The sequence below is a fragment of the Geomonas subterranea genome (assembly GCF_019063845.1).
Lineage (GTDB): Bacteria > Desulfobacterota > Desulfuromonadia > Geobacterales > Geobacteraceae > Geomonas > Geomonas subterranea.
On record NZ_CP077683.1, the window covers coordinates 1 to 57671 of the forward strand.

General features: G+C 61.7%; 47 protein-coding genes and 4 tRNA genes (1 of these 51 running past the window's edge). 35 read left to right on the forward strand and 16 right to left on the reverse strand.

Annotated elements, in window-relative coordinates; translation table 11 throughout:
* Window positions 1-257 precede the first annotated feature (257 nt).
* The 13 genes from KP001_RS00005 to KP001_RS00065 all read left to right on the forward strand — a co-directional run bounded on the left by KP001_RS00005 (window position 258) and on the right by KP001_RS00065 (window position 16862).
* Complete coding sequence (locus KP001_RS00005; RefSeq protein WP_217287564.1) at window positions 258-722, forward strand: cytochrome C; 465 nt, start codon at window positions 258-260, stop codon at window positions 720-722.
* Between the two features lie 18 nt (window positions 723-740).
* Entirely contained in the window at window positions 741-4430 is a 3690-nt protein-coding gene (locus tag KP001_RS00010) for a PKD domain-containing protein (RefSeq protein WP_217287565.1), read from the forward strand.
* Between the two features lie 177 nt (window positions 4431-4607).
* Complete coding sequence (locus tag KP001_RS00015; protein WP_217287566.1) at window positions 4608-7694, forward strand: PKD domain-containing protein; 3087 nt, start codon at window positions 4608-4610, stop codon at window positions 7692-7694.
* 159 nt (window positions 7695-7853) lie between these two features.
* Complete coding sequence (locus tag KP001_RS00020; protein WP_217287567.1) at window positions 7854-9269, forward strand: sensor histidine kinase; 1416 nt, start codon at window positions 7854-7856, stop codon at window positions 9267-9269.
* A 57-nt stretch (window positions 9270-9326) separates the two neighbouring features.
* Window positions 9327-10001: a response regulator gene (locus KP001_RS00025; RefSeq protein ID WP_217287568.1), complete on the forward strand. Its 675-nt coding sequence runs from the start codon at window positions 9327-9329 to the stop codon at window positions 9999-10001.
* A 325-nt stretch (window positions 10002-10326) separates the two neighbouring features.
* Window positions 10327-10779, forward strand: a complete 453-nt coding sequence (locus tag KP001_RS00030; RefSeq protein WP_217287569.1) for a cytochrome C — start codon at window positions 10327-10329, stop codon at window positions 10777-10779.
* Between the two features lie 18 nt (window positions 10780-10797).
* Window positions 10798-13881: a PKD domain-containing protein gene (locus KP001_RS00035; protein ID WP_217287570.1), complete on the forward strand. Its 3084-nt coding sequence runs from the start codon at window positions 10798-10800 to the stop codon at window positions 13879-13881.
* A 97-nt stretch (window positions 13882-13978) separates the two neighbouring features.
* Window positions 13979-14380, forward strand: a complete 402-nt coding sequence (locus tag KP001_RS00040) for an ArsR/SmtB family transcription factor (protein WP_217287571.1) — start codon at window positions 13979-13981, stop codon at window positions 14378-14380.
* Window positions 14377-15540 carry a mercury methylation corrinoid protein HgcA gene (gene hgcA, locus KP001_RS00045; protein WP_275423334.1) on the forward strand — a complete coding sequence of 388 codons (1164 nt, stop codon included), beginning with the start codon at window positions 14377-14379 and terminating at the stop codon, window positions 15538-15540. Before KP001_RS00040 ends, hgcA begins: the two co-directional genes overlap by 4 nt.
* 12 nt (window positions 15541-15552) lie before the next feature.
* The gene (gene hgcB / locus KP001_RS00050) at window positions 15553-15846 is read left to right on the forward strand and encodes a mercury methylation ferredoxin HgcB (RefSeq protein WP_217287572.1); all 294 of its coding nucleotides are present in this window, start codon (window positions 15553-15555) and stop codon (window positions 15844-15846) included.
* 78 nt (window positions 15847-15924) lie between these two features.
* Window positions 15925-16224, forward strand: a complete 300-nt coding sequence (locus KP001_RS00055; protein WP_217287573.1) for a DUF1540 domain-containing protein — start codon at window positions 15925-15927, stop codon at window positions 16222-16224.
* 155 nt (window positions 16225-16379) lie between these two features.
* The gene (locus KP001_RS00060) at window positions 16380-16568 is read left to right on the forward strand and encodes a ferredoxin (protein ID WP_217287574.1); all 189 of its coding nucleotides are present in this window, start codon (window positions 16380-16382) and stop codon (window positions 16566-16568) included.
* A 21-nt stretch (window positions 16569-16589) separates the two neighbouring features.
* Window positions 16590-16862, forward strand: a complete 273-nt coding sequence (locus KP001_RS00065) for a hypothetical protein (RefSeq protein ID WP_217287575.1) — start codon at window positions 16590-16592, stop codon at window positions 16860-16862.
* 247 nt (window positions 16863-17109) lie between these two features.
* Here the strand turns inward: KP001_RS00065 and KP001_RS00070 are convergent, their stop codons facing one another.
* Entirely contained in the window at window positions 17110-17589 is a 480-nt protein-coding gene (locus KP001_RS00070) for a ferritin-like domain-containing protein (RefSeq protein WP_217287576.1), read from the reverse strand.
* A 408-nt stretch (window positions 17590-17997) separates the two neighbouring features.
* Between KP001_RS00070 and KP001_RS00075 the strand changes: the two genes are divergently transcribed.
* Both KP001_RS00075 and KP001_RS00080 read left to right on the forward strand, forming a co-directional pair.
* Window positions 17998-19044: a DMT family transporter gene (locus KP001_RS00075; protein ID WP_275423388.1), complete on the forward strand. Its 1047-nt coding sequence runs from the start codon at window positions 17998-18000 to the stop codon at window positions 19042-19044.
* Window positions 19045-19085: 41 nt separating this feature from the next.
* Window positions 19086-19613, forward strand: coding sequence for a DUF4337 domain-containing protein (locus tag KP001_RS00080; protein ID WP_217287578.1), 528 nt, complete (start codon window positions 19086-19088; stop codon window positions 19611-19613).
* A gap of 457 nt (window positions 19614-20070) precedes the next feature.
* On the opposite strand, the gene KP001_RS00085 is transcribed toward KP001_RS00080, so the two are convergent.
* The 5 genes from KP001_RS00085 to KP001_RS00105 form a co-directional block, all read right to left on the reverse strand.
* Window positions 20071-21591, reverse strand: a complete 1521-nt coding sequence (locus KP001_RS00085; protein WP_217287579.1) for an amidohydrolase family protein — start codon at window positions 21589-21591, stop codon at window positions 20071-20073.
* A 512-nt stretch (window positions 21592-22103) separates the two neighbouring features.
* Window positions 22104-24104 (reverse strand): methyl-accepting chemotaxis protein, encoded by a 2001-nt coding sequence (locus KP001_RS22140; RefSeq protein WP_217287580.1) that lies wholly within the window; start codon window positions 24102-24104, stop codon window positions 22104-22106.
* Between the two features lie 257 nt (window positions 24105-24361).
* Complete coding sequence (locus KP001_RS00095) at window positions 24362-26464, reverse strand: methyl-accepting chemotaxis protein (RefSeq protein WP_217287581.1); 2103 nt, start codon at window positions 26462-26464, stop codon at window positions 24362-24364.
* 401 nt (window positions 26465-26865) lie between these two features.
* Window positions 26866-27984, reverse strand: a complete 1119-nt coding sequence (locus KP001_RS00100) for a glycosyltransferase family 61 protein (protein ID WP_217287582.1) — start codon at window positions 27982-27984, stop codon at window positions 26866-26868.
* Window positions 27985-28086: 102 nt separating this feature from the next.
* Entirely contained in the window at window positions 28087-28317 is a 231-nt protein-coding gene (locus KP001_RS00105) for a hypothetical protein (RefSeq protein ID WP_217287583.1), read from the reverse strand.
* A 417-nt stretch (window positions 28318-28734) separates the two neighbouring features.
* Here KP001_RS00105 and KP001_RS00110 point away from each other — a divergent pair, with 417 nt between their 5' ends.
* The 4 genes from KP001_RS00110 (at window position 28735) to KP001_RS00125 (ending at window position 33234) form a co-directional block, all read left to right on the forward strand.
* The gene (locus tag KP001_RS00110; protein WP_217287584.1) at window positions 28735-29568 is read left to right on the forward strand and encodes a hypothetical protein; all 834 of its coding nucleotides are present in this window, start codon (window positions 28735-28737) and stop codon (window positions 29566-29568) included.
* A gap of 238 nt (window positions 29569-29806) precedes the next feature.
* Entirely contained in the window at window positions 29807-31039 is a 1233-nt protein-coding gene (locus tag KP001_RS00115) for a YjgN family protein (protein WP_217287585.1), read from the forward strand.
* On the forward strand, window positions 31036-32067 hold the full coding sequence (locus tag KP001_RS00120; protein ID WP_217287586.1) for a M48 family metallopeptidase: 1032 nt from the start codon (window positions 31036-31038) through the stop codon (window positions 32065-32067). The genes KP001_RS00115 and KP001_RS00120 overlap by 4 nt, the downstream gene beginning before the upstream one ends.
* Window positions 32068-32118: 51 nt before the next feature.
* Window positions 32119-33234: a DUF5684 domain-containing protein gene (locus KP001_RS00125; protein WP_239027856.1), complete on the forward strand. Its 1116-nt coding sequence runs from the start codon at window positions 32119-32121 to the stop codon at window positions 33232-33234.
* Between the two features lie 24 nt (window positions 33235-33258).
* On the opposite strand, the gene KP001_RS00130 is transcribed toward KP001_RS00125, so the two are convergent.
* Together KP001_RS00130 and KP001_RS00135 are read right to left on the reverse strand one after the other, a co-directional pair.
* Window positions 33259-34170, reverse strand: coding sequence for an AEC family transporter (locus KP001_RS00130; RefSeq protein WP_217287588.1), 912 nt, complete (start codon window positions 34168-34170; stop codon window positions 33259-33261).
* A gap of 42 nt (window positions 34171-34212) precedes the next feature.
* A complete protein-coding gene (locus tag KP001_RS00135) occupies window positions 34213-34479 on the reverse strand; it encodes a hypothetical protein (RefSeq protein ID WP_217287589.1) in 267 nt (88 codons plus the stop codon).
* Between the two features lie 104 nt (window positions 34480-34583).
* Here KP001_RS00135 and KP001_RS00140 point away from each other — a divergent pair, with 104 nt between their 5' ends.
* Window positions 34584-35330 (forward strand): NADPH-dependent F420 reductase, encoded by a 747-nt coding sequence (locus tag KP001_RS00140; RefSeq protein ID WP_275423335.1) that lies wholly within the window; start codon window positions 34584-34586, stop codon window positions 35328-35330.
* A gap of 172 nt (window positions 35331-35502) precedes the next feature.
* Window positions 35503-36156: a fibronectin type III domain-containing protein gene (locus KP001_RS00145; RefSeq protein ID WP_217287591.1), complete on the forward strand. Its 654-nt coding sequence runs from the start codon at window positions 35503-35505 to the stop codon at window positions 36154-36156.
* An 806-nt stretch (window positions 36157-36962) separates the two neighbouring features.
* On the opposite strand, the gene KP001_RS00150 is transcribed toward KP001_RS00145, so the two are convergent.
* Window positions 36963-37922, reverse strand: a complete 960-nt coding sequence (locus KP001_RS00150) for an SGNH/GDSL hydrolase family protein (protein ID WP_217287592.1) — start codon at window positions 37920-37922, stop codon at window positions 36963-36965.
* 530 nt (window positions 37923-38452) lie between these two features.
* On the opposite strand from KP001_RS00150, the gene KP001_RS00155 reads away from it, so the two are divergent.
* The 6 genes from KP001_RS00155 (at window position 38453) to KP001_RS00180 (ending at window position 43616) form a co-directional block, all read left to right on the forward strand.
* Window positions 38453-38920, forward strand: coding sequence for a hypothetical protein (locus tag KP001_RS00155; RefSeq protein WP_217287593.1), 468 nt, complete (start codon window positions 38453-38455; stop codon window positions 38918-38920).
* Between the two features lie 88 nt (window positions 38921-39008).
* Window positions 39009-40247, forward strand: a complete 1239-nt coding sequence (locus tag KP001_RS00160) for a DUF4238 domain-containing protein (RefSeq protein ID WP_217287594.1) — start codon at window positions 39009-39011, stop codon at window positions 40245-40247.
* A gap of 104 nt (window positions 40248-40351) precedes the next feature.
* The gene (locus tag KP001_RS00165; protein WP_217287595.1) at window positions 40352-41047 is read left to right on the forward strand and encodes a DUF4177 domain-containing protein; all 696 of its coding nucleotides are present in this window, start codon (window positions 40352-40354) and stop codon (window positions 41045-41047) included.
* Between the two features lie 126 nt (window positions 41048-41173).
* A complete protein-coding gene (locus KP001_RS00170; protein WP_217287596.1) occupies window positions 41174-41785 on the forward strand; it encodes a hypothetical protein in 612 nt (203 codons plus the stop codon).
* Between the two features lie 224 nt (window positions 41786-42009).
* Window positions 42010-42792: an enoyl-CoA hydratase-related protein gene (locus KP001_RS00175; RefSeq protein WP_217287597.1), complete on the forward strand. Its 783-nt coding sequence runs from the start codon at window positions 42010-42012 to the stop codon at window positions 42790-42792.
* A gap of 50 nt (window positions 42793-42842) precedes the next feature.
* A complete protein-coding gene (locus tag KP001_RS00180; protein WP_217287598.1) occupies window positions 42843-43616 on the forward strand; it encodes a class I SAM-dependent methyltransferase in 774 nt (257 codons plus the stop codon).
* A 51-nt stretch (window positions 43617-43667) separates the two neighbouring features.
* On the opposite strand, the gene KP001_RS00185 is transcribed toward KP001_RS00180, so the two are convergent.
* The 3 genes from KP001_RS00185 to KP001_RS00195 all read right to left on the reverse strand — a co-directional run bounded on the left by KP001_RS00185 (window position 43668) and on the right by KP001_RS00195 (window position 46936).
* Window positions 43668-43994: a nucleotidyltransferase family protein gene (locus KP001_RS00185; protein WP_217287599.1), complete on the reverse strand. Its 327-nt coding sequence runs from the start codon at window positions 43992-43994 to the stop codon at window positions 43668-43670.
* Window positions 43991-44410 carry a nucleotidyltransferase substrate binding protein gene (locus tag KP001_RS00190; protein WP_217287600.1) on the reverse strand — a complete coding sequence of 140 codons (420 nt, stop codon included), beginning with the start codon at window positions 44408-44410 and terminating at the stop codon, window positions 43991-43993. The genes KP001_RS00185 and KP001_RS00190 overlap by 4 nt, the downstream gene beginning before the upstream one ends.
* A 288-nt stretch (window positions 44411-44698) precedes the next feature.
* A complete protein-coding gene (locus tag KP001_RS00195) occupies window positions 44699-46936 on the reverse strand; it encodes a vitamin B12-dependent ribonucleotide reductase (protein WP_217287601.1) in 2238 nt (745 codons plus the stop codon).
* Between the two features lie 237 nt (window positions 46937-47173).
* On the opposite strand from KP001_RS00195, the gene KP001_RS00200 reads away from it, so the two are divergent.
* From KP001_RS00200 to KP001_RS00235, 8 genes are all read left to right on the forward strand, one after another.
* Window positions 47174-48244 (forward strand): sensor domain-containing diguanylate cyclase, encoded by a 1071-nt coding sequence (locus KP001_RS00200; RefSeq protein WP_217287602.1) that lies wholly within the window; start codon window positions 47174-47176, stop codon window positions 48242-48244.
* Window positions 48241-49584, forward strand: coding sequence for a beta-helix domain-containing protein (locus KP001_RS22145; RefSeq protein ID WP_217287603.1), 1344 nt, complete (start codon window positions 48241-48243; stop codon window positions 49582-49584). Before KP001_RS00200 ends, KP001_RS22145 begins: the two co-directional genes overlap by 4 nt.
* A gap of 248 nt (window positions 49585-49832) precedes the next feature.
* The gene (rph, locus tag KP001_RS00210; RefSeq protein ID WP_217287604.1) at window positions 49833-50552 is read left to right on the forward strand and encodes a ribonuclease PH; all 720 of its coding nucleotides are present in this window, start codon (window positions 49833-49835) and stop codon (window positions 50550-50552) included.
* On the forward strand, window positions 50549-51160 hold the full coding sequence (locus KP001_RS00215; protein ID WP_217287605.1) for an XTP/dITP diphosphatase: 612 nt from the start codon (window positions 50549-50551) through the stop codon (window positions 51158-51160). The genes rph and KP001_RS00215 overlap by 4 nt, the downstream gene beginning before the upstream one ends.
* Window positions 51161-51336: 176 nt before the next feature.
* A tRNA-Pro gene (locus KP001_RS00220) sits at window positions 51337-51414 on the forward strand.
* Window positions 51415-51432: 18 nt separating this feature from the next.
* Window positions 51433-51509, forward strand: a tRNA-Arg gene (locus KP001_RS00225).
* Window positions 51510-51521: 12 nt separating this feature from the next.
* A tRNA-His gene (locus KP001_RS00230) sits at window positions 51522-51597 on the forward strand.
* Between the two features lie 59 nt (window positions 51598-51656).
* Window positions 51657-51741, forward strand: a tRNA-Leu gene (locus tag KP001_RS00235).
* A gap of 681 nt (window positions 51742-52422) precedes the next feature.
* Here the strand turns inward: KP001_RS00235 and KP001_RS00240 are convergent.
* The 4 genes in view from KP001_RS00240 to kdpB are tightly spaced (at most 43 nt apart) and all read right to left on the reverse strand, a layout consistent with a single transcriptional unit that may run on beyond the window.
* Window positions 52423-53157, reverse strand: coding sequence for a response regulator (locus tag KP001_RS00240; RefSeq protein ID WP_217287606.1), 735 nt, complete (start codon window positions 53155-53157; stop codon window positions 52423-52425).
* A gap of 1 nt (window position 53158) precedes the next feature.
* Window positions 53159-55840, reverse strand: a complete 2682-nt coding sequence (locus tag KP001_RS00245; RefSeq protein ID WP_217287607.1) for a DUF4118 domain-containing protein — start codon at window positions 55838-55840, stop codon at window positions 53159-53161.
* 2 nt (window positions 55841-55842) lie between these two features.
* On the reverse strand, window positions 55843-56415 hold the full coding sequence (gene kdpC / locus KP001_RS00250) for a potassium-transporting ATPase subunit KdpC (protein WP_217287608.1): 573 nt from the start codon (window positions 56413-56415) through the stop codon (window positions 55843-55845).
* A gap of 43 nt (window positions 56416-56458) precedes the next feature.
* A protein-coding gene (gene kdpB / locus KP001_RS00255; protein ID WP_217287609.1) for a potassium-transporting ATPase subunit KdpB crosses the window boundary here: on the reverse strand, window positions 56459-57671 show its 3' portion. It continues 857 nt past the right edge of the window; only the last 1213 of its 2070 coding nucleotides appear in the window; its start codon lies beyond the right edge, outside the window; the stop codon is at window positions 56459-56461.

Consider the following 57671-nt stretch of genomic DNA (forward strand, 5'->3'; position numbering starts at 1 on the left):
CGGAATATCCGATGGGATTCAAGCCGTTTGTGCGGCGCCGGGATCGTCGTCTACCGCTTATTTGCCGTTGCTGGCGACTTTAATTTTTCGATTTGAATATATTGGTATCGCTATTGCTGTAGGTGTGACGGCTCTCTTTAAAACCGGTTGTAGCAGCACGCTGCATCCCGCACCCCTGCACTCCCCCAAGCGCAGGAAGGACGGGTGAAGGAACTGCAATGCAGGTTCATAATCCAAATGTCAAAAAGGAACCACTCATGAAGAGAACGAAAAAGACAAGTTCGCTTCTGACGGTCACAGCGGCAGTCGCCGGGGTTGCCATGGGCGCAAGCATCGCCATGGCAGCGCACCCGCCGATCCAGCTGTACACCTACGAAGAAGTGGCCCAACAGATGGGCTTCCCGAAAGCCCCGGTCATGGTCGACAGGGTAACCAAGCAGGGGATGCCGTACTCCCCGAAGCAGACCTGCTTCGGCGACCAGGGCACCACCGCCTGCCACGGTAACGCCGCCGCCGGCAACTCGAAGCTCGCGAAGAGCTACGACGACCTCTCCAAGCACGCCTACCACGCAGCCCTCGGTTTCAACGAGTGGATGGACAACTCCAAGGGGGGGCTTTTCGTCAGTACCGGCGATGCCGACCTCCTGCCCAAGGGCACCCAGACCGGCCTCGCCGCCAACAAGCCGTGGGTACAGTCACACGGCCACAACGGCAAGTGGTGACCGCCTTCTCTCCGCCAGGTGGCGGATTATCAGCTGAACGGTCAGGGCCAGTACATCAACTACATGCAGCCGGGCGTCGACGGCTTCCAGAACTTCCTTAAAGGGGGCAATGACGCCAACGGCAACCCGTATCCGAAAGTCGAGATGTCCCTTTGGGACCAGGCGACCATGTGCGGTACCTGCCACGTGGGTGGCGTCTTCTACGAAGAGGACAGGATGGGCACCCGCCTGCCGGCCAGGACCCTCGCCGACTGGGGCCCGGCCTTCACGGGCGCGGCACCGAACCTCAACCCGATCACCGCGACCGTGTGGGAGAACTACTCCACCACCGGTAAGGACAAGTCCTTCGTCGCCATGTCCCCCTGGGTCTACCCGGTCTACATGGGGATGGGCGGCGCTCCCGACCCGAACCTTCCGGACGGCGGCCCGATGATCGTCCCCTACGGTTGGGCGCCCAAAGACATGACCATGGCCAACAACAACGGCGGGGCTCCCTACACCGTCAAGGCCGGCCAGCTCATGATGCCCAACGTCAAGGAGATGGACTGCCTCTTCTGCCACCTCAAAGGCTATGACAACGTGATGACCTCCGTCATGGTCCAGGCCGGTTCCCTTTCCGCCGCCCCGACCACTGGCGCCGGCCTCTTCGACATGTTCTCCCTGAGCCCGACCTACATGGGTTACGATCCGAGAAACGGCAAGAGCGCCTTCTACCGTATCGGCGCTGGAAATCTTCCCCCGGCATTCGCGAGCTACTCCTCGCACGAGGTCGTCTTCCTGACCGCTGCCGTGACGGAGAACATCAAGGGCAAGCCGGACGAGAACAACTGCCACCAGTGCCACGCTTCCAAGACGCTCAAGAACTTCCCCGAGATGTTCGGCGTCACCGGCACCAGCACCGGCTTCCTCTCCTCCGCCCCGATGGTGTACGACCCGGCCAACGGCGTGGGCCCCCTGGGCAAGAAGATGGTCAACTACGACATCAACTCCCCGCTCATGCAGTCCGGCGCCTCCCCGGTCCTCACCGGGAACAACGTCCAGAATTTCATGATGGCCGGCCTCAACTATCCGCAGGCCAGCGGTCCCTCCGGGTACAACACCCTGGATGCGTCCAAGGGCGAAATCGGCGGCGGCAACCCGGCCATGACCGGTCCGCTGTTCTACTCCACCATGGACGGCAAGCCTGTCGACCAGAACACCCTGAAGAAGTCCACCATGCCGTTCCCCCGCGCCGAGTGGTTCAAGCGCGGTGACGCATGGCAGGCCGGCCAGGACGTTCACGGCAGCTTCGGCTGCGCCGGCTGCCACTTCACCGGCAACTCCACCGACAAGAACCAGTGCGACCCGGCCCGCGGCTTCGATGCGGCCTCCACCATCCAGGACGGCCTGCCGGCCATCAAGGAGCGTCAGCCGGTACTTGAGCAAGGTGAGACGCTGGACGCGGCCATCAAGAAGCACGACACCCGTAACACCATGAAGCGTTGCGAGTTCTGCCACGTCACCGGCACCGACTACAACGGCAACCCGATCGAGACCTACGGCGCGCCCAACCCGAACCTGGCCCACGCCAACGCGGGGCTTCTGGCCAACCTGACCCAGATCGTCGACAAAGTCGGCCTGCACGGCGACTTCGGCGGCAAAGGGGTACCCAGGGAGTCCAACTTCACCACCCAGGAAAAAGGCGCCGTAGACGGCGTTCAAAAGCCGGGCGGCACCATTTTGGGCCGCGGCAACCACCTCGACGTCATGGACTGCACCGTCTGCCACGTCGACAAGGTGAGCATGGCGGTACGCTCGCTCGACGCCACCTCCGGCATGCGCTTCCCCGCCATCGTCGGCACCGACCCGATGAAGGGCATGCTCGGCCTCTTCGAAGACCCGACCGGCATGGGCGCTGCGGCAACCGGCATGGGCGGCGAATTGAAGCACTGGACACCGGTCGTCATGTGGCAGCCTTACGGCAACATGGAGGGAACGCTTAGCTGGGCCAACAAACCGGCCGACCAGCGCTTCCAGTTCCGCCGCAAGCTGTACCTGACCAACCCCATCAGCGCGATCCTCTTCAACAACGAGGGGAGCACCGTGGACGCCAACGGCGACGGCGTCACCGGCGGCATGCTGATCGGCGACGACGAGGCCACCGGCCTCCCCACCGCCAGCACCAAGCCGTCCTTGAAGGGATACCGCGACGTCTTCACCGGCGACGTTCCCAACAAGAACAACACCTCCGGCTTCGAACTGCCGATCTTCGACCCGTGGGCCATGCGCGAACTGAAGTCCGGCTTCAACTTCGTGCCGGCTCCGCTCTCCGTCATCGGCGCAGGCTTTGGCGGCTTCGGCACTCCGGCCGGCAAGACCGACCCGACCAACGGCGCGTTCGCAAGCCTCTACGGCCCGAACGGCATGTTCTCCAACGACAACTGGAAGTACGCTTCCGTATGGAGCGGCGCCGTCGTATTCACCGAGCCGGACCAGATCCGCGGCTACAAGCAGTACCGCACCGCCATCAAGGATGCCACCGACGGCAAATCCTGGATGAACACCTCCCTCACCATGATCGGCGCACCGTTCATGGTCACCCACGGCGTGAAACCGACCGACAGCTACGTCAAGGGTAAATCCTGCGCCGACTGCCACGCGGCGGGCAAAGGGTTCTTCAAAGGTAGCTTCGACATGGTCGGCCCGGCCATCCCGTCGACCAAGAGCTACGACCCGAGCACCTACCCGATGACCGACGCCAACGGCAACCTCGTTGTCGACACGGCAACGGGCGAGCCGGTGCGCGGCCCCGCCCAGGGGTGGACCATCCCCGGCGACCAGGGCAACATGATGATGCGTCCGCTTGAACCGATCCGCATCAAGGCCTACAAAGGCGACCTGCGCGGCTACTTCGAGAGCTACAACAAGCTCGGCCAGCCGCGTGAAGTCAACTTCGTCCACGACGTGAACGTGGGCGGCGTCGACTACAGCTATGCATCCACCATCGACCGCTCCGAAATCGCCTACCCGGCGGAAGACGGCGCGATCTACTACAAAGTTGGCCAGGTCAACGCTGACGGCTCCGTCAACGGTGGCGCCCAGCCGCTGACCGGCGCAGCATACGCAACCTACCTCGAGACAGAGATATCCCCCGTCCTTGCCGATTACGGCATCGGGATCGATCCGGTCGCCACCATCAACCCGATCGCCGACGCAAGCGCAACCGACCTCGGCGTGCAGGTGAAGCAGAACGCCGACGTGGCTCTCTCCGCCGCTCCGGCACAGATGAACGCCGGCAGCGAAGTGGGGAGCGCGACCTACGCCTGGACCACCAGCGACGGCACCGCCGTCACCAACGCAGGCTCCAGGACCGGTGCGACCGTCAAGTTCACCACCCTGGGGACCAAGACCATCACCCTCAAGGTAACCGACGAAGAGGGCAAGGTCAGCCAGACCAGCACCAACGTCGACGTCATCCTGGCGCCGGTCACCATCGGCTGGAATGGCACCACCGACGTCGCCACCTTCACGACCTTCCCGGCAGGCACCGCCTCCGTGAAGATCGCCTGGGGCGACGGTTTCAGCACCACCAAGAGCGGCACCGCCCTTACCGACCCGCTCACCGTGAGACACCTGTACTCGACCGGGACCGCCAAGACCATCAAGTTCTACTGCTACAACGGAACTGGCGCCCAGATCGGCTACCAGCAGGCAACCATCCTGCCGTAACGGGTAATTGAACCACTGTGATTGCATGCAATAGGGCCCGGAGGAAACCCCTCCGGGCTTTTCCTGTAACGGCCTTGAACCGCTCACAGGAAATCGCGGATCTTGCAGCACTTCCGCGAGGCCCCGAGCACCGTACACCAACAGGCGGCTTCAACCGCCCGATCAAGAGGGGGTCGTATGAGCAAGATTGTAGGAACTGCTGCAGGTCTGTTAGTAACGCTGCTTCTGGTTGTCACGGCGCCGCTTGTCGCCGAGGCGGCCCATCCCAAGCCCGGGGAATACGGGGCACGCGGCATGCTGTTCAACCCCGCGATGCTCGGCATCCCCCTGCTCGACTACTTCAACGCGGCGCCCATCATGGTAACCGGGCCGGCCGTGAACGGCCGCTACAGCGGCCTCCCCCCCTTCGGGACCAAGGCGAGCTGCAACCTGTGCCACTTCGACATCGTCGCCAACGAGAACATGAACCGCCACGCGACCATGTCCTTCAACAAGATCACCTGGCCGCAGTACGGCTACGGCTACGACAAGGAAAAGCCGTGGATGTCCGGGCCGGGGAAGTTCGGCAAATGGTCGCCGTTTTACAACCGGCAGCTCGGCAACATGAAGGCCACCTACGCCACCAAGGCGGACATCCTGACCAAGCTCGACATGGGCGCCTTCGAGTTCACCACCGAGTGCGGCGTCTGCCATGTCGGCGGCGGCCCGGGCACCTCCAACCCCTACAATTTCACCTTCCCGTGGCGGGTCAGCGACTACTTCGGGTACGACCGCGGCGCGGGGGGGATCCACAGCAACCTCGACAACGAGCAGCGCAACCAGTCCATCGCCAACGACTACATCTTCCCGCTCCCCCTTAACAGCCCCTACTACCCGCGCCGCGTGCCGCTCAACCCCTGGGACTTCTTCGTCAACGACGAGGGAACGGTGAAGTCGGTGGACTGGGCCTCATGGGGGATGAACGGGACCATGCAGATGGACTGCCTCATGTGTCACCTGCAGGGGTACGACCACCTCGGTCGCAACCAGGAGATCGTCCGATACCAGCGCCTGTACAACGCCGGTACGGTAGGCTCAGGGATCGCCACGGTGGACCCCTCCGGCGGGGAGGGGTTCAGCATGAACTATGACGCTTCCATGCTGAAGGTGGGAAGCGACGGCACCCTGTACCTCGACTCCTCGTTCACCGACAGGATCACCCGCTCGCCACGCGCGGACAACTGCGTCCACTGCCACATGCCGACCGCGGTCAAGAACCAGCCCTACGTCGACTGGAAGGCGCGCTTTTACTCCTACGACGCGGTTCCCTCCGACGACCCGGCGAACCCCGGGAACCTGAAGCCCGCGCGCTACCTGAGCGACCTGGTGAAACGCGGCGACATCTGGAGCAAGGACGAGGTCCATCTCACCCTGGAGTGCGCCGGGTGCCACACCCAGACCGGCAAGTACCAGGCATGGAAGCCCACGGATCCCAATTACATGCACAGCCCCGGCAAGGGGTACGACCCCATGAGCACCGGTTCCGACGAATTCGGCGGGACGGTGAAGTTCTGCTACGACTGCCACGTGCTGGCCGGCGACCTGAACGGCGACGGGGTGAAGGAGATCGACATCATCGGCGCCCCCAACCCCAACTACGCCCACAAGAACGCGGGGCTCATGATCAACATCGTGCCGAAGGCGCGCCGCATCGACAGCCAGGGGGGGGAGGTCGAGTTCACCGGCAACCACCTCGACGTCATCGCCTGCACCTCGTGCCACGTGAGGAAGAGGTACGCGGCCGGCCGTTCGGTGGACTTCAGCACCGGGAGCCAGTTCTTCAACATGGTCGGGAACCCGCTGGACCAGGAGAACGGCAGCGTCGACGTCGACATCGCCTTCAGCTGGAAGGAGACCACGCCGGTGAAGCTGCTCCCCAACGGGAGCCCGAATCCGCTCTGGCGCCGGCTCATCTACCCCTTCAACTACGTCACCGGCATCTACTGGGACAACATCGGGAGCAAGGACGCCAACGGCGACGGCTTCACGACGGGGATGAGCAACAACGGCAAGGTCGTTTCCGGCGACCCCTTCTTCCAGAGAAACGTGAAGGAGAACTTCAGCTACGGTCTCAACGGTGAGAACGACAGGGTGCCGACCGGCCTCGCCGGCTCCACGGTCTTCGATTCGCAGTCCCTGAAGAACGCGGAGGGGGGCGTGGTGTTCAGCCGCCCGGCGGAGATCGAGGCGTACAAGGCGAAGGTGACCGGCAAGGACGCCGGCATGGTGCCCCAGCTGGTCCTCGAGTCCGAGCCGTACCTGCTCATGCACAACATCGCGCAGGTGGGGAGCTACGCCCTGGGAAGGCACCGGGTCGACGGCGCCGGCAAGAAGGTCTACGGCTGCTCCGACTGCCACGGCGCCTCCGGCGGCATCTTCAACGGCACCATCAACATGCTGGGCAAGGGGAAGCGGCCGGACAACACGGAGACGCCGCTCACCGTGCAGTACAACAGCGGCTCCGACGTCCTCACCAAGGCGCTGTACTGGGACAGGACCGGCGTGCGCAAGAGCTTCTCCTTCGCCGACACGGCCAGTTCCCCGAAGAGGACCAGGGACGCGGAGCGCAGGGAGTTCCTTGGGTACGACACGGCCCGGGTGGCCGCGCTGAACGCCCCCCAGGACCCGGCCCTGTTCGGCATGGAGGTAGACCCGAAGGCTGTCGTCGACCCGGTGGCCGACGCCGATGCCACCATCCTCGGGGTCCAGGTGGTCACCGGGAGCGTGGTGCAGCTCTCCTGCCCTCCCGGCCAGTACCTCGACGCCAACGGCAACGGCCGGTACGACAGCGGCGAGACCCTGGTCGGCACCGTGACCTACCAGTGGAGCGCATCCGACGGCAGCGCCATCACCGGTAACGGCACCCGCAACGCCGGCGTTACCTTCACCGGCAGCGGCGAAAGGAGCATCACCCTGACCGTCACCGACGAGGAGGGGAAGGTGAGCACCGCCTCGGCGACGGTCACCGTGATTCCCCCCCCCATCAGCATCTCCTGGAACCCCGACACCGACACGGCGACCTTCACCTCCTTCCCGGCGGGGACCGTGTCGGCCAAGGTGTACTGGGGCGACGGGCTTTCCACCACGAGAAGCGGCGCCTACTTCACCGATCCGCTGGTCATGGTGCACAGGTACTCGACCGCCACCCAGAAGACCATCAAGATCTACTGCTACAATTCGGGCGGCACCCAGGTCGGGTACATGCAGAAAACCGTCACGCCGTAAGACCCGTTCATGACCACCGCGGCCCGGAGCCATGCTCCGGGCCGTTTCCTATCCCCTTTTCCACGGTGATGAACCGGGGTTTTTCGTTGCCTGGGAGGCACGGATGCGGTAATCTACCGTCGCCCCGGATCCCGGGCGCAGCAAGCGAAAGAGGACCACGTGAAAACAGACCTTTTTGCCAGCATCGTCGCCAACCTCTCCGACGGCATCTACGTCATCCAGCACGACCGGGCGATCTTCCTCAACGAGCGCTTCGGCGAGATCTTCGGCTACCGGGAGCACGAGAGCCTGATCGGCTGCGACATGTTCGACAAGGTCTACCCGGACTGGCAGAGCGTCGACCTGTTCCGCAAGGTCCACGAGCAGCTTTTGTCTGGCAACCACCAGAAGATCTCCTGGGGGCAGCCCTCGGCCAAGGTCGACGGCACCCCCTTCTGGCTGGAGGTGGAGGCCCGCCTCATCGAAGTGCAGGGGGAACCGGCCGTCTTCGGCACCTTCCTGGACCGCACCGACTGCAAGCTGATCGGCGAGGCGATGCACGCCTCCCAGGAGACGCTGCGCCTCTTGCTGGACGCCATGGAGGACCGGGTCTACGTGGTCACCGACGACTACCGCCTGGTCTACGCCAACCGCAAGATGAAGGCGGCGCTGCGCGGGGAGATGGAGAAGGAGTTCTGCTACAAGCTCTGCCGCGGCCTGGACTCCCCGTGCGAGGACTGCTCCACCGATCACGTCTTCATCTCGGACCGCCCGATGCAGAAGGAATACTTCAACCAGCTCGCCCAGTGCTGGTACTCGGTCATAGAGCTTCCGGTCCGGATGCCCGGGATCGACCGCCCGACCAAACTCGCCGTCGCCCGGGACATCACCGAGCGCAAGGAGGCCGAGGAGAAGGTCCGGGCCCTGTCGCACCGGCTCATCAACGTCCAGGAGGACGAAAGAAAGCACCTCTCCCGCGAGCTGCATGACGACCTGGGGCAGCGCCTGAACGCGGCCAAGATCGCGGTGGACCTCCTGGCCCGGGACCTCTGCACCGCGCCGGGGGACGTAGCGCTCCGCCTGGGGCAGCTTTCCCAGATGCTCAAGGGGGGGGTGGAAAGCGTGCGCCACTTAAGCGCCGGTCTGCGCCCCGCATCGCTTGAGCGGCTCGGGCTCGTCGAGGCGATCCGCAACGACTGCGATCAGCTCGCCGCCAGGCAGGGGGTGAAGGTCGCCTTCACCCACAACGGCATGGACGGGGTGCGCCTTTCCCAGGACGCCGAGATCAACCTGTACCGCGTGGTGCAGGAGGCGCTCAACAACGTGGTGAAGCACGCCGGCGCCACCGAGGTCGGGATCCAGCTGGTCGCCTCGTACCCCATCGTCAGGATGCGCATCAGGGACAACGGGGCCGGCTTCGATCCCGCCTCCTGCAAGGGGAAGCGCTGCGACGGCCTCGGCCTCGTCGGGATGGCGGAGCGGGTGGAGCTTTTGCACGGCTCCTTCAAGATCCACTCGAACCCCGGGATGGGGACCCGGCTCACCGTGGAGATACCCATCCCCGACGAGGCGGAAGCCGGGCCGGGGAGAAAATAACGGCCGGGGGGGCTTGCCCGCCGCGCGGCCTGAACTGCGATGCAATGAGGAGGGGAGATGGCAGCAAAGAGCCGTGTGATCATCGTGGATGACCATCCGCTGTTCCGCGACGGGCTTAAGAGCCTTATCGCCAGGAGCACCAAGTACGAGACCGTCGGCGAGGCCGGCAGCGGCGAGGAGGCGCTGGGGCTCGCCCAGGAGCTTCGCCCCGACCTCATGACCATGGACGTGTCCCTGCCGGACATGAGCGGCATCGAGGCCACCAGGAAGATCGTCCAGGCGGTCCCCTCGGTAAAGGTCCTGATGCTCAGCATGTACCAGAACCTTGAGTACGCCACCGACTCCTTCAAGGCCGGCGCGCGCGGCTACATCGTCAAGGAGGCCACCAGCGACCGGCTCATCGAGGCGATGGACGCGCTCTCCCAGGGGGAGCACTTCCTGGACGGGCAGCTCTCCGGCGACATGGTGATCAGGCACCTGTGCGGGCAGGGGAAGGAGGGGGGGGTGCAGGACGCGCGCTACGCGCTTCTTTCGGCCCGGGAACAGCAGGTGATGCGCCTGGTGGCCGAGGGGGGCTCCTCCCGCAGCATCGCCGAGCAGCTCCAGGTGAGCGCGAAGACCGTGGAGAACCACCGCACCAACCTGATGAAGAAGCTGGACGTGCACAGCCGCATCGAACTGGTGCGCTACGCCGCGCGCCTTGGCCTCATCGACCTGGAGCAGTGGAAATAACCTGAACCGCTTCTGGGGCAAACACCCCACCGCCGCCTGGGCTGGTGGGGTGTTTGCCCCAGTTTTTTTGCCCCGCCTTGCCGCCCATGTCATCACCCGCTTCCACTGTTCATTCCGTAACATCCTTTTTTGATTACCTTTTTAAGCGTAGTTCAATCACCCCACGTGATGGGTACGTTTCCTGCTAACTCCGGGGAAAGGTTCGGCTCTCTACCGTTCCGCGGAAGTCACGCACCGCACCCCGGTTCCCCCACCGGGGAACCGGCGTGCTTGCTATTGAGGCCCGGTTGGCCCTGAGCAATGAAATTTTCAAGGAGGCTACCACATGCAACACTCGAGGAGGAAGGTCGTCAAGGCGGCCGCCGTCTCTTCCGCGGTCCTGTTAGGGCTCGCGGCGGGATCGGCGCTGGGCGCCACCACCGACCACACCAACATCATCCTTAAGGACTGGCAGGGTACCGAGATTGCCCGTCCGGCTGACGGCGTCGCGGCACCTGCCTACAGCGTGAAGCAGACCTGCTTCGGCACCAACAACGGTGTCGCCTGCCACGGCAACAGCGCCGTCGGCAACGCGAAGTTCAGCTACGACGATATCGAAAGGCACAGCTACCACACCCAGCTGGGCGCCAACGAGTTCAGGGGCTTCAACCCTGCGAACCCCGACGCCTACAACCCCTACACCACCGACCCCACCAAGGTCGGCGACAAGTGGCGTCCGGGCGCAGGCCCCCAGGGTAAGAACTGGGTGCAGAGCCCCGGCCACTTCGGGAGCTGGTGACCGCCTTCCGCTCGCCAGTTGGCGAGAGCATACAAGGATGGTGCAGGTGCAAGCTACAACGGTTCCAGCAGCACGCCGGGCTTCGACGCGGCTAAGGACACGGTCAACTCCTTCAAGACCGTTCCCTTCGGCAGCGTGCTGATCGATGCCACCAACCCCGGGGCCGGCTACCAGGTCAACCCCACCGGCAAGTTCTACGAGATCTTCCCCTTCGGCGCCGACACCGGTGCCGGCCAGCTCGCCTACAAGCAGAAGGTCGACAACTCCAACGCGGGCGTCATGCGCGACTGCGCCGAGTGCCACGTCGGCGGCGGCATGAACGAGTACGCCTACGCCAACATGCCGACCGCAGCCTACGACCCGGCCGCACGCACCTCGCTGCGCACCTTCGATTTCGGCAGCGTCGTCACCGCCTGGAACTACTTCATCGACATCTTCAACCCGGACGTGACCAAGCGTGGCGATGTCGTCAAACAGGACTATGCCCAGACCGGCGTCCTGGAGATGGACTGCCTCATGTGCCACCAGACCGGCTACGACTGGGCCGCACGCAAGGAAGCCGTACGCAAGGGTGAGTTCGACGCCTCCCGCGCCGTCGGCGCCAAGCTGGTCAACGAAGTCGCCAGCGGCACCCAGGTCTTCTACAACTACACCGCCGTCAAGACCAACGCCTCCGGGAAACTCTACGTCGACCTGAGCGCCACGCTGAACAGCAAGCCCCAGTCGACCAACTGCTCCTCCTGCCACCAGTCGCAGTACAACGTCGACTGGAAAAAGCGCGGCGAGCAGTGGCTGGAAGGTCAGGAAGTCCACTACAGCCTGGGGTGCATGGCCTGCCACCAGCGCAAGGACGTGACCAACCCGCAGGTCGGCACCTCCGGCCTCGTTTCCGAAGCGAAACTCGGTCTGTGCGATCCCGCCAAGGGGGGCGCTTCCGACTTCGACGCCATGTGGAACAAGCTTGATACCGTCAACTTCAAGCAATGCTCCGACTGCCACGAGCCGACCGGTACCACCACCTGGCCGACCTACGGCGCTCCCAACTCCGAGAACGCCCACACCGCCAAGGGGCTCAACGCCAAGATCGCCTTCGACAAGAACGGCGCTCCGGCGAGCCACATGGACATCATGGACTGCACCGCCTGCCACATCAGCAAGAACTTCGATGGCGGCGCCATGGTTGACGGCACCGGTGCCGACGCCGAAGGGCGCGTGGCGCTGCACGACGAGCCGCAGGTCGCCCGCGACATGAACGGCACAGCCGGCAACGCGCTGTACTGGAACAACGGCAAGCTCTACGGCGCCAACCTGCTGACCTCCTCCTTCCTGCGCGACATGAACGGCATGGATGCAGCCAACTTCGGCCTCGACGGCAACAACGACGGCCGCAACGCCGGCATGGACACCCTGCTGCAGACCCACATCAACGACCTGAACAACGCCGTGGGCGCGAAGGCCGTGACCATGGAGAAGAACGCGGACGGCAGCTGGGTGAACGAGGCGGAAATGACCGCGCTCTACGCCAGGATCAACGGCGACAGCACCGGTACCGCTTCCACCGGCACCGGCACCTATCCCGGCGGTCTGAAACAGCTTCTGGGCATCAGCGACGCCACCAACGACTACAAGCTGATCCCGAAGATGTCCTTCCTCATGGTTCCGTTCAAGGCGAGCCACAACATCGCCCGTACCGCCACCATGGCGTGGGGTAAAGGGGGCTGCTCCGACTGCCACGGCGCCAACAAAGGGTTCTACAACGGCGCCTACCCGATCCTGGGCAACATGAGCGGCGTGGACACCAACGGCAAGAACAAGTTCCGCTTCTACTCCAACCAGGTCACCACCTTCACCAAGGTCAACGGTCTCGCCGACATCACCGACTCCCACCCGAGCGTCGTGACCAAGAAGGGCGACAGGACCGTTCCGGTCACCCTGCTGACCAAGTTCGACGGCCCGTACGTACCGAACGCCTCGGCCGTCGACAACCAGACCCTGCGCAACATCGACAGGAGCGAGGTGATCTACGAGGGGACCTTCCAGACCCGCGACACCGCCTGGTACACCACCATCGCCGGTTCCGCTCCGGCTGCTTCCTGTTCCGGCCCGACCAGCCCGTTCTACTGCGCGACCCCGACCAACATCGTCGCCCAGGACGCCGTGAAGTCCAAGGCGACCTCCACCAAGGGGTGGCTCCTGAAGGTCGAGGTACGTCCGGCCGGCGACACCAACCCCAACAACATCACCTTCCGCACCGCGCAGCTTGGCAAGGACAACGCCACCGCCATGGCTGAAGTCCTGGCTGCCCTGCCGGCAAGCTTCACCACCAACAGTGACTTCACCGTCACCGAGGCCGGCGGCGCACTCACCATCACCGCCGCCGCCAACAAGGAGATCCGCATCTCCCCGCAGACCGACTCAGGCCCGCTGGGGCTGAAAGGCAAGGTCTACAAGGCGGACCCGATCGTTCGCGGCAGCAACAGCTACGCCGGTCGTGACGCATACGTCACCTACCTGAACGGCCTGACCAGCCCGGCTGCCTTCGGTATCGGCATCGCCCCGGTCGCCTCCATCAACCCGATCGCCGACGCCAGCGCCATCGACCTCGGCGTGCAGGTGAAGCAGAACGCCGATGTCGCGCTGACCGCTCCGGCGGCGCAGACCAACGCCGGCGTCGAGGTTGGCAACGTGACCTACGCCTGGACCACCAGCGACGGCACCGTCGTCACCAACCCCGCCTCCAGGACCACCGCGACCGTGAAGTTCGCGACCCTGGGGACCAAGACCATCACCCTCAAGGTCACCGACGAAGAGGGCAAGGTCAGCCAGACCAGCACCAACGTCGACGTCATCGTGGCGCCGATCACCATCGGCTGGGATGGCGTCAATGACGTCGCCACCTTCACGAACCTCCCGGTGGGCACCGCCTCCGTGAAGATCGCCTGGGGCGACGGTTTCAGCACCACCAAGAGCGGTACCGCCGTTGTCGACCCGCTCACCGTGAGACACCTGTACTCGACCGGCACCGCCAAGACCATCAGGTTCTACTGCTACAACGGAACCGGCGCGCAGATCGGCTACCAGCAGGCCACCATCACCCCCTAACGGGGCGGCTTGCAATCCCGCAGCACCTGGCCCGGAGGAGAAATCCTCCGGGCCTTTTTTTGTTGACCTCATCCGGTTTTGCGGATATGTTTCCCGCATGGAAAACATCGCACTGCTGTTTCAGTCACTGGACGACCAGACCAGGCTGCGCCTTTTGGCGCTCTTGCTGCACGCAGGTGAACTGTGCGTCTGCGATCTGGTGGCGGCACTCAGGCTCCCCCAGTCCACCGTCTCGCGCCAGCTCGCCATCCTGAAAGGGGCGGGATGGCTCAACGGGAGAAGGGTGGGGGCCTGGAACCACTACTCGATCAACGCCTCCCTCGGGCCGGTGCAGCAGTTCCTGCTCCCTGTGCTGCGCAACTTCCTCCTGGTCACGGAAACGGCGCGGGAGGACCAGTTGCGGCTTCGGCAACGGAAGGGGGACGCGTGCTGCGGCGAGGTAGTGGCATCCAAAAAAACGGATAATACGGGGTGTGTCCCCGGGGAGGGTGAGGCATGAGCGACGGGATCAAGATACGCCGGTTCAAGAAGATCGAGGTGAAGCCGCCGGCTCCCTCATCCTGTTCGGCCGACGACGGCGTCAATCCCGACGCCCCCCCCTGCTGAGGTCCCCCCACCTCCGCCGGCGGCGGAGAGATCACCGAAAAAGTTCCCGGTTTCCTGGACTGGATTGACACCGCACGCGGCCGCGTCCCCCGGATCAGCGGCAGCCTGACCCTCGGCGACCACGTGGGCGCCTGTCTCGCGCGCTGGGGGATCAACAGGATGACCTTCATGGTCCCTCCAGGCCTCTACGCCATCGGCGCGCCCGATTCGGAGGCGCCGGTCGTGGTGACGGCCAACTACAAGATGAGCTTCGACATCGTGCGCCGGGCGCTCTGCGGCAGGAACGTGTGGCTCCTGGTTCTTGAGACCTACGGCATCAACGTCTGGTGCGCGGCGGGGAAGGGGACCTTCGGCACCGGCGAACTGGTGCGCCGCATCGAGAAGAGTGGCCTTGCCGGGGTGGTGAGCCACCGGCGCCTCATCCTTCCCATCCTGGGCGCGGCCGGCGTCTCCGCGCACCGGGTGAAACAAAGAAGCGGCTTCGAGGTCGCCTACGCCACCATGCGCGCGGCCGATCTCCCCGCCTACCTGGACCAGGGGGGTACCGCCACCGCCGCCATGCGGGAGCTCCGCTTCAACTGGTACGACCGTCTCGTGCTGATCCCGGTGGAACTGGTCCTGGCGGGAAGGCCTGTGCTTCCGGCGGCCGCGCTTCTCTACCTCGTCGCCCGGTTCTTCTGGGGCGCCGGCGCCGCGGCCGTCGCGGCGCCCGCCTTCCTCGGCGCGGTCTTCACCGGCGTAGCCGTGGGGCCGCTGCTGTTGCCGCTTCTTCCCGGCAGGAGCTTCGCCGTCAAGGGGGCCTGCGCGGGTGCCATCTACTGCGCGCTTTTATACCTCTTCGCAGGAGCGGCGAGATGGGGCGGGGGGGCGACGCTGGCCGCCTTTCTGGCGTTTCCCGCCGTTTCCTCCTTCTACACGCTCAACTTCACCGGCTGCACCACGTTCACCTCCAAGTCGGGGGTCAAAAAGGAGATGCGCCTGGGACTCCCGGTCATGGCGGGTGCCCTGGGCGCCGCGCTCATCATCGTCACGGCCGGCCGGTTCTTGGGCTAGGGGGAGGAAGGGATGAAAGGTTTCAGGTATCTGGAAGGAGTCGCCACCCTCGAACTCGACGCAGGGCGCTGCATCGGCTGCGGCAGGTGCGTCGAGGTCTGTCCGCACCATGTCTTGCGCATGGAGGGGAAACGGGCGGTCCTCGCGGATCGTGACGCCTGCATGGAGTGCGGTGCCTGCGCGCTTAACTGCCCCGCCGCCGCGCTCAAGGTGGACGCAGGGGTCGGGTGCGCCAGCGGCATGATCCACGAGTGGCTCAGGGAGAAGAAGCTTCCCGGCCTGAGCGGCGGGGGATGTTGCGGGTAGCCCTTCGCGGCTTGACTATCAAACCGTGTCTGTTAAAACCTCCTAATGCGAGAAGGGGGCCGCTCAAGGAGGCAGAACATGGAAGAGAAGCAGATGGTCAAGATAAGTTCCTGCAACGTGACGCAGTGCGCCTATAACAAACACAATTCCTGCCACACGCTCGCCATCACGGTCGGCGGTCCCGGCGACACCTGCCCCGAGTGCGACACCTTCATGCAGGGGAGCCAGAGGGGAGGGATCATCGACGTCCAGGGGGGCATCGGTGCCTGCAAGGTGGAGAACTGCAGCTACAACCAGGCTCTCGAGTGTACCGCTCCCGCCGTCGACGTCGGCATGCACGAGTCGCATCCCGACTGCTTCACGTACAAACCCAAATAGCCCGTCGCCGGTTCACCATTCCCAAACAATCGCAGCCCCCTTCCGCAGCACCGCACCTCGGCTCCCGCCCCGCCCCGGGCGGGGGTTCGACATTTGCCGATTAGCGTGTATCTTTAACCCGTTCATGACATCCATCTATCCGGAGGGTTTACCAGATGCCGAGCCAGGTGTACGTCGATCAGCAGATCTGCATAGGGTGCGGGCTTTGCGTGAGCATCGAGCCCGGGGTGTTCCGGTTGAACGGCGACGGCGTTTCCGAGGTGCACGACCAGGGGGGCGGAGACAGCGGGAAGATCCAACAGGCCATTGACAGCTGCCCGGTCAACTGTATCGGTTGGCGCTGAAGCCGGCGCCGGGGAGGGACGATGAAATCAGGATTGAAGGACGAGAGACTGCAGGAGCTTTCCGAGAGCAACTACGTCATGCTGAAGGACGTCTACTGTCTGTCACAGCAGCTGAAGGGGCTGGTGGACCGGCTGCATCTGAGCTACCTGAAGCAGGGGGTGGTTGAGGAGATGGACACGGTGATGGCGATCAAACTGACCTCCGACCGCCTTTACGAGGAACTGGAGCGATATCTCCGTCCGGAGTGCGACCCGGACAGCGCCTACGACCCCGCCAAGCCCGAAACCGAGTGAGAACCTGAAACCATCAGCCACGGAGAAAATCTGAGAACATCTGAGAAAAGCAGAAGACGGTAGAACGGCAAACGCCTTTAACCCTTCTTCTGCTTTGCTGTTTTGGACGTCTCCGATTTCCTCCGATGTGCTCCGTGGCCGATGGCTTTGACTTTGTGTCTCTCTTTGCGCCTTTGCGTCAAGAGGGGCCTTTAAAAGAGAAAGCCCGCCGTTTCCGGCGGGCTTCTTCGTTTCCCGGCTCAGAGGTCTACAACTCCTTCGTGTTGCTGAACTCGCTCCAGGCCAAAAAGGTTTTCGGAGTCTCCACGAACGAGTAGATGTTGGCTACCATTTGCAGATGGCGCCGTTCCTCCTCGGCGAGCAAGCGGAGCCCCCGGCGGGTCACATCATCGGTTGCCGCCGCAGCCAGTTCCTCGTAGAAGCGGATGTCCTGCTCCTCGTTGTTCACCGCGAAGCGGTACAGGTTCGGATCGCGGCCGGTTTCTTCCAGGAGTTCCCTCTGGCTGAGCAGTGGCCTGAACCTGCAGACGTTGCCGTTGAGCCCCTCCAGTCTGGCGCCTTTGATTCTCTTTCTGAGCCTTCTCAGTTTCCTCTGGTGCTCCTCTTCCGACGCAGCCAGCATGGAGAACAGCGTCTTCATCTCAGGCTCCATGGCTTCGGCTTCCAGGCCTTCGTAGTACGATTTTGTTTCTTCCTCTATCTTTATGGCGCAATCGAAAACGTTCATGGTGTTCCCCCTTGCTGTCAGACAAACCGTGACAGGCACCTCTCGTGCCTATGCCTAATTATAACAAAACACCGCTCACAAAAGATACTGACCTTCACAGTCAAAAAGCTCAACGCAAAGACGCCAAGCTGCGAAGAGTTTGCCATTTTGTGCAGTCTCTGCGTCTTCGCGTCTTCGCGTTAACAAAACAGATTTGAACGCAAAGCCGCGAAGGCGCAAAGAGAAACTGGAACGTTAAGTCTTTCATGCTTGCAGTTTCTCGTTCATCCTTGTCTTTGCGTCCCGGCGCCTCCGCGCCTTTGCGTTAATGGTTTGTTTTTCCCTTTGTTTACCCTATGGAAAATTGTCTCCAATTCGGTTATTGTTCTTTTCCCCGAAAGGGGACGACGACTCTCACGGAGGTGCCGCCTGCCTGTCTTCACCGGACAACTTTTCGCCATGCTTTCCGCGGCACTCTTCGGCGTGTCGCCGGTATTTTGCAAGCTCCTCATCGGCGACATGTCGCCGCTCCTGCTGGCCGGGCTGCTTTACCTCGGCTCCGGGGTCGGGCTGCAGGCGCTGCTCCTCGTCCAGCGAAAGAGCTCCCGCGCGGAACTGCGCCTGCTCTCCCCGGGGCACAGGCTGAAGCTCGTCGGCGCCGTCATCTCCGGCGGCATCGTCGCCCCGGTCTGCCTCGCCTTCGGCATCAAGTACGGGACCGCCTCGGAGGTCTCCCTGCTCCTCAACCTGGAGACGGTGGCCACCACCCTGATCGCGTGGCTGGTGTTCAGGGAGTACATCGGTCCCTACGTCTGGAGCGGAAAGGTCCTGATCCTCGTGGGCGCCGGCCTCGTGGTGCTGAAGACGCAAGGGGGACTCTCCTTTTCGCTCTCCGGGCTCCTGGTGGTGATCGCCTGCATCTTCTGGGGTATCGACAACAATCTCACCCGTGACGTGGACGAGATCTCGTCCACCGTGCTCGCCTCGGTGAAGGGGCTCGCGGCGGGGCTCTTCTCGATCGTCCTGGCACTCGTGTTCACCACGGGCGTGGCGACGCCGGGGCAGATCGCCGGGGCCCTCTCGGTGGGCGCGCTCAGTTACGGCCTTAGCCTCGTCCTCTTCGTGGAAGCCCTGCGCCAGATCGGCGCCGCCCGGACCGCGACCTTCTTCGCGGTCGGCCCGTTCTTCGGGACGCTGCTCGCGGTGGCGCTTCTGGGCGAGCGCCCGCCGGCGGCGTACTGGTACGCCACCGTGCTGATGCTGGCCGGCATCCTGCTCCTCTACGTGGAGGTGCACGGCCATCGCCACACCCACGAGGAACTGGCGCACGGCCATCCGCACCGCCACGACGAGCACCACGATCACGACCACCCCGAAGGGGAGCGCGCGGAGCCGCACGATCACTTTCACGTGCACCGGCCGGTCACCCATTCCCACGTTCACTGGCCCGATCAGCACCACCGGCACGAGCATTAGAGCCGGTGCCATAACGACTAATAGCAGCAGGAGGTATAACGATGACAGAAGAAAAAAAGGAACCCTGGCTCAACTATCTCGCACTCACCACGGTGATCCTGGCGGTCTGCGCCACCCTGGCCACCTTCAAGGGGGGCGGCTTCTCGACCAGGTCCGTCCTGGTGCAGAACCAGGCCTCGGACCAGTGGGCCTTCTACCAGGCCAAGAGCATCAAGCAGTCCCTGGCCGAGATGGAGCAGGGGCAGCTTGAGAGGGAGCTCTTGAGAACCGGCGAAAAGCAGGTCGCCGCCGCCATCGAGGCGAGGGTGCAGGCCCTCAAGGGGAAGATCGCCAAGTACGACCAGGAGAAGGCCAAGATCCAGGACGACGCCAAGAGGCTCGAGAAGGAGAGGGATGACGCGCAGCGCCACGGCCGCCCCTTCGGGCTCGCCGTCATCTTCCTGCAGATCGCGATCCTCCTCTCCTCCATCGCCGCGCTTTTGAAGAAGAAGGCGGTCTGGATGGCCGGCGTCGCCGTCGGCATCTGCGGTCTGGTTCAGTTCGCCAACGGCTTCATGCTCTTCATGTAGCCCACGCCGCAGTCTCAACTGGGACAGACGAGAAAAGGGGGACGCAGCCAGCGCTGCATCCCCCTTTTTCATGGCTCTTCCAACTTCCGTACTAATCACATCCATTCGTGCCACGAAGCGCTGCCCGTGAACCAGAGTTCCCCCTATTACGAAGGTTCATCCGGGAATTCCGGGAAAAGTGCGCTCGGGACTCCCCCTCCCTTGACGGGAGGGGGATGGGGGGCGGGTGAAGCCGCAAACAGCGGAAATGATGGCATCTTCCCCCACCCCCTTGCCCCCTCCCGCAAGGGGAGGGGGACGGTAACAGCGGTGTCCACGGAACCGGAAGATACTTTGCAAAGGGGAGGATGCGGGTTGTCGCGTTCGCTCCGTGAACAGCAAATAGGGTTCCCCGAAATTCCGGGATGAACCTTTGCGAACGGCACACAGGGCCGCTTTGTCCCGCCAGCCCCTTCCCCTATCGCTTCACGAAAAACTTCCCGTAGTTGCGCCAGTACTCCTTCAGCCGGGCCTCGTACTCCCACTGGGCCGCCGCCTTCCCGTTTTGCTTCAGAAAGTTCCCGCAGCGGATGGACGGGGTGGCGGAACCGGGGTGATCCCCGGAGCAGGCCTCGACCGGCTCCACCTTGGCCACGTCGCTCCAGAGCGGCGCGCCGGGGATGAAGCTGTACTGGAGGCTATTGCGCCCGAGGTACTGCAGGTCGTCCCGCGTCAGTCCGTACTTCTGGAAGCCGTAGATCCATTCGTCGGTGAGGTTCGCGTGGGACACCCCCTCGTCGTCGCTGGCGAAGGCGACCGGCACCCCGTAGGCGCGGTACTGCGCGAAGGGGTGCTCGGCTCCGGCGACCCCGAGGATCTGCGCGTTGCTGGTGAACATGATCTCGACCAGGGCGTTGCTGCGCCTGATCTGTTCGGCCACCTCCGACTTATCCCCAGGCTTCAGAAATCCGAAGGAAACCCCGTGCCCGATCCGTTTGGCCCCCGCCTTGAGCGTGCCTGTCAGGTGCTCCTTGAGTGCGGGGTTTCCCTCACCTACGAAACAGGGGGTGAGCTCTCCGGCATGTAGGGCGATGTTGACCCGCGGATAGGCGTCATGGAAGTAACCGAAGATCCTCATCTGGTCCCGGAACCCCGCCAGGGAGACCGGTGCGTCCTCCTTGCTCAGGAGGTTCACTCCCACAACGCTGCTCTCCGTGGAGGAGAGCAGCATGGAGAACGCGGCCTGGGTGAACACCTTGGCGAGATCCGGCGAGCCGTCTCCCTGGGCGGAGGTACGGTTGACGGTAGCCACGAAGGCGTAGGAAACGCCGCAGGCGGGCTCCGCGTCGGCGCTGCCGCACTTCATCAGCGTCCGGGTCCTGTTCACGTACTGCGCGATCTCGGCGCGTGCCGCGGCTACCGCGTCATTGACCCCCGCCTCGAGGAGGAAACGCCGCAGCACGGGGAACTGGCGCTCGTCGCGGTAAAAGGCGTCTTCCGGAAATTTCTGCCGCAGCTGCCTGGCCAGCGCGTTCACCGCGGAGGACTGGAAGGAGAGCATGGTCTCCAGGTAGGACACCCCGTCTCCGTGGGAGCGTCTCAGCACCTCGGCGAGCATGGGTGCCGTGTTGCAGGCGTTGTCGGAGACGGCGCGGAACCTGGCGAAGGTGGCGAAAAAGTGGTCATGCCCCTTCTGGGTGTCGGGATAGCCGAACCGGTACATGGAGAGGGACCGCAGGAGTTCCTCCCGCTCCGCCGTGGAGGCGCCGGAGATGGGCCTGAAGCCGTCGCCGCAGCTCCCGGAGGAGGTTCCCGGCTCCAGGGTGTAGCGCCCGGTTTTACCCTCGGGGCCGTAACAGGCGCCGTCGGCGGCGCCCAGGGCCAGGTACGTCTCGGGTGGGACGGTGCCGGAAAGGTGGTTGTGGAGGTCCCCCCCCTTGGGGAACAGGCGCAGCGCCTCGGCGAGTTCCGGCTGCTCCTTCCTGGTCTTCTCGATCACCGATGCATACTCCCGTACCGCGTCGTTGGGTTGCGAGCAGACCGCGCTGGTGCCGGTGGGGGGGGAGGCGGGGGTGAACCCCGGCCGCCAGGGCCGGCGCCGCGCTGAAGAGCGTCGCCGCGAGAAGCATCGCCAGTGGCCGGGCGGTCTTGGTGAAAAGGTGCATCTGTCTCTCTCTTGTTTGAAGGTGGCTGCCGCGACCGGGGTGCGGCCGGCACAGCGAATCTATGACGGTTGGACCGGGTTGTCAACGGCTAAAGACCCGGTATCTCTCGCGTTGAGCATACCACGCCCGTCCCGCTGCCGCCGTCACCGGCGGCTTGCTTGAAGCCGGCGCGAAAGCGCGTATAGTTACCCGGTCGGACGCGGCGCCGGAGCGTTTGCGCCAGCTCTTCACCCGCTAGTCGTCACGTATCCGCCGCCGGCCAAGCCCACGGTCGAACCTTGACCGGCGGAACGCAGCGCGCAGCACGCAGAACCTAGAACGTAGAACGTAGAACGTAGAACGGCTTCTATCCCCTCCCCGTGCCCCCCCCTGCGAGTTGTTCCAGTATCCCGAGCAGCACCTGCGAGGCCGCCACCATCTCCGCGCATAACTCGGCGGCCCTGGCCCGGTCGCCGCTGTTGCAGGCGAGGACGGCCTGCTTGCCCAGTTCGTGGACCTTGGCGTGCGGCGCATCGATCTGCCGGTAGAGGTCGCTGTGGCCGCAATCCTCCCGTCCCTTGCTCTGGTACCATTTGCCGAAGGCGCAGGTGAGGTGGGTTGGGAGTGCCTGCGGGTCGAGCTTCAGGGTGCCGTCCAGGTGCCCCTTGATCTTGCCCACGAAGATCATGTGCGCGCTCCTCGCCTTGCTGATGATCAGCCCGGTGTCCTCCTTGATCTTGAACTTGCCCAGAAGCGCCATCAACTCCTCGGCCATGGAGAGGAGGTGGTTCGCTTCGTGCGTGGTTCTTTGCGTCTCGCTCGAGGTGTCGCGCGCGATCTCCGTCACCCGCTGCACGCTTGCCGCTATCTCGTGCGTGGTCGCGCTCTGCTCCTCGGCGGCGGTCGCGATCTGGGCCAGGTCCCCGGTCACCCCCTCGATACGGCTGATGATATCCTGCAGCGCCTGCCCCGACAGCTGAGCCCCCTCGGAACCTTTCTCGACCACGGACACCCCGTGCTCCATCGATCTCACCGCCGCCCTGGTCTCCGCCTGGATCGCGCCGATCATTGCCCCGATTTCCTTGGTGGCGCGCGTGGTCCTCTCCGCCAGGGCACGCACCTCGTCGGCCACCACGGCGAAGCCGCGACCCTGCTCGCCGGCACGCGCGGCCTCGATCGCGGCGTTCAGCGCCAGCAGGTTGGTCTGGTCCGCTATCTCCTCGATGGTCCCGATGATCTCCCCGATCTGGTCGGAGCGCCGGCCAAGGCCCGCCACCGTCGTCGCCGATTCCCGTACCAGCTTCGCTATCTGGTGCATTCCCGCCACGGTTTCGTTGACGACCTGGGCGCCGTCGGAGGCGACACGGCTCGTGGTCGTACCCCCTTGCGCCGCCTGGGCGCAGCTCCGGGCGATGTCCTGCGAGGTCGCCGACATCTCCTCGCTGGCTGTGGCGACGGAGACCGACTGGGCGGCAAGGTCGTCGGCGTTGCAGTTGATCTGCTTGGCCATGCCGTGGACCCGGCTGGACCCGATCACCACGTCGATGCTCACCTTGAGCACGCTCGCCACCAGCGCGTGGAGCGTCTCGATGAAGATGTTCATGTTCCCCGCCAGCGCGCCCAGTTCGTCGGAGCGGCCGCAGGTGATGCTCCTGGAGAGGTCGCCGTCGCCCGTGGCGATCGCCTCCACCGCCTTCACCATGTCCCGCAGCGGGTGGGTGATGGAGCGCGCGATGAACCAGGTAAGGAGGAGGGTCAGGGCGAGCACCACGATGAGACCCGCTCCGATGTACAGCTGCGTCCGCAAAAGCGTGGCCCGAACGTCGTCCAGGTAGATCCCCGTCCCCACCACCCACCCCCACGGGCGGAACAGCTCGACGTAGGAGAGCTTGGGCTCCGGCGCGCCGTTCGCGCCCTTGGGCCAGCGATAGCTGACAAAGCCCTGTCCCTTCTCGTTGCAGGCCCGCACCATCTCCATGAACAGCAGCTTCCCCGCCGGATCCTTGAACTGGCCGAGGTCCTTGCCGTTTAGTTCCGGCTTCAGCGGGTGCATCACCATCCTCGGGGTCAGGTCGTTGATCCAGATGTAGTTGGTCCCCTGGTACCGGGCTGCGGAGAGCTCCTGCATCGTCCTTCGCTGCGCCTCTTCCCTGGTGACCAGTCCCCGGTCGACCTGGTCCTGGTACCACTTCATCCTGCTGGTCGCCTGTTGCACGATGGCACGCACCGTTTCCTCGCGCTCGTTCATGATGAGAGTGCGCAGGTACGGTGTCAGCAGGAACACCGATATCCCCACCAGCAGCAGCCATGACAAGAGCGTGGCGCTGATGATCTTGTGAAATATGCCCCAATCGCGAAAACGTTTCATCCGATACTCTCCCCTGTCAGCGCCGGTGTGGCTGTTACTGTTCCGGTCGCGGCTAGTATTGTTCCATGTGCTGTCAATATCAGTGTCAGTGCGAGAAGTATCGGCGCTATTTGCTTCTTTCTTTAGCGGTTTTGTCGGGGAGCCGCGCCCCGGGCGTCCGGCGGGGGGCGGTGGCTGCGGACACAAAAAGAGCCGGCGTTTCCACTGCACGCCGGCTCGTTCTTTTTCCCGTGAGGTTTTTGTTGTTGTTTTCCGCTTCAGAGCCTGAAGGCGCCCGCCCCCTGCTGCAGGACCTCGACCTGGCTGGTAAGGTCGCTGGCGCCGGCCTCCAACTGGGCGGCCGCCTGCAGGCAGCGGTCGGCGTCGGAATGGATCTCGGTCACGGCGGCGGCTATCTGAAGGCTCTCCTTCGCCTGCACGGCGCACGCGGTCTCGATCTTCCTGGACATCTCGCTCACGTCGAGGATGGAATCGGATATGGCACGCCCCACCTTGCTCTGCTCCATCGTGGCCGAGCGGAACTGCGTCGCCAGCTCCGTCATCTCCGCCGCGGCGAACATGATCGCCTCCTTGGCACCCGACTGCTCCCTGATCGCCCTTTCGATCTTCTCCGTCATCTGGGTGACCCGGTCCATGGCCTCGCGGATCAGGCTGGTCCCCTTGGCCTGCTCGGCGGTGGCCAGGGCGATGCCGCTGACGTGGCTTCTCGCGCTGGAAACACCGGTCACGATCTTCTCCAGCGCCGCGCTGGAACGGGAACTCAGCTCCTCACCCGTCGCGATGCGCTGATCGGCTTCTTTGATCGCCTTCACCGCGTGCTCGGTCTCCAACTGCACGGCGGCGATCAGCGCGGCGATTTCATTGGTCGAATTGGCCGTGCTCGAGGCGAGCATCTTGATCTCCTCGGCGACGACGCCGAACGCCTTGCCGTGGGTTCCCGCCTGCGCCGCGATGATGCTGGCGTTGAGGGCGAGCAGGGAGGTCCTCTTGGCGATGTCGTCGATGACCGAGGAGATGGCTCCGATCTCGTGGGTCCTGGAGGTGAGGGTAGCGATGACCTGGTTGGTGACGCCCGAGGAGGCGCGGATGTCGCTCATCCCCTGGCGCATGGCGCGCATCGCCTCGACCCCTTTCAGGGCGTCCTCCTCGACCCCCTGGGCGACCTCCGCGGTCAGCAGGGCGTTTCCCTTCACGCTGTTGGTCGCCGCCTCCATCTCCAGGATGGAGGACGCGGTGGAGAGCGACGAGGCGACCAGGGATTTCGTGTGCTCGCCGATCTCGCCCGTGGCGGCGGCGCTCTGCATCATGGCCGCCGTCACCTCTGCCACCAGCCCCGTCAGCCTCTCGGCATTGATCGCGACCTCGTCGGTGCTGGCCGTCATCTCGAGGATGGCGGAGGACGACTCCGAAGCGGCCTGCGCGAGCCTTTGCGTCCCGGTCTGGATCTCCTCGGCCTTGTCGGCTATGGTCCGCACGTAGCTCGACGTCTCGGTCACTTTATCCTGCTGGTGCCTGGCGGCCGCCACCGCGTGTACCGCCTCCGCCGCCAGGCGCCCGGAAATGTCCTGCAGCGCGGTGGCCGAACCGGCGACGCGGCTGATCATGCCGCACAGCCCCGACACCATCGTTTTCAGCGAGCCCAACAGCTTTCCCGCCTCGTCGCCACCGCCGGCCTGGATGGCAACGGTGAGATCCCCTTCGGCCACGGCTTCCGTGATGGCCACGGCCTTCCCCAGCGGGGCGAGCAGCATCTTCGTAAACCATGCGGCAAGGCAGCTGGCCAGAATGGTAAAGCCGATAGCGAGGGATATCACCACGCTCCTCGTGTGTTCGAAGGATTGCAGGAAGTCCGCCGCCTTCACCCCGACGTAGAGAGCGCCGATGACGTGTCCCCCCGCGTCCAGGATGGGATCGTACGCAGTGAAGTAGGGGATGTTGAGGATGGGAGCGACGCCGCGGTACGGCTCCCCCTTCCGGAACACCGCGTCGAACGCCGGACCCTGAAGCTTGGTTCCCACCGCCCTGCTGCCGTCCTCCTTGACGACGTTGGTCGCAACGCGCGTGTCATTCATGAATATGGTTGCTGTCCCTCCGCAGATCCTTGCCACCTTGTCCGGGAGCTCGTTGTTGTCGTTGATGACGTAGTCGCCGGCCATGAGGCGGTCGCCGGCGATCCTTGGTTCCCCCTTCTGCTTCAAAAGTTCCCAGAAGGTGTTCAGCCTGCTCTCCTGCGAAGCTGTCGCGACGCGCACCATCTCCTGCCGCATCTTCGCAAGCGATATGTAGGTCGTGATGCTCACCGCCGTGATGACGAGGGTGATAATGAGTGCGGTGATTTTTTTTACAATGCTTATTTTCACAGATTCGTCCTTATTCATGCAACGCTCGCACGTTGAAAAACATGAAGTACTGTTCAAATGGATGCTTTAATGCTTTGGTACACAGTCAAACACCGGCAAAGAACGTGCTTTTGAAACTTCTAAAAGTCTTTAATTGGTTTAAATATAGGATTTGGCAGCTACTATTTTGTATTACAATTATCGGCCGCGGCGGTTATAGCCGAAAAAACAATCTGCGGCAAGTTATTCGTAAACGATAAAGTGTATACGGTTTCGGCTGTAAGAAATGGCGTGGTTAGAAGTACCTGGCGCGCAGGTTTGCGGACTTCACACTGCAACGGGTGATTCGCTGCGGCGGGGGGGGGACGAAGGGGGAAACAGATGGGGGAAACAGACGGGGGGAAGATGGTGGGCGGCGCGGTTCACCGCACGGCATCGAGGACCGCGTCCATGGCGCGTTCATCGATCTCGTGCCCGGTGTCACAGATGACGTGGCGGTAATCGAAACCGAGGCTGAAACCGAGCCAGGCGAAACAGTCCAGGATGTAGTTTTTCGGGAAGATCTCGACCACCCGGCAGGGGGGCTCGCACCAGACCAGGTTGCTCAGGCCGGCGCCGTGGCTTCCGACCACGATTTCCGCCGTGTGGAAGGCGCGGACCTGGTCGGCGAAGGAGAGTTCCTCGCAGTGCAGGATCGAGAACCCCACCTCCCGCAGCCTCTCCTCGAGTTCGGCCTCACCCCGCAGGCGGCGCCTGCTTTTACCCCTCGAGACGTAGATCCTGGTGGCGGACCCGGGCGCGCCATCCGTGCCTTGCAGCGGGGCCACCCTGGTCTTCACCGCCGACCTCAAAAGCTCCAGCACCTGCGGGTCCGTGAATTCCGGCTGGGCGTGGTACTGCGGCACCACCAGCCGCTCCACCCGGATGGGATTGGAGCAGAAGACGAAGTCGCGCTTCGCCCCGGGGCCGAGGGCCGTTGCCAGCCCCTCCAGAACGTAGCGCGGACAGTTCTCAGGCAGCACGATCTTCACCCCGGGAAAGGCGGCCACCGCGAAGAGGACGTTGGGCAGGACCTCGAGGAGCCAATGGTAATAGGAGGCGGGATGGCACACCACCACGGGTTCCGGGATCCGGAGTTCGCTTGCCGGCAGCAGGGGCTCGTGCTGCACGTCCCCCCAGTCCATGATGCGGCGCAGGGAGCCGACGCTCTCCTCGAGGACCCTGTTTCCGATCCAGGCCATGCCGGAGTGGGGCGAGACGGTGGCGTTGCGCAGAAGATAGAGGTTGCGCTTGCCGAACACGGCCTCGGTTCTTATGAAGGGGGGGAGTTTCGCCGCGACCTCGTGTCTCACGATGCGGGCTTGCGTCATCGGGACGATGTCGAGGATGTGCCTGTTGATGTCGGCGTGAAAGGATGCCTTTTCCAGCGATTCCACGCACGACTTGGGCATCTTTCCCGCGATCGGCCCGAGCAGGTCGCGGGAGATGAAACGCAGCAGTTGTTTGCGCCGCTTTGCGGCTGTCTCGCTAAGGCCCGTCATGGGGGCGATCCTAGCACAGGAGCCGCTTTCTTTCCAGCAGGTCCGGAACCGGGCTTCGTCGGCAGCCCCCCGCGCCGGGGGTCCCGTATCTCCCGCGTGTTCTCAGTACTCCCTGGGCGGCTCCGCGTAGGAGCATTCGGGATTCTGCTTGACGTGCACGAAGTGCGCGACGTGCTTGTCGCCGGCTGCGCGGGGGCGGACCGGTTTGCCGCATTTGTCGCACTCGAACTGAAGGGAACGTTTGTATTCCTGCGTCGCTCCGTCCCTCACGGCCAGCGCCTTGTCGACGGTGATGATGTGGCCGAAAAACTTGCATTGCAATGCCAGACCCATTCTCCTGCTCCTTTACGCAATTGTTGGGAAACAGCTTCCCTTGCGGTCGCTGCCGCCAATCTCGTCGATTAGCTAGAACAATGTATTATTTTCCTTCTTTTTTGTCAATCCCGCCGACGCGGCGCATTCGTGAAGAACGAGACGGGGTATGTGCCGGCGGAGTTCTTATGTAATTGTGACGTTGTAAACGATGTTTAGGGAGCTGGAGGCGGCGCGGGCGGGGTGGTGTGAAACCAAAAAAGAACATGATTGGCGCCCTTTGGGGTTGTAATAACAGGAGGTTCTGTTGTATTAAAAGTTTTTTCCCCTACGTCGCCGTGCGCGCGGCCGCGAGGAGCCTCGCAGGCGGCGGCTCCGGCAGGCCCGTATGGCGGGCGGCGCGGAGGGGATAATTTCGATGCAGGAGGAGACTGTTACATGAAGAAGATGGTATTGGCAGTACTGGGCGGGATACTTATGACAACGGCCACCGCGCACGCGGAACACAAACTGCTGGTCACGGACGTCCTCGACAAGAAGCAAGTCGAGGCACAGGCCCTGTTCGAGTATTCCCACCTCAAAGGTGACATCACTGACGCGGGGGACCCGGGGAAGGGGACCCTCAACGCCGCCGAGTCGGTCTATTCCGTCGGTGTCGGCCTCGGCCACGGTCTGGAAGTGTCCGCCTCGCTCCCGTACGTTTTCAGCGAGCGGGAGAAGGAAGTGATAGACGGAGTCGGTGCATTTCAGGACAAGCGTGACGGCTTCGGCGACCTGGCGCTCCAGGCGAAATACCGTCTGGTAGGGGGCGAGGAAGCGCCGTACACCGTCGTGGCGGGCCTTGGGCTGAAATTCGACACCGCCGGCGGCAGCCAGGCGGGAACCGGCACCACCGACGTGAGCCCGTTCATCGCGGCGAGCGCCAACCTCGGGCACCACAACACCCCTTACGCCATCTACCGTGCCACCATCAGGAACCACGATGAGTACGATACCCACACCGTCTCGCTGGGCTTCGAGAAGGAGCTCAACCACACGGTGACCATCGACGCCAAGGTGGACGCGAACTTCAACACCGCTACCCGCGACTTCACCGCCAACGAGGACTTCTCCTTTGAACTGGGGAGCTACCTCCAGATGGCACACAACTTCTACCTGCTGCCGAGCGTGGCCTACGTGGTCGCAACCGATGCCAGGAGCAAGGATGGCGAATTCCGCGCCGGTTCCGCCGACGGGTTCCGTGCGGGTTTCTCCCTGTACTACCTCTTCTAGCAAAGGCAACAAGGGCCGCCCGTCTCCATCCCGGAGGCGGGCGGGTTTTTCCCTGTCTTTGCTCTCCCCCCCCGTCCCGCTCACGGGGCCCGGCTGCCCGGCCGCCCGCCCATCCTGATCTGTTCCCCCGGGATCACATGGCGCATTTGTAAAATTAAATTGATAACGCTTAAACCTGCATGGTATGCTGCGGCGCGAGTTATCTCCTTATTCCCGACCCCCGTACCAGGGAGGAACCTTGTCCGCCTTCATCCTGACCTGCCCCGTTTGCAACTTCTCCAAGCAGGTCGAGGTCGCCGTCGTGCCGCGGCCCGGCACCACGGTCACCTGTCCCGTCTGCAAGTCCATGTTCCCCTTTGAAAGTGATGAGCCCGCTGCCGCGCCCGGAACAGATGAAGCGCCTTTCGCCGACGAGGCAGGCGAGGCAGGCGAGGCAGGCGAGGCCACGGCGCCGGTGTCGCCGCCTCCCCGCAAGGAAGCGCGCCGCACGCTCGCCTTCGATTTCACCGGCAGCGCCCGGGAGTACTTCGGCATCTGGATCGTCAATACATTCCTGCGCATCGTGACCCTGGGGTTGTACTCCCCCTGGGCCAAGGTCCGCAAACGGCGCTACTTCTACGGCAACACCCTGCTCGACGGGGTCCCCTTCGATTTTCTCGGCGACCCCTGGGCGATCCTCAAGGGATGGTTTCTGGCCGGTCTGTTCTTCACCCTCTATTCCTTCGCCTCGCGCGTCAGTCCGCTGGTCTCCGCCCTGCTCATGTTGTTCTTCCTGGGAGTGTTCCCCTGGGTGGTGGTCCGCTCACGCATCTTCAACCTGAGGAACACCTCGCACCGCAACATCCGTTTTGGTTTCAACGCCGACTACGCCGAGGCCTACCGGGTCTTTCTCTGGTGGCAGTTGCTCCTGCCGCTGACCATGGGAGTCCTCGTCCCGTACATCTATTACCGTCAACGGCGTTTCCTGGTGGAAAACAGCCGCTACGGCACCACTCCCTTTCGCTTTCACGCCACGCCGGGGCAGTACTTCCGCATCTTCCTCCCCATGGTGATCCTGTTTCCGGTTGCCTTTGCTGCGGCGATCGGCGCCATCCTGGTGAAGCCCAACGCACTGACGGTGGCGCTGCCGGCGGTTTTTTTCACAGGTGTTTATCTTTGCGCCGCCCTCTATGTCCGGACCGCACTCACCAATCTGACCTGGAGCTCCACGAGCCTTGGCGATCACAGGTTCACCTGCGCGCTCCGGATGCGCGACCTCATCTGGATCTACCTCTCCAACGCCGTCGCGGTCATCTGTACGCTGGGACTGCTGGCGCCTTGGGCAACGGTGCGTCTGTTGCGCTACCGCCTGGAACGTCTCAGTGCGGCCGGCGCGGGGGGGCTCGATGCCATCCGCGCCTCCAAGGAGACCCAGGTCGGCGCCGCGCCCGAGGAACTGGGGGACATGCTCGGCTTCGACCTCGGCTTATGAGCGGTTCCTGCACGGCGACATGGTATGACGGACGCACCTCGCAGGGGCACGCGGTGACGGTGCGCCTTGTGGAAGGTTCCCTGGCGGTATCGGGCGCGGGGGTCGACTCGGTTTATCCCCTGGCGGAGGTCTGTGTGGACCCGCCCCTGGGGAGGGTGAGGCGCAGGCTGCATTTTCCCGACGGCGCCAGTGCGGAGACCGGCGCGGACGGTTTCGTGGAGGAACTTCTGCGCAGGCAGGGGAGGGGAGGGGTGCTCCTTGGCGTGCACCGCTGGGAGAAGAGCATCGGCCGGGCCGTGGTTGCGCTGGCACTGCTTGTCGCCATCGTCTTCGGGTTCCTGCGCTATCTCGTTCCCGTCCTTGCGCTCAAGGTCGCCTTCGCCCTTCCACCCCGGACCGAGGAGTTGATCGGCCGGGAAACCCTGCAGGTCCTGGACCAGGTGATCATGCGGCCGAGCGCGCTCCCCCGGCTACGCAGGGAGGAAGTGACGCGCCGTTTCCGCGCCATGACCGCGGGGGATCCGCAACGTCAGGGCTGGCGCCTGGAGTTCCGCTCCTCGAAGGAGATAGGGGCCAACGCCTTCGCGCTCCCCTCGGGGATCGTCGTGGTAACCGACCGGATGGTGGAACTTGCCGAAAACGATGACGATCTGGCCGGCGTGCTGGCGCACGAGATCGGGCACCTGGAGCGCAGGCACGCGCTGCGCCACCTGTTGCAGAATTCCGTGACCGCCCTGGTGGTTGCCACCCTGACCGGAGACCTCGTCTCCGCGGGTTCGCTCGCCGCCACGATGCCCACCGCTCTCGTCGACGCCAAGTACTCGCGCGACTTCGAGTGGGAAGCCGATGCCGCCGCGGTTCGCTTTCTGAAGCGGCAGGGGATTCCGGTGCGGCGCTACGCCGAGATCCTGGCGCGGCTGGAGGCGGATCATTACCAGGAACGCAAAGATGTTCCCCGCCTGGGGGAGCTGTTCGACGACCACCCCGCCATGCTGGAGAGGGTGCAAAAGGTGCTGGCCGCCCAGTAGGAAGACCGGGAAGGGCCGGCTTTGGAAACGAATGAAGCTGAGGGAGGGATGATGAAGGGATTGCGCACCGGCATTCTGGTGCTGGCCGTTTGGCTGGGGGTGGCGGGAGTTTCTTTCGCCAAAGAGGTCGTCTTTCGGGACGGCAGCGTACTCGACTGCGAATCTTTCTGGCGGCGCAACGGGGTGATCGTGGTCAAGGTGAACCGCGACGTGCTCCTGGAGTTCGCGCCCGGCGAGGTGAACCTTGCCAAGACCATGGAGCGGGCAAAGCGCAAGCCCGTCCGCGCCGTCCGGCATACGAAGGCGGTGCCCGCCAAGGCGCCCATCGCGGCGGAAAGCGCCGCGCCCGCTCCGGCAGCAGATCGGGTGAAGCCGGCGCAGGGCGTGAAGCCGGCACAGGGCGTGAAGCCGGCACAGGGCGTGAAGCCGGCACAGGGCGTGAAGCCGGCACAGGGCGTGAAGCCGGCACAGGGCGTGAAAGCGCCTGCACCAGTCGCTGCCGTGGCACGCACTGCGGAAGAGCCGGTTCCTCCCGCCCCGGAGGTGGCGGCGGCACCGGCCGCGCCCCCCGCGCCCGCATCGGCTGCTGCCGCGCCCCCCGCCCCTCTGACCAGGGAGGAGGTGGAGCGCCTCAGCAAAGAAAACGTGGAGATGATGGCGGATGCCATTAAAAAAGGGGACCCGGAGCTGATGAAGAAGGCCGTGGAAGCGCAGAAGAGCCTGGCGCAGCGGCAAAAGGAGGCGGGGGGTGCCGCCGTGGTGGCCAAGGGGCCCCGGCCCGAGCCACCCTGGTTCAAGTACTTCCTCATGATGGTGGCGAGCGGCCTGCTGGTCATCGTCTCCATGTGGATCGTCTTCCGCAAGGCCGGGGAGTCGGGAGTGAAGAGCATCATCCCCATTTACAACTACTACGTACTGATGCAGATAGCGGGCAAGCCGGGGTGGTGGTGTCTGCTGCTCTTCGTTCCGGTGGTGGGGCTTGCCACCCACCTGCTGGCGATGCTCGCTCTGGCGGAGAAATTCGGAAGAAGTCCGGTCTTCGGCGTCGGCCTGGTATTTCTCCCCATGATCTTCTTCCCGCTGCTTGCCTTCGGCGACTCCCGGTTTGAAGAGGTCCGGGAGGAGGAGCTGGACTTTACCTTCTCCGAGGAGCCCCCGCAGGGATAACGGGTGCGGTACGTTCCTGGTGGGTCAGGGTGCCAGGCGCGTCAGAAAATAGATGGCGGGGAGGGTCCCGAAGGAGAGGATGATGCCGATGCCGATCATCGCGACGGCGAGGTCGGCCTCCATTCCCGCGACGACGGCCAGGGCGCCGGCGGTCACCATGGGGGGCATGGCCGCTTCCAGGACGGAGACGTCGACCACCATGCCGCCAAGCCCGGCCAGACGGCAGACCAGAAGCGCCGACAGCGGAGCCGCCAGGAGCTTCACGGCCAGCCCGAATGCCAGCGGCCCGAAGACCCTGCGCGGCAAACGGAGCCGCATCTGCAGCCCGATGGCGGTCATCACCACCGGCACCAGGGTCAGGGCGACGTTTTGCAGCCCCTGTGCGAGTTTCTCCGGGTAGGGCCAGGAGCGGGCGACGAGGCCGGCCATCAGGGCGATGGTCGGCGGAAAGAAAAGCATCTTCCTGACCATCGCGACGAGATTCACGGAGCCGCCGTCCTTGCCGTAGAGGGCGAGGATGAGGGAGCCGTAGCTTACCATGATGAGCAGCGTCCCCAACTGGTCGTAGATGATGAGGTAGGGAAGCCCCCCAGCCCCGAAGAAGGCCTGGACCATCGGCACGCCGAGAAACGACGTGTTCCCAAGCGGCACCACCAGGAGCAGCACGCCGACCGTGCCCCGTTCCCAGCGCCACAGGCGAGCGGCGCCGAGCACGGCAGTGACCGAGAGGAGCAGCAGCCCCCAGGGGACCACGGCCGCGGTCAGTATCTCGCGGGAGAGCACGATCTGCGGCACCTTCAGCAGTATCAGCGCCGGCAGCGAGACGTAGAGGGCGAACATGTTGAGGGTCTGCGCAGAATCCTTGGGGAAGGCTTCAAGGCGGCGAAAGAGCATCCCCAGAAGAACGAACACCCCTATCAATACGAAATTTTCCATTACTGCCAGCTTCTCCTGCAGAGGTGGCGTTTAAGCGGCGGCTTAACTGCCGGACGCCTTTTCCGGGAAGAACTCCTGCGTTGCATCCGACTGGACCCGCAGGGTTACCGGTTTCTTCGCGAAGTCCGCAAGGCACTGCGCCACGCGCGCCCCGTCCTCAACTATCGGTTCGAACGCGGCACGCCGCGCGAACACCACCTTTCTCCCCATCTTGTCATGTCCGTAGACCTCGAACCCTTTCGGGTAGGGGGCGATATGGATCACCATTTCCGCGACGGTTCCCAAGATGCTGCGTTTTACGTTTGCCACGGCATCCCTCCAGCAACGATGAAATCCTGAAGCCTTTGCTGTAACACAGGGAAGGTGCCGCCACAAGTAAAAGAACGCGCCGGACGCGCTGCCGCTCCCGGCGTGTGACCGGATCGTACCCACTGGATGAGGGGGGGCGCCAGGGAGTATACTTGCTGGAGGAGGGAATCCTACCGGGAGGAGGGACGGAAAACAGCCAAGGAGGACCCAACATGAGAACGAAAAGAATAGGCATCGTCGGATCGGGCAACATCGGCGGCAACTTGGGGATAATGTTAGGCCAGGCAGGCTACGAAGTGTTCTTCAGCTCCAGGCATCCCGAAAACCTGAAGGAACTCGTGCAAGACGCCGGCCCCGCCGCCCGTGCCGGGACCGTAGCCGAAGCGATCGCCTTCAGCGACGTTATCCTGCTCTCCGTACCGCTCAAGGCCTACCGCGAACTGGACATCGAAACGAAACAGGCACTGCAGGGCAAAATAGTGATCGACACCTCTAACCCGTACCCTGAGCGGGACGGGGTGATGGCGGTGGAAGCCCGGCAGGACCCGGGAGGAATGGGGACCGTGGTGGCCCGTTTACTCCCCGGAGCGAAGATCGTCCGTGCCTTCAACTCGGTTTATTTCGAGGATCTGAGGAAGACGGTGAACAAGAGAGGCGACAGGATCGGCATCCCCATCGCCGGTGACGATCAGGAAGCGGTGGAAGTCGCGGTCGAACTGGCCCGCAGCGTGGGGCTGGACCCGGTCGTCGTGGGCGGGTTGACCGAGTCCAGGCTCTTCGACGTCGGCACCCCGGTGTATGCGACCAGCGCCTCCGCGTCCGAAATCAAGGCGAAGTTGAGAATGGAATAGATCCCGCCAAACCAGGAGCGGGGGCGTGCCCTCAGAGAAATTGAAGGTGCCCCCGGTCCTGCCCACCCTCCCTTGCCCGCAAAAACTAACGAGACATTACAATCCCTCGCTTGACCTCAGCCGTCTCTCAAGTAATATAAGAGAAAACTAATGTCAAGGGAGGAAAAAGAGCATGAACGTCACCGATATTTTCGTAATGAACCATGCGGACATGGATCCCCCGGAATTCATACTCTGGCTTGATGACGCTGCCACATTGCAGGCTGCCCATCCCTTGATAAGTACGCAAAAGGATCAATGGGCTCCTGGGGAGGTACAGTTCAGAGCACACAAGGAGGCAATCTCGAAGGCGTGGGAGAGAGCCTCCGCCTTGAATGTGTGCAGTACCAAAGAACTTGATGCGGCGAGAGCGGCAGCGTTAGAGGACGTAAACATCAACGCCAGCTACCTCGTGCTCAGGGCAAAACATGGAAAAGATGATGCGTGGCTTCACAACAACGGTTACCAAGCGAAGGAAAAGACAAAGAGGATACACGACAGATCCGTTTCCGCCGTTGCCTTGAATCTCAAGGCTAAAAACGGGCCGAGCATCGGGGAGGTTTCGCTAACGTGGGGAAAAGATCCTGGCGCTGGTTCCTACCAGTTGCAGATCTGTAAGGGGCACCCGCAGGGCGACGACTCATTTAGTGATTATGGTTTCTTGAAAAAAGTACGGACCGTGGTTGGCGGCCTGGAAAGGGCCTCGTGGTACCACTTCCGAATCAGGAGTATCGGCAACAATGAGGTTGGTCCCTGGAGTGAACCTGTCGGCATCATCGTGACCTAGAGTCAGAGAAATTAAAGCAGAAAAGGCCGGTCCTCCAAGGGAGGATCGGCCCTCGCCACTCATCTTCATCTCAATCCTTCCGCTGGGACTAAAATTTCACAGGCCTTCATCCGAACTGATAAGCTTTTTGTTCTCCGTAAAAGGGAACGTTTGCGCTGCTCGACGAATGCATTCTTTGAAAAACGGAGCGCTTTGTCACCCGACGAATGCATTCTCTGGAGGACGGAACGCTTCCGCTGCTCGACGAATGCATTCTCTGGAGAACGGAACGCTTCCGCTGCTCGACGAATGCATTCTCTGGAGGACGGAACGCTTCCGCTGCTCGACGAATGCATTCTCTGGAGGACGGAACGCTTCCGCTGCTCGACGAATGCATTCTCTGGAGAACGGAACGCTTCTGCCGCTCGACGAATGCATTCTCTGGAGAACGGAACGCTTCTGCCGCTCGACGAATGCATTCTCTGGAGAACGGAACGCTTCCGCCGCTCGACAAATGAATTCTCTGGAGAACGGAACGCTTCCGCCGCCCGAGGAAATCATTCTCTGAAAAACGGAACGCTTTGTCGCTCGACAAATGCATTCTCTGGAGAACGGAACGCTTCCGCTGCTCGACGAATGCTTTTTATGGAGAACGAAGCGCTTCGGTCACACGGCGAAAGCGTTCTCTGAAGAATGCAACGCTTTGGTTACACGACAAGGGAAAGTAAAGTTTGTGAAAATGACTAAGAAAGGTATCCGCTGCGGACAACAACAGCAGCGGCGACATGTAAAACCGGAGCTCCTTTTGGGGGAGACTCCGGTTTTTTTTACTTCGCCAGCTCTGTCAGCGCCTGCTGCGCGATGATGCCGTGTACCTTCTCGGTGGGATGGATGCCGTCCCAGAAGACGAAAGTGTCGGGTTTGTTGCAGACAAAAGGCGGCGCGCCCGGTGTCAGGCAGGGGGTGTCGACGACGTTCAGTCCGAAAGCTGAGGGATCTGTGACCAACTCTTCCAGTTTGCCGAAGAAGCTGACGCGCACCATCTGCAGGTCGGGGAGCTGGGATGACATCGATGTCAGGAGGTCGTCGAGGAGGAAGTTGTAGTACTGGGATAACTGGTGTGCGCCCGCCGCGGCTCCCGGCATGACCTTGTCGGTGGCGAGAAGCGCGGGCGTTAGTGAAAGGTCCGGGGCGTTGCATACCAGGAATTTCCTGGCGCCGGCATAGTAGAGAGCGGAGATGTTTGCCTGCAGGGAGGAGACCGCCTGCCCGATGATGGCGGGATCCTGGGCCTCCAGCGCGTCCCTTATGTCGTTGCTTCCGAATTCCACCACGTAGAGCGCGTCGGGCGGCGCCTGTCCGCCGAACACGTTGAGGAACGTGGTGACCTCGAAGGTGATGGTCGCCTCACCCGCCTTGTCGTGCGCCCTCGCTCCGCCGATAGCATAGTTGGTTGCGTCCACACCGAGTTCGCGGTAAGCGGGCCGGGTATTGTCCGAAAGCGAAAATTGCCGTGCCAACTGTTCCACCCAGGTGGCGCCGTTGCTGAAGTGGTGGCCGCCCCTGGCGTAAGGCATCTCAGGAACGAGGAGTTGATCCAGGAACTGGTAGGGCGGGGTGTTCGCTTTGCCGACAAACACGAACGCATTGCCTGGATCCGAAAGGCTGTCGCCGAAGACCACGATGCGGTCGAAGGACGTCTGTGCCAGGGCCCATCCCGGCACCAGCAGCACGAGTGCCAGCAAAAGCCCCAGTATCGTCCGCCTCTTGGAAAGAATTGTATCCATAGTATCCTCCTTTGATAGTCACTGCATAGTGAAACCCCAAGGATCATGACCCGCGCCTTTCACCGTCCCTCCTTTCTGCAGGTGTGACGACAAGTGTAAGACTTTCCGTCATTTCTTCAAGCCACTCCACGCCCAAAGCACCCATCAGGTTCCGGCTCCTCCCCCTTCGAGTACCTCGATACGATGGTCCGGACGCGGTTTTCGCCCTCTCGCGTACGCAAGGGGGACCGGGTAGAGGGCACGCCTTCGGTACTTCCGCTTTGACACGGATGAAGTAACTCTATATATTGCGGTTGATTTGTCGGGGCAAATGAGAGTTGATAATGAATGCGGGGGCATTTCGCGGATTGAAGGGAGGATATACGGTTTTCTGTCCATCCCCCCAATCGGCGTGAATTCCGGATATGGCCCGCAAGGTTTCCAGCTGCTTATGAAGGCCGGATGATTATAGAGTTATCGCGTATTCGCAGTGGTGAGGAAGATGACAGCAATTCTGCCTAATAAGTAGTTGGACGAAATGGGAGAACGGGATGAAACTCGATTGCACCAACTTTTATGACGAAATTGAAGCTTTTGCGGCATTCCCAGAAAAAATAACAAACGTGACGGCAGAAGAATTCAAGAAGGTGTTTGGCTGCGAAGCGGCTGAAAAATCCAAAGAAGTGGTGTATGTGTGGAGGAGCGAGAGAAAGATAAAAATATTAAAAGGCGAAAGTGACATTCTTTACATCGGCCAGACAAAGCAAAGCTTTCGCGACAGATATTACAAATATGCGGGAATGCACGCGACTTCCAAAGCAAATTCTCTGAAATTTAAACATATAATTGATATTTATGGTGCAATAACAATATCCGTGGCTCATTTTTCAAAATTTGCAGATTCCCTCCAGAAAGCTGAAGGCCAACTACTTTGGTGGTATTTTCAGAATCATTGTGAGTATCCACCCATAAACTATACACAGACAAAGATTAGGAATGATGCCTTCCAATTACTGTGAGAAGAGTACAACAAGGCGGCGGCACTCAGTTTCTGCTCCGGTGCGCCCCCACGACGTTGAGCATCAGAAATGACATTAAAGAGCAAATATGCCTGACTACCGACGTAATCACTATGTACCCGAGTGGTATCAGAAACGATTCCTCCCGAAAGGCCAGCGCTTTTATTACTTAGACCTGAAGCCGGAGACAGTTGTTTCGAACGGCCACAAATACCACCGGAGAGCTCTTCTCCGGTGGGGGGCTGAAAAATGTTTTTGCGAGCAAGACCTGTACACCACTCGCTTTGGGAAGTGGGAGTCTACGGAGATAGAACAAAAGTTTTTCGGGAAGATTGACGATTCAGGAAGGGATGCAGTCGAATATTTCTCCACATACAACCACGACAGCATAAGTTACGAAGCGCTTTACGCCATGCTGCCGTACATGACGGTGCAAAAACTCAGGACCCCAAAAGGACTTAAGAATCTTGCCCAAGCTGCAAGGTTGGATAATAAAAACCTTATTCTTTTTAAGCTTCAAGAGATCCAACAGATTTTCTGTGCCCTCTGGAGCGAGTGTATTTGGACCATTGCAGATGCCTCTGATTGTCGGACGAAATTCTTGGTCAGCGACCATCCTGTAACGGTTTACAACAAAGCTTGCTTCCCCTTGTCGGCATGGTGCAGGGACTGTAATGATCCAGGAATTTGGCTTTCCGCAAGCCACACGCTTTTTCCTCTCAACCAAGACAAAATCCTGATTCTCACGAACCTGTCGTGGGTGCGAAATCCCTACAGCAACCCCCTTGATCGGAGGCCAAATCCCAAGCTTTTCCGGCCGGCGGTCTTCAACTTCCTAAATATTCAAGTGGGAAGGAAGCTATCCGAGCTTGAGGTCGTTGAAATCAACTACGTGCTTAAGCAGCGAGCTTGGAGGTATATTGCCGCAGCCGAGAAAGAGTGGCTTTACCCTGAGCGTCACCTCAAAACGCAGAACTGGGACAAGCTTGGCAGCGGGTACCTCTTTATGCCTGACCCTCGCTCTGTCTCCTTTTCTTCTGAGATCTTAATCGGTTATACGAACCAGCATGTCCAAGGATTTGACGCCTATGGCAGGAGACCTTGGCATCCAGAGTACAACGGCAAAGACGAGCAAAATAGGGAGTGGGCGACATTCCAGGCATTTAAGGGGGAGTTTGCGAGGCTGTTCGGCCCAAAGCACAGGGGCAGTAGTAATGACTTCGGGAATTTCCACCTTGGACCGCGCGAGGACAGCCCACAGCTCCACGAATCACACCTGCAAGCTGAGCGTCGCTATAGCAAAAATCGCTACAAGAAAAGACGGTAAATTTGAGTGGGAATCGTCCCTCTCAACCAGCGGCAAGACCGGTCGGTACCGGTCAGCCTTATGGCGTTGGTCAGTTTAAAGATGAGTACTAATTGGAGGAATAAATGGTAGTTAAATGTCCATTTTGTGATTTTTCGGGAAATGTTGATGCTGCAAAGATACCCGAGGAAGGTAAGATAACGCGGTGCCCTAAGTGCGCAAAAGAGTTTGCAATATCAAAAAAAGAAGTTAACGAAAATATGAATAATACAACTACCTGCCCAAAATGCAGCAATATCCAGACAAACCAAGAAATATGTGAAAAATGTGGAGTTGTATTCTCAAAGTATAAAAAGAATAACATTACTAATAGAAGTACAGAATTTATAGATACTTCTAATTGCAACAAGCCATCTGAGATAAATGAGGATAAAAGTTACAATCTTGAATTAGTTAACCAATCAAAGCTTTTGGTGAAGTCATCTATTGCTATTATAATGATAATGGTATTGACTTTGGCAGGCTATGTTGTGCTTAGATCTAATAGTTGGGAATATAAGGTAGTGAAATTGAACGGCAGTATGGAACGAACTGGCGCCGACGCTTTTAAAGTCACAACCATAGTTCCATCTGAGGAAAACATTAATAAATACGGTCGTGACGGGTGGGAGCTAGTTAGCTCACATCTTGAATACGAAACTGCTTATCCTAATTTTGGTAATACAGACTATGTCACAGGGATTCAACCAAATGTGAGACCGCAGAGCTTAGTGTTAATATTTAAGCGTAAAGGCAAGTTATTTGGGCCTAAGGGGACGTAGTTGATTAGCTGAGTAGGAGGACGCTGACGTTGAAGGTATTGAGGTATATGGGGATAGTGACGACTGGAACCAGTCGAGATAAACCTGCGCCGGGGACAATTGCTGCTACTCAACCAGGGACTAAACATGCACCCAAAAATCTACACAGTTACAGCAATAACAGCTTTACTTGCGGCCTGTGCAACACCGCCCGTCGCTCCTTCGTCAACCCAGGGCGCGAATACCGCCGCGTTGTACATTACTGATGGCAATAAAGCTGGTTTCTCCATTTATCAGAATGGGCGGATGGTGGTTGCCCCGTTGGAAAACGGCTACCTGACCTACCGGTTAACGAACCGCAGCTTCACCATCAGGACCAAATTCCAAAGCCTGCGGATATACCTTGCAGAAAAGGACGCCGGAGAATTCAGGCAAAGTAAAAAGACGAGGTTGAATGTGCTTTCCTCGGTGTTGGCTGGAGCGTCAGAAAGCAACTCCGACACCTTGTTTGTAGCAGATCACACCGACCCCCTGTCGTCCAATAACTCCATAGACAGTTACAGCGGGCTGAAAACGAGTACAGGATCTGAAAATTCCTATGCAGTGGGTAATTTTTATTTCCTGAAAACCGGCAAAGAAGTCTCTCTGCCAAAGTACGCAGGGACTTTGTTTGGCTATGCATGGGTTGATCTCAATGGGGACCAAAAAATCGGACTTGATGAAGTCTCCAAAATCAAGCTTCTTATCAACACAAAGTGATGGGCACACTGAAGGGAAAAGGGGACAGGCTACTTTTGTTAGTTGTGGCAGCAGCAGACAACTGAAAAGTAGCCTGTCCCCTTTTCCTCTGTCCACTCTCAGGGGGGCGGTCTTCGGCGAAACCTCATCCTGCAAGGCACGTCAGTTGTCAGGCGCGGATTTCCCGGTATGCTCATTGACTCAAGATAACTGACTCAGAGAGCTGCTTCTCTCAGGGAGGGATAATGGAATTTAAAAATCTGCTGTGGGATGTAAAGGACGGCGTCGTGACGGTGACGGTGAACCGTCCTTCGGCGATGAATGCCATGACGCCCGAAACTCTGGAGGAACTGCAGCGCGTGGTCGCGGGGATAGAGCACGACGATGAGATCCGTGCCGCCGTCATTACCGGGGCGGGCACAAAGGCGTTCGTGGCGGGCGCGGACATCTCGCTCATGCGGGACATGACTTCGACGCAGGCACGCAACCTGGCGCTCAAGGCCCATGGCATCTTCGGTGCCATCGAGCGCTCCTCCAAGCCCTTCATCGCCGCGGTCAACGGCTATGCCCTGGGGGGCGGCTGCGAGCTTGCCATGGCCTGCGATATCCGCATCGCTTCAGACAATGCCAGGTTTGGTCAGCCGGAGATCAACATCGGAATCCTCCCCGGTTTCGGCGGCTCGCAACGGCTCCCCCGGCTGGTCGGGAAGGGAAGGGCGCTGGAGATCATCCTCACAGGGGATATGGTCGATGCCGCGGAGGCTCTCCGCATCGGTCTGGTGAACCGGGTAGTGCCCCAGGGAGAACTGCTGGCCGAGGCGCAGGGACTGGCGGCCAGGATCGCCTCCAAGGGGAAGGTTGCCGCGAGGCTTTGCAAGGAGGCCGTAGTCAACGGCCTGGAGATGGATCTCGCCCGCGCCTGCGCCTATGAGGCCGAACTTTTCGGCTACAGCTTCGCCACCGCCGACCAGAAGGAGGGGATGAGCGCTTTCCTGGAAAAACGGGCGCCCGTTTTCCAGGATCGCTAGGACCGTTGCTGGGTGGCAGGTCTGATTTTTACGAAAGAGGTACCTGATTGATGGCCAAGGGCAGAGAGCAGTCACACCGGGATGCGATCATACAGCAATTCTCGCAGCAGGCCGTACCATTCACGCAGGTGCCGGGGCATTACGACGCGCTACAGCTCCTGGTGGAGATGTCGGGTGTCGGCAAGCTCGACGAAGTCCTCGACGTGGCGTGCGGCCCGGGGCTCGTTGCCTGCGAGTTCGCCAGATATGCAAAGCATGTGACAGGGGTGGACATTACGCCCGCCATGATAGAGCAGGCAAGGCAGCGTCAAGACGAACAGCGGCTGGAAAATCTCTCCTGGGACATCGGTACGGCCGTCCCGCTGGCTTACCCGGACCGCTCGTTTTCCCTGATCATCACCCGCTACAGCTTTCACCATCTTCTGAAGCCGCAGGAAGCGCTGTCGGAAATGATCCGCGTCTCCCGCCCCGGCGGTGCCGTAATGGTGGCCGATGTCGCCATGCCGCCGGCAAAATCGGCGGCCTACGACCATTTGGAACTGATCCGCGACCCTTCCCACACCCATGCCTTGACCGAAGAAGAGTTCGAAGCACTGTTCCAGCGCTCCGGCCTGGTCGACTGTCGCAGGAGTGCTTACGGCGTGGACATCGAATTGGAGACGCAGATACGGGCGTCCTTTCCCAAGCCGGGTGATGACCGGGTGATTCGGGAGTTGGTGAGCGCCGATGTGGGAGTCGACAGGTTAGGCGTCAATGCGCGCGAGGAAGCCGGAAAGATCGTCTACACCGTGCCGATTGCTGTGTATGTGGGCAGGAAAAGGTAAAAAAGGGGAAGTGGAAATCAAAGGGGGAGAGCGACACCATCCGCCTGTTGTCTACTCCTTGGGTGCGGAAGCGTGCTTTTCGGTCAGCACCACATACTGTTCCAGAATGTTTTTACGGAAATTCTCCGGTATCTCATCCCATATCATCACGTCGACGCGGAATGGCAACGAACTCTCCTCAAAGGCCTCCTTCAGCGCGGAAACAGGCTCGCGTTGCCCCGGTGCGGCGAAAACAACCAGATCAAGATCCGACGCGGGACGGGAAGTCCACTTGACCCGTGAGCCGTAGGCCCATACCTCGGTGTCCGGTATGTAGCCTTGCAGCAGAGACATAACGGATTTCCGCTGTTCCGGGGTGATATCGATCGAATTCTTCATTTCCACGTTTCACCGGTCATGGTCTGGTAAAGCCCAACGGCATCTCCGATAAAATCGCCCATCAGTCTCAGGCACTCTTCCGCCTTTTCGCCGCTGTAGTCGTGGGAGGTGTCGACACGGGCCTGGGCGTATCCCAGCCACCGTTCGACGGAGGGAAAAAGCTTGTTTTCGAAGCCGAGACGGAAAATCGGCTTGGGGCTGTTAGGGACATCGGGAATGCCCAGTTCTTCCGTCAGGTAGCGCTTCAGAATCTTCCACAGGCAGTCATAGCAGGTTTCAAAACGGTGCACAACCGACTCGGCGAGAGCTTCTCTGTCCAGTTGGGGGAGGTTTTCGCGCTCGCCTGACCTGCTATAGTTTTCAAACTGCAGCTCAAGATGCTTCAGGGATTTCTTGTATTTGTCATAATCGATCACGCGCGGACCCCCACCCTGTCCTGACAATATTGCTGCTGTTCGTGCCGCCGCGTCAACGGCCGCCATTCCTGACCACTTTTGCTTTAGAAGGTTAGAAATAACTGAGACGATAGCAGTTTTCTGGTTGTTTTTCCAGCCCTTTGACGTGGCATTAGCGGGGAGGCTCTGCCCGAGGTTACGCTGGTGCAAAGAAAGACACTTGTACCCAGCGCAAAAAGGCCCGCCGGAACTAATCGGCGGGCCTTTTCTCAGCTGCGTCTTGATTTTACCGTCTTAATTCTTTTTACCTTACGCACACTCGGAGTAGCCGCAGACGCGGCAGACGGCGCAGCCACCTTCGTGCTCCACCACGCCACCACACTCGGGGCAGGCGCCACGATCGAAGGCGGGGGCTTCGATGACTTCGGCCACGCCGGTCAGCGAAAGGTGCGACTGGATGGCTTTTGCCACCGCGTCGGCGCAGGAAAGGACCTTGTTGTCGCCGAAACCGCTCGGCGCGTGGCAGGAGATGCCGAGGAGCTGCTTCACTACCTGGCGGCCCTGGATGCCGCTTCTCCAGGCGAGCGACACCATGCGGCCGATGGCCTCGCACTGGGAGGCGGCGCAGCCGCCGGCTTTGCCCATGGTGGTGAAGACTTCGAAGAGGCCGGTGTTGTCCTCGTTGATGGTGATGTAGAGCGGACCGCAGCCGGTCTGCATCTGGTAGGTCCACCCTTTGAGGGCTTTGGGACGCTCGCGCTTGGCGTTGCGCTTGTCTTCGACATGCACCGGCGCAGCGGCGACCTTCGCTTCCTCCTTCTTGCCGACGGAGAGGACCTGCTCGTCACGGGAACCGTCACGGTAGATGGTGACGCCCTTGCAGTTGGTCTCGTAGGCCAGACGGTACACCTTCTCGACGTCCTCGACGGTGGCCTCGCGCGGGAAGTTGACGGTCTTCGAGACGGCGTTGTCGGTGTGACGCTGGAAGGCGGCCTGCATGGTGATGTGCTCTTCCGGGGTGATGTCGTGCGCGGTGACGAACACGTCGCGCACGTCCTCGGGGATCGTGCTTATGTCATGGACGGTACCGTGCTCGGCGATCCTCTGCATCAGCTCATCGGTGTAGAAGCCCTGCTCCTTGGCGATCTTCTCGAAGAGCGGGTTCACTTCGACCAGGATGTTCTTGTCCATCACCTGGCGCACGAAGCTGACGGCGAAGAGGGGCTCGACGCCGGAGGAGGCGTTGGCGATGATGGAGATGGTGCCGGTCGGCGCGATGGTGGTGACGGTCGCGTTCCTGATCGGCGCGGCGCCGGGCTTGTCGTAGATGGAGCCCTTGAAGTTGGGGAAGGCGCCACGGGTTTTCGCCAGTTCGCGCGAGGCGATCTTCCCTTCCTCGTTGATGAACTGCATCACCTTCTCGCCCAGTTCGACCGATTCCTCCGAGCCGTACGGGATGCCGAGCATGATCAGCATGTCCGCCCACCCCATGACGCCCAGACCGATCTTCCTGTTGGAGCGGGTCATCTCGTCGATCTGCTGCAGCGGATAGTTGTTCACCTCGATGACGTTGTCGAGGAAGTGGACGGCGGTGCGCACGACTTCACGCAGCTTGTCCCAGTCGACCTTGCCGTGCAGCACCATCTTGCCGAGGTTGATGGAGCCCAGGTTGCAGGACTCGTACGGCAGAAGCGGCTGCTCGCCGCAGGGGTTGGTGGACTCGATCTCGCCGATGTGCGGGGTCGGGTTGTCCTTGTTCAGACGGTCCAGGAAGATGATGCCCGGCTCGCCGTTCTCCCAGGCCTGCTTCACGATGCGGTTGAACACCTTGCGCGCGTTCAGCGTGCCGGCCGGCTTCTTGTCGCGCGGGTTGAATATGGTGTAGTCGCGGTCCGCGTCGACCGCCTTCATGAACTCCTCGGTGATGCCGACCGAGATGTTGAAGTTGTTCAGCTGGCGCTGGTCGTTCTTGCACATGATGAAGTCCATGATGTCCGGATGGTCGACACGCAGGATCGCCATGTTGGCGCCGCGGCGGGTGCCCCCCTGCTTGATGGTTTCCGTGGCGATGTCGAACACCCTCATGAAGGAGAGGGGGCCGCTGGAGATGCCGGTGGTCGACATGACCACGTCGTTGGCCGGACGCAGGCGCGAGAAGGAGAAGCCGGTGCCGCCGCCGGACTTGTGGATCAGCGCGGTGTTCTTGACGGATTCGAAGATTTCCTCCATGCTGTCCCCCACCGGAAGCACGAAGCAGGCGGAGAGCTGCCCCAGCTCGCGCCCCGCGTTCATCAGGGTCGGGGAGTTGGGGAGGAACTCGAAGTTGGTCATCATGGTGTAGAACTTGTCGGAGAGTGCCGGGATGTCGGCCTTCTTGTCGAAGACGGCATCGGCCTGGGCGATCGCGGTCGCCACGCGGCGGAACATGTCGGCGGCAGTCTCAAGGGGCTTCCCGGCCTGGTCCCTCTTCAAATAGCGCTTCTCCAGCACCGTCAATGCGTTCTTGGTAAGGCCGGGGATGTGACCCTTTTCGACTGTTTTCTTCATAACCTTTCGTCCTCCTTGGAATATTCAACATGTAGCCATGTCATTTGCGTGTGGCCCTATATTTTGTGGGCGGGCAGAAATAAACCACAACATGTATGACGAAGTCAAGCCTTAATAGATTAAAATTTTGGCTCTTCATAAAAAACGAAATTGCCGCTATTTACGCCGCTGGGCCATTTACAAGCGGGGCGTCGCTGTGATATTGATGTGTGGTTAATTTTTCTGCCGGGAGTCGCCATGACCCAGTGTGATTGCAACAGCCAGAAAGAATCCCTTGAGTCCCAGGTAAAGGCACTCACGGACCTGATAGAGGTCGCCAAAGCAGTCGTCTCCACGCTCGACCTGGACACGGTGCTGCAGGCGATTCTCACCTCCGCGATGAGATTCGCCGAAACTCCGGCCGGCAGCGTCGCGCTCTACTACGATGCGAAGCGCGAGTTGAGTCTGCATGCGCACTCGGGTCTCACGGCGGACTTCGTCAAGAGGGAGCGCTGGGAGGTTGCCCCCGGCGGGCTGACCGAGCAGGTGCTGAGGGCGGGGGAGATCTTCTACATAGAGGACACCGAGCAGACCCCGTTCTTCAACAACCCGGTCGCCCTCAACGAGGGGATCCGCTCGCTGGTCTGCGTGCCGCTCATCTTCCAGGAGCGGATCGTGGGAATCCTCTATCTCGACGACTTCGCCCCGAGGCAGTTCGACCGTGAGAAGATGAATCTCCTCTCGATCCTGGCCTCCTTCGCCGCCATGGCGATTCACAACGCCACGCTGCACAAGCGGACCACCCTTTTGGCGATCACCGATTCGCTGACCGGCCTGCACAACCACCGCTACTTCAAGCAGTACTTCCGGCAGGAGATGGCGCGCGCCAAGCGCTACCACAAGCCGTTCTCGATCATCATGATGGACGTGGACGATTTCAAGTCCTACAACGACACCTACGGCCACGCCACCGGGGACCGTCTTTTGGAGCTGATGGGTGAGGTGATCCTGCAGACCATCCGCGGCGTCGACGTCGCCTTCCGCTACGGCGGGGAGGAGTTCATCGTGCTGTTGCCGGAGACGCGGCTGGAGCAGGCGATCCTGGCGGCGGAGCGCCTGCGCGACGCCGTGCAAAGCGGCACCGCCAACAGGCTGGTGGAAGGGACCAATCGCGGCGTGACGGTGAGCATCGGGGTCGCGAGCTATCCCGAGAACGCCGACAAGATGGACGAGCTGTTCAATATCGTGGATTCACTGCTCTACCTGGCCAAGCGCTGCGGCAAGAACAAGGTCTACCACCAGGAAAGCCTTCAGATACCGGCGACATGAAAAGATCCCTCGCACTCATCTGCTGCGGGCCGCTTCTGGCGGCCTTTTTGCTTCCCACCTTCGCCAAGGCTACGGTGGGCGGGCCCTGGTTCGCCAAGGCTACGGTGGGCGGGCCCACGTTCGCCGAGGCTACGGTGGACGGGCCCAGGTTCGCTGAGGCTACGGTGGGCGGGCCCACGTTCGCCAAGGCTACGGTGGGCAGGTCTGCTGACGGGCCTTCGTTCCTTATCGCTGCGGCGGGGGAGACGGGGGCAACCAAAGGTTCGGGGGGAGAGAGCGCACCGGCGCCGGCTCAGGCTGCGACGGCGGCTGCGGCTGCGGTTCCGGCTGCGGCGCCTTCGCGGGTCGAGGCGGCGTTCAAACCGCAGCTGTCATACGGGGACCAACTGCTGGCGGAGGATACGGTCTGGCGCGGGGAGGTGCTGGTGGAGGGGACGGTGACCGTTGCGGCCCAGGCGACGCTCACGGTGGAGCCGGGGACGGTGGTGCGCTTCAAGAGGAGCGAGGGACACACTCCCATCCTGGTGGTGCAGGGGCGGATCGAGGCTGCCGGTACCAAGGAGGATCCCATCCGTTTCACCTCCAGCTTCGCCACTTCGGCTGCGGGGGACTGGCTGGGGATCACACTCCTCGGGAGCGAAAAGAGGAACGTCCTGGAGAACTGCCGCATCGACGGGGCCCAGACCGGTCTCGAGGCGCTCTTCTCCAACCTGACGCTGAAAGGGGTGCGGGCCGAGCGCTGCGCCGTCGGCATGCGCTTCCAGGATGCGCTGGTGCAGATGGAAGCGGGGGGCGCCTCGGACTGCGACTCCGGCCTCATCTTCGCCAACAGCGAAGCGACCCTGCGCGGACTGAACGTGGTCGGCAACCGCGTGGGGATCTCGGCGCTGAAAAGTTCCATCTATCTCGAGGACGGAAGTCTCGCCATGAACCGCTCCGCCCTCTCTTGCGACATGTGCCGGGTCAAGCTGGCCGGCGGCGCGGCCCTGGACAACGGCCGGGGTGTGACCCTCCTGGAGAGCGAGGGGAGTGTCAGCGGCATGAAGCTCGCGCGCAACAGCGATTACGGCCTCTCCCTGACCGGATCGCGCGTACGGGTGGAGGGCAACCTGATCACCGGCAACGGTATGCAGGGGATGCTGGTCTTCGACGGCGCCGGGGTGGCCTGGAACAACATCATCAGCGGCAACAGCGGGCACGATATCTACAATGCCGGAACCGAGGAGTTCCGCGCCCCCGGCAACTTCTGGGGGGAGAGCGTTCCCAGGATCTATGACAACGGCGGCCGCGGCAAGGTCAACATCGTGCCGCAGCTGAAAACGGCGCCTAGCCGCAATTAATGGACCTGACGGCAGTTCGATATTCGACGTTCGGCGTTTGAACCGGACATCGGACCAGCCGGGAAAACCGTCGGCCACGGAGAAAATCTGAGGACATCTGAGAAAACCTTTTTACAAGGTGAACATGCAGTTTCAGCAGTTGATGGTGAACGATAAGGAACAGATGTAGCGGCCTGGAAATGGCAGCATGAGTGGAAGCAGTATAACGAACGTTGAACGTCGAACGTTGAACGGCTTTTGGAGAGAGAATGACACGCACAAACGGCCGCGCGGCCGACGCGCTCAGAGATGTGAAGATCACCCGCAATTACCTCAAACACGCAGAAGGCTCGGTTCTCATCGAGTTCGGCGACACCAAGGTCATCTGCAACGCGACGGTCGAGGCGAAGGTTCCCTCGTTCCTGAAAGGGAAGGGGACCGGTTGGGTGACGGCGGAGTACTGCATGCTGCCGCGTGCAACTCACACCAGGAACCAGCGCGAATCCTCCAAGGGGAAACTCTCGGGACGTACCCACGAGATCCAGCGTCTGATCGGGAGATCGCTGCGCGCCGTGGTGGACATGGAGAAGCTGGGTGAGCGCTCCATCCTCATCGACTGCGACGTGATCCAGGCCGACGGCGGCACCCGCACCGCCTCCATCACCGGCGCGTACGTCGCGCTGGCCGACGCCCTGCAGACCCTGGTGGACAACGGTGAGCTGCCCCAGAGCCCATTGCGCGAGGCGGTGGCCGCGGTGAGCGTCGGCATCGTCGACGGCGTTCCCGTTCTCGACCTCGACTACCCGGAGGATTCCAGCGCCGAGGTGGATATGAACTTCGTGATGACCTCGTCCATGCGCTTTGTCGAGGTGCAGGGGACCGCCGAGGCCGAGCCGTTCACCATCGAGCAGATGGACGCCATGCGCAACCACGCCATGCTCGGGCTTTCCCGGCTCTTCGAACTGCAGCGGGAGGCGCTTCAGGCATGAAAGAGCTCCTGGTGGCGTCGGGCAACAAGGGAAAGCTGAGGGAGTTCGCCGAGCTGTTGCGCGGGGTGGTGGAGACGATTCTCTCTCCGGCGGATTTTCCGGAGCTGCCGGACGTGGTGGAGGACGGTGACACCTTCGAGGAGAACGCGATCAAGAAGGCGCTCTCGGCCGCGCGGTTCACCGGAAAGCCGGTGCTCGCGGACGATTCCGGACTCTGCGTCGACTACCTTGGGGGGCGTCCCGGCGTCTTCTCGGCCCGCTTCGCCGGAGAGCACGCAAGCGACGCCGACAACAACGCGCTCCTTTTGAAGGAGCTGGCCGGCGTGCCTCGCGAGGAGCGCACGGGCGCGTTTCACTGCGTCATCGCGCTCTGCCTCCCGGACGGGACCTGCCAGACCTTCGACGGGATGCTGGCGGGGGAGATTTTGGAGGCGCCGCGTGGGGAGGGGGGCTTCGGGTACGACCCGCTGTTCCTGGTGCCCGAGTACGGGGAGACCTTCTCGGAACTGCCCATGGAGGTGAAGAACTCCATCAGCCACCGCGGGCGGGCCATGCAGATGCTCAAAGAGGCACTCACGCTAAGCCGCCAAGACGCAAAGAAGAACTGAAAAACCGGTTTACAGGGATAAAGGGGATAAAGGGGATAAAGGGGATAAAGGGGATGGTTAAACCTTCCAGGGACGTTATCCCTTTTATCCCCTTTATCCCTGTTCATTGCCTTATGTTTACAGAAAAAAGATCTTGCACAGCCCGAAACCCTGTGCTATAAACGTGCTTCTTGAATCGGGGTGTAGCGCAGCCTGGCTAGCGCACCTGCCTTGGGAGCAGGGGGCCGGAGGTTCGAATCCTCTCACCCCGACCACTCAAGCAGTTTCTCTCTGCGCCTGTAGCTCAGCTGGATAGAGCAACGGCCTTCTAAGCCGTAGGTCAGAGGTTCGAACCCTCTCAGGCGTACCACAATTGAATATGGTGGGTATGGTGAAGCGGTTAACACAAACGACTGTGACTCGTTCATACGTGGGTTCGAATCCCACTACCCACCCCAACCTATAAAAAGCGACCCCGTTTAAAAAGCGGGGTTTGTTGTTTCAGCTGTTCGATTTTGCGAGAGTGGCGGAATTGGCAGACGCACCAGACTTAGGATCTGGCACCGCAAGGTATAGGGGTTCAAGTCCCCTCTCTCGCACCAGTAATAAAATCAAAGGGTTATCCGGTTTCGGGTAGCCCTTTTTGTTTGCATCCTAAGCGATTTGCATCCTTTTGTGCATCCTTTTTGCCGTTGTTCCAGCCTCTCGTGCAATCTCACGGTGTAGCGTAGCCGTGCAGCGGGTTCGGTGAATTGGAGGTGACGGGGAAGTTTGTCGGGAAGGGGATGTCCGGATTCGTTCAGAAGCCGTACAATTTCAAGGCCCTGCGCGAGAGCATTCTCGGTCTGGACTCCGACACAAATAGCGATTAGACGCCGGCGCCAGGCAAATTGTCAAGTCCGCTAACGGTTTGAAAAGGGGTGTTTCCGAGCCGTAAAGCAGGCTTAATTTAAAGAACTGGCCCGGGTAAGCTCGACCAGCAATTCCTCAAGCAGCTGGAGCGTAGGGGGGGGGTACAACCGCTCCGAAACCGAATCGGGCGAAAGCAGCGAGAACGTGAAAAGGGGCTTCATTGCCTTAGTGGCTCCTCCGTTTGCTCCAATGTTTGCAATCACCACATACAATTCGCCTACCCGACGTCACGATCCTACAGCCACCTTACCGAGAGTAAGCACGCGACACGGGCAAAGCAGGAGAATTCCGTGCATTCCCCCAGCCAGCCGGCGGGGCCGTCAGATCGGGACTTGGGGGTACGGCGTTGAGAATGGTGGCGAAGCTGAGTGCTATTCGCTGCGAAGCCGGTACCCTACCCCAACTTCCGTGGTGATGTAGTAAGGCCTGGACGGGTCGTGTTCGATCTTCTGGCGCAGGTTCCGGATCGTGACCCGCAGAACGTTTTGCTGCTCGACATGGGCGACGCCCCATATCTGCTTAAGGAGCTGGCTGTGCGTCAAGACACGTCCGGCATGGGTGACCAGCAGGCGCAAAAGCTCGTACTCGGTCGGAGTAAGAACCACCTCCTTGCCGGAGAGCCGCACCCGGCGCAGCGGCAGATCCACCTCCAGTTCGCCGCAGCGGTACACCGGCTCGGGCGCCTGCTGCAGGCTCCTTCTCAGCGAAACGCGGATGCGGGCCTGCAGCTCGGCGATGCTGAAGGGCTTGATGAGGTAATCGTCCGCCCCCGCGTCGAGAGCGCCCACCTTGTCGTCGTCGCTGTCACGCACCGACAGGACGATGATGGGGACCTGGGACCACTCGCGGATCCTCTTGATCACCTCCACCCCGTCCAGGTCGGGCAGACCCAGGTCCTGCAGAATGATGTCGGGTCGGACCGCAGCGGCGGCCGCAAGGGCCGCATGACCGTTCTCCGCTTCGAAGAGCGTGAACTCGGACCCGGGCAGTGCGGCGCGCAGAAAACGCAGCACCGACACCTCGTCGTCCACTACGAGCACGCGCGGCAGGTTTTTCCCTTTTCCCTGTGCCGCTACAGCACCGTCAGTTCTGGTAGCACTTTGCACCTTATTCTCCTTCTCTCGTCTTTTCTACCGGGAGCTCGATGGTCACTTTCAAACCGCCGCCGTTGCGGTTGTCTGCACGAATCTCTCCACCGTGTGCCTCCACGATCCCCTTGCAGATGGAAAGCCCCAGTCCGGTGCCTCCCGCCCCCTCGGGAACCGGGACACGGTAGAACTTGTCGAAGATCCGTGCCAGATCCTCTGGCGGAACGCCGGGCCCTCGGTCCGCGATCTCCAGGGTCACCCTGCCGTCCGTAGCGCCTGCCGTCAACTCTACGATCCGGTCACGCGGCGCGTACTTCAGGGCGTTGTCGATCAGGTTCACCAGCACCTGGGTCATCAGGACCATATCGATGCTCACCAAGGGGAGGTCGGGCTCCACCCGGATCTCCAGCCTGGTCTTGGCAAGCTGCGGTTCAAGCGCGGCCAGTGCGCACCCCACCAGGTCCTGCAGGTCCGATGGAATCCGCTTCAGCTTCAGCGCACCCGCCTCCAGCCTGGTCATGTCGAGGAGGTTGGCGACAAACCGGTTCAACCGTGCCGCCTCTTCCCAGGCCGCATCGAGAAGGTCCTGCCTGGAGGGCTCATCGAGTACCGTGGTCCGGTCGCGGAGCGCCCCGAGCGCCCCGCTGATGGTGACCAGGGGGGTGCGCAGGTCGTGGGAGATAGAGTTCAAGAGTGCACGTTCCAGACTCTCGCGTGCTTGAAGAATCTGGGCCTGCTCCGCTTGCTTGACCAAAAGCACCCTTTCTATGGCAAAGGACATTTGGGTGGCGAAGGCGTGTAACAGGCGTCTGGTCAGGGGGGAGGCGTAGTCGGATTCTGCTTTGAGCCGTATCCCCAGGACGCCGAGCACGTTTCCCGAGGTCTGCAGCGGCAGATACAGAAGTTGCGAGGAAATCAGCGTGTCGGTGCCGCGCCCCGCCGGGGAGCTGTTTCTGAAGGACCAGTCCGCCACCGCATGTTCTTTGGTCTCCAGGACCAGCCCGGCGCTCGCAGCCCGCAGGGCCAGGCGCTCTCCTTCCGGCATCAGCACCGCCACCTCGCCGCCGATGCTCTGTTCGATGTTTCTCATGGTGGCGGACACGATACCGCTCAGATCTGAGGCCACAGCCAGATCGCGGCTCAAGTAATAGAGGCTCGCCGTCTGTTCTTCACGCTCCCTGATCGACTCGGCCCTCTCGCGTGCTTGAGAGACCAGGGTGCTGATGACGACTCCGACGGTGAACAGCGCGATGAACGTGATCACGTATTCCGTATCGGCAACGGCGAAGGTCAGGTACGGCGGCACGAAGAAGAAATCGAAGGCGAGCACGCTGAAAAAGGCTGTGAGCACCGCCGGACGGCGCCCGAGCCTGGTCGCGGCAAGTACGAGCCCAAGGAGGTAGATCATCATCAGGTTCGTTGGGGCCAGCAAGCCCCGCAACACCTGGCAGAGCAGGGTGATGGCCGCAACCAGCACCATCCCCTTCAGGTACCCTGCCCACGGAACCGATTTCTTGGGGGCGACCGCCGCCGGTTTGGTCTTTTCAGCAGCGACGTCGATGCTGACGACGTAGATGTCGATGGGGCCGGAGAGCCTGATGAGCTCGTCCACCAGGGGCTGGCGCAAAAACTCGCGCCAGCGTGGCTTGGTCGGTTTTCCCACCACGACCTTGGTCACGTTGTTTTGCACGGCGAATTGAATCAGGGCCTGGGCCACCGAGGTTGCCGTCAGCGTCGCCACGTCCGCACCGAGGCTCTCCGCCAGGCGCAGGTCGCGCCAGACCCGCTCCCGGTTCTCGCGGGCATGTTTGCTCAAACCGGGAGTCTCGATGTAGACGGTGTGCCAGCGCGCCTTCATCTCGTCGGCGAGCCGTCTCGTGGTACGGATCAGCTTCTCGCTGTAGGGACTGCCGCTCACGCATACCAGCAGCTTTTCCGCCGCCGGCCAGGGGCCGGTGATGGAGCGGGCCTCCATGTAGGCGCGCATCTGGTCGTCGACGCGGGAGGCAGCGCGCCGCAGGGACAGCTCACGCAGGGCCATCAGGTTACCCGGCTTAAAGAACTTCTCGGTGGCGAGCATCGCCTTTTCCGGGATGTAGACCTTTCCCTCGCGCAGCCGTTCCAGAAGGTCTTCCGGCGGTATGTCCACCAGCCTGATTTCCACGGCCAGGTCGAGCAGTTTGTCCGGGACCGTCTCGCGCACGATGACCCCGGTGATCTGGGCCACCACGTCGTTCAGGCTCTCGAAGTGCTGGATGTTGACGGTGGAATAGACGTCGATCCCGGCGCAGATGAGCTCCTCGACATCCTGCCAGCGCTTTTCGTGGCGCGAGCCGGGGGCGTTGGTGTGGGCCAGTTCGTCCACCAGCGCAATCTGGGGCTTGCGGACCAGCACCGCGTCGATGTCCATCTCGGGGAGGTGCACCCCCTGGTACTCGATCTGCAGCTTGGCTACGACCTCGAGCCCTTCCAGGAGCAGGTCGGTCTCGCTCCTGCCGTGGGATTCCACGTAGGCCGCGACTACGTCGCGCCCCTCGCGCTTGCGCACGTGTGCCGCCTCCAGCATCGCATAGGTCTTACCCACCCCCGGCGCGTACCCGAGGAAGATCTTCAATTTTCCTCGCCCGCTTTGCGCCTCTTCCTCAGCCTGGGCGACCTTGAGGAGCGTTTCCGGCGACGGCCGTGTATCGTCGTCTCGCATGGTTACCTGCTCTCTTGTTTATCCAGCGCCAGGTTCAACTCCAGCACGTTCACCCGCGGCTCGCCCAGGAAACCGAGCTGGCGGTCACTGGTGTGGTCGGCAAGAAGCTTCTCCACCTGTTGCAACGCCATGCCGCGCGCCCTGGCAACCCGGGCCACCTGCACCATGGCCGCATCGGGCGTGAGGTCCGGGTCGAGGCCGCTACCCGATGCCTGCACCAGTCCGGACGGGATGCTTCCCGCGGCACCGGCATCGTGCTGCGCCTTGACCCGGTCGGAAACCGTCTTCAGGTAGTCGGGATTGGTGGGGCCGGAGTTGGAACCGCCCGAAGCCGTCGGGTTGTAGCCGAAGTCCGCCGTGGCCGAGGGGCGGGGCCAGAAATACCTGGCGTCGGAGAAGGGCTGGCCGATAAGTTTGGAGCCGATCTCGCGGTGGTTCTTGTCCGTTATGATGCTTCCCTGCGCTTGACTTGGGAAGAGCGCATAGGCAATGCCGGTGACAAGGCCCGGGTAGATCCCGCCACAGATGACGGTGAACAGTATGAACATCAGTAAGGCCGGTCGCAATTCTTTCATAGAGGTATCCTCGGTATGTCTTACTCTATCTGAGTCGGTCGCTTCACGCAAACAGTGACACTGCCATATCGATGGCCTTGATGCCGATAAACGGCGCTATCATTCCCCCCAGACCGTAGATGAGCAAGTTGTGGATCAACAGCTTCTCGGCAGGCATGGGACGAAACTTGGTTCCTTTGAGCGCCAGCGGCACCAGGATCGGAATGATGATCGCGTTGAAGATCACCGCCGACAGTATGGCGCTGAAGGGGCTGGATAAGCGCATCACGTTCAGCACGTTCAACTGCGGATAGATCGACAACATCATGGCCGGGATGATCGCGAAATACTTGGCCACGTCGTTGGAGATGCTGAAGGTGGTCAGATTCCCCCTGGTCATCAGGATCTGCTTGCCCACCTCGACGATGTCCAGGAGCTTGGTCGGGTTGGAGTCGAGATCGATGATGTTGGCCGCCTCGCGCGCCGGCTGGGTGCCGGTGTTCATGGCGACCGCGACGTCCGCCTGGGCGAGCGCCGGGGCGTCGTTGGTCCCGTCGCCGGTCATGGCCACCATGAAACCCTGCTCCTGGTTCTCCTTGATCAGACGCAGCTTGTCCTCGGGTTTGGCCTGGGCCAGGAAGTCGTCCACCTGCGCTTCGGCCGCTATGGCCGCCGCGGTGAGCGGGTTGTCACCGGTGATCATCACCGTCTTGATGCCCATGCTGCGCAACTGCTGGAAACGCTCCTGGATCCCCCCCTTGATGATGTCCTTGAGGTTGATCACGCCCAGGATCTCCGCGTCGCTGCATACCACGAGCGGCGTCGCCCCGGCCCGGGCGATCCGGTCCACCACGTCGGCGAGATTGGAGGGAACCGACGCGGCGCCCATGCCTTTGACGAAGGCGATGGCGGAGTCGGAGGCGCCCTTGCGGTATTTCTTGCCGAAAGTGTCCACTCCGGACAGGCGCGTTTCCGCGCTGAAGGCGATGGTCTGTGCGTCGGCGGGGAGCGACGCCATGTTCAGATCGTACTTCTTCCTGGCCAGGACGACGATGCTCCTTCCCTCCGGGGTCTCGTCGGTGAGCGATGCGATCAGCGCAGCCTCAGCCAGTTCCTTTTCGCTGTGCCCGCCCACGGGGACGAACTCCACCGCTTCGCGGTTGCCCAAGGTGATGGTGCCGGTCTTGTCGAGCAGGAGCACGTTGACGTCGCCTGCCGCCTCGATGGCGCGGCCGGAGAGGGCGATCACGTTTTTCTGGAAGAGCCGGTCCATGCCG

Excerpts from the sequence above, each read along its gene's own strand:
- KP001_RS00005 (WP_217287564.1), top strand. The coding sequence starts at position 258 with ATGAAGAGAACGAAAAAGACAAGTTCGCTTCTGACGGTCACAGCGGCA.
- KP001_RS00015 (WP_217287566.1), top strand. The coding sequence starts at position 4,608 with ATGAGCAAGATTGTAGGAACTGCTGCAGGTCTGTTAGTAACGCTGCTT.
- KP001_RS00025 (WP_217287568.1), top strand. The coding sequence starts at position 9,327 with ATGGCAGCAAAGAGCCGTGTGATCATCGTGGATGACCATCCGCTGTTC.
- KP001_RS00030 (WP_217287569.1), top strand. The coding sequence starts at position 10,327 with ATGCAACACTCGAGGAGGAAGGTCGTCAAGGCGGCCGCCGTCTCTTCC.
- KP001_RS00040 (WP_217287571.1), top strand. The coding sequence starts at position 13,979 with ATGGAAAACATCGCACTGCTGTTTCAGTCACTGGACGACCAGACCAGG.
- hgcB (WP_217287572.1), top strand. The coding sequence starts at position 15,553 with ATGAAAGGTTTCAGGTATCTGGAAGGAGTCGCCACCCTCGAACTCGAC.
- KP001_RS00055 (WP_217287573.1), top strand. The coding sequence starts at position 15,925 with ATGGAAGAGAAGCAGATGGTCAAGATAAGTTCCTGCAACGTGACGCAG.
- KP001_RS00060 (WP_217287574.1), top strand. The coding sequence starts at position 16,380 with ATGCCGAGCCAGGTGTACGTCGATCAGCAGATCTGCATAGGGTGCGGG.
- KP001_RS00065 (WP_217287575.1), top strand. The coding sequence starts at position 16,590 with ATGAAATCAGGATTGAAGGACGAGAGACTGCAGGAGCTTTCCGAGAGC.
- KP001_RS00070 (WP_217287576.1), bottom strand. The coding sequence starts at position 17,589 with ATGAACGTTTTCGATTGCGCCATAAAGATAGAGGAAGAAACAAAATCG.
- KP001_RS00080 (WP_217287578.1), top strand. The coding sequence starts at position 19,086 with ATGACAGAAGAAAAAAAGGAACCCTGGCTCAACTATCTCGCACTCACC.
- KP001_RS22140 (WP_217287580.1), bottom strand. The coding sequence starts at position 24,104 with ATGAAACGTTTTCGCGATTGGGGCATATTTCACAAGATCATCAGCGCC.
- KP001_RS00100 (WP_217287582.1), bottom strand. The coding sequence starts at position 27,984 with ATGACGGGCCTTAGCGAGACAGCCGCAAAGCGGCGCAAACAACTGCTG.
- KP001_RS00105 (WP_217287583.1), bottom strand. The coding sequence starts at position 28,317 with ATGGGTCTGGCATTGCAATGCAAGTTTTTCGGCCACATCATCACCGTC.
- KP001_RS00110 (WP_217287584.1), top strand. The coding sequence starts at position 28,735 with ATGAAGAAGATGGTATTGGCAGTACTGGGCGGGATACTTATGACAACG.
- KP001_RS00120 (WP_217287586.1), top strand. The coding sequence starts at position 31,036 with ATGAGCGGTTCCTGCACGGCGACATGGTATGACGGACGCACCTCGCAG.
- KP001_RS00125 (WP_239027856.1), top strand. The coding sequence starts at position 32,119 with ATGAAGGGATTGCGCACCGGCATTCTGGTGCTGGCCGTTTGGCTGGGG.
- KP001_RS00130 (WP_217287588.1), bottom strand. The coding sequence starts at position 34,170 with ATGGAAAATTTCGTATTGATAGGGGTGTTCGTTCTTCTGGGGATGCTC.
- KP001_RS00145 (WP_217287591.1), top strand. The coding sequence starts at position 35,503 with ATGAACGTCACCGATATTTTCGTAATGAACCATGCGGACATGGATCCC.
- KP001_RS00150 (WP_217287592.1), bottom strand. The coding sequence starts at position 37,922 with ATGGATACAATTCTTTCCAAGAGGCGGACGATACTGGGGCTTTTGCTG.
- KP001_RS00155 (WP_217287593.1), top strand. The coding sequence starts at position 38,453 with ATGAAACTCGATTGCACCAACTTTTATGACGAAATTGAAGCTTTTGCG.
- KP001_RS00160 (WP_217287594.1), top strand. The coding sequence starts at position 39,009 with ATGCCTGACTACCGACGTAATCACTATGTACCCGAGTGGTATCAGAAA.
- KP001_RS00165 (WP_217287595.1), top strand. The coding sequence starts at position 40,352 with ATGGTAGTTAAATGTCCATTTTGTGATTTTTCGGGAAATGTTGATGCT.
- KP001_RS00170 (WP_217287596.1), top strand. The coding sequence starts at position 41,174 with ATGCACCCAAAAATCTACACAGTTACAGCAATAACAGCTTTACTTGCG.
- KP001_RS00175 (WP_217287597.1), top strand. The coding sequence starts at position 42,010 with ATGGAATTTAAAAATCTGCTGTGGGATGTAAAGGACGGCGTCGTGACG.
- KP001_RS00180 (WP_217287598.1), top strand. The coding sequence starts at position 42,843 with ATGGCCAAGGGCAGAGAGCAGTCACACCGGGATGCGATCATACAGCAA.
- KP001_RS00185 (WP_217287599.1), bottom strand. The coding sequence starts at position 43,994 with ATGAAGAATTCGATCGATATCACCCCGGAACAGCGGAAATCCGTTATG.
- KP001_RS00195 (WP_217287601.1), bottom strand. The coding sequence starts at position 46,936 with ATGAAGAAAACAGTCGAAAAGGGTCACATCCCCGGCCTTACCAAGAAC.
- KP001_RS00200 (WP_217287602.1), top strand. The coding sequence starts at position 47,174 with ATGACCCAGTGTGATTGCAACAGCCAGAAAGAATCCCTTGAGTCCCAG.
- KP001_RS22145 (WP_217287603.1), top strand. The coding sequence starts at position 48,241 with ATGAAAAGATCCCTCGCACTCATCTGCTGCGGGCCGCTTCTGGCGGCC.
- rph (WP_217287604.1), top strand. The coding sequence starts at position 49,833 with ATGACACGCACAAACGGCCGCGCGGCCGACGCGCTCAGAGATGTGAAG.
- KP001_RS00215 (WP_217287605.1), top strand. The coding sequence starts at position 50,549 with ATGAAAGAGCTCCTGGTGGCGTCGGGCAACAAGGGAAAGCTGAGGGAG.
- KP001_RS00245 (WP_217287607.1), bottom strand. The coding sequence starts at position 55,840 with ATGCGAGACGACGATACACGGCCGTCGCCGGAAACGCTCCTCAAGGTC.
- kdpC (WP_217287608.1), bottom strand. The coding sequence starts at position 56,415 with ATGAAAGAATTGCGACCGGCCTTACTGATGTTCATACTGTTCACCGTC.